The organism is Kribbella caucasensis (genome assembly GCF_004361855.1).
Classification (GTDB): Bacteria; Actinomycetota; Actinomycetes; order Propionibacteriales; family Kribbellaceae; genus Kribbella; species Kribbella caucasensis.
On the sequence record NZ_SNWQ01000028.1, the window covers coordinates 1 to 56,018 of the forward strand.

The 56,018-nt window shown below is 68.6% G+C and carries 56 protein-coding genes and 1 pseudogene (1 of these 57 running past the window's edge); 32 read left to right on the forward strand and 25 right to left on the reverse strand.

All coding sequences use genetic code 11. The features are described from left to right. The first annotated feature begins 351 nt into the window (after positions 1–351). Positions 352–2,745 carry an ATP-binding protein gene (locus tag EV643_RS37285; protein WP_166665724.1) on the forward strand — a complete coding sequence of 798 codons (2,394 nt, stop codon included), beginning with the start codon at positions 352–354 and terminating at the stop codon, positions 2,743–2,745. Between the two features lie 118 nt (positions 2,746–2,863). Here EV643_RS37285 and dprA read toward each other — a convergent pair whose 3' ends face one another. The 4 genes from dprA to EV643_RS37305 all read right to left on the reverse strand — a co-directional run bounded on the left by dprA (position 2,864) and on the right by EV643_RS37305 (position 7,693). Further along, on the reverse strand, positions 2,864–4,042 hold the full coding sequence (gene dprA / locus EV643_RS37290; protein ID WP_133804937.1) for a DNA-processing protein DprA: 1,179 nt from the start codon (positions 4,040–4,042) through the stop codon (positions 2,864–2,866). After that, on the reverse strand, positions 4,039–5,619 hold the full coding sequence (locus tag EV643_RS37295) for a YifB family Mg chelatase-like AAA ATPase (protein ID WP_133804938.1): 1,581 nt from the start codon (positions 5,617–5,619) through the stop codon (positions 4,039–4,041). Before EV643_RS37295 ends, dprA begins: the two co-directional genes overlap by 4 nt. Next, positions 5,619–5,975: a YraN family protein gene (locus tag EV643_RS37300; RefSeq protein ID WP_133804939.1), complete on the reverse strand. Its 357-nt coding sequence runs from the start codon at positions 5,973–5,975 to the stop codon at positions 5,619–5,621. Before EV643_RS37300 ends, EV643_RS37295 begins: the two co-directional genes overlap by 1 nt. A gap of 104 nt (positions 5,976–6,079) precedes the next feature. Then, positions 6,080–7,693 carry an APC family permease gene (locus EV643_RS37305; protein ID WP_133804940.1) on the reverse strand — a complete coding sequence of 538 codons (1,614 nt, stop codon included), beginning with the start codon at positions 7,691–7,693 and terminating at the stop codon, positions 6,080–6,082. Positions 7,694–7,829: 136 nt separating this feature from the next. Here EV643_RS37305 and EV643_RS37310 point away from each other — a divergent pair, with 136 nt between their 5' ends. Together EV643_RS37310 and EV643_RS37315 are read left to right on the forward strand one after the other, a co-directional pair. Further along, positions 7,830–8,768 (forward strand): tyrosine recombinase XerC, encoded by a 939-nt coding sequence (locus EV643_RS37310; protein WP_133804941.1) that lies wholly within the window; start codon positions 7,830–7,832, stop codon positions 8,766–8,768. A gap of 109 nt (positions 8,769–8,877) precedes the next feature. After that, the gene (locus tag EV643_RS37315) at positions 8,878–9,357 is read left to right on the forward strand and encodes an RrF2 family transcriptional regulator (RefSeq protein ID WP_133804942.1); all 480 of its coding nucleotides are present in this window, start codon (positions 8,878–8,880) and stop codon (positions 9,355–9,357) included. Positions 9,358–9,444: 87 nt separating this feature from the next. On the opposite strand, the gene EV643_RS37320 is transcribed toward EV643_RS37315, so the two are convergent. Further along, a complete protein-coding gene (locus EV643_RS37320) occupies positions 9,445–10,287 on the reverse strand; it encodes a murein hydrolase activator EnvC family protein (RefSeq protein WP_133804943.1) in 843 nt (280 codons plus the stop codon). A gap of 318 nt (positions 10,288–10,605) precedes the next feature. On the opposite strand from EV643_RS37320, the gene rpsB reads away from it, so the two are divergent. From rpsB to EV643_RS37350, 6 genes are all read left to right on the forward strand, one after another. Continuing rightward, the gene (rpsB, locus tag EV643_RS37325; RefSeq protein WP_133804944.1) at positions 10,606–11,577 is read left to right on the forward strand and encodes a 30S ribosomal protein S2; all 972 of its coding nucleotides are present in this window, start codon (positions 10,606–10,608) and stop codon (positions 11,575–11,577) included. A gap of 80 nt (positions 11,578–11,657) precedes the next feature. After that, the gene (gene tsf / locus EV643_RS37330; RefSeq protein WP_133804945.1) at positions 11,658–12,476 is read left to right on the forward strand and encodes a translation elongation factor Ts; all 819 of its coding nucleotides are present in this window, start codon (positions 11,658–11,660) and stop codon (positions 12,474–12,476) included. Positions 12,477–12,527: 51 nt separating this feature from the next. Beyond that, positions 12,528–13,289, forward strand: coding sequence for a UMP kinase (gene pyrH, locus EV643_RS37335; RefSeq protein ID WP_238166075.1), 762 nt, complete (start codon positions 12,528–12,530; stop codon positions 13,287–13,289). A 161-nt stretch (positions 13,290–13,450) separates the two neighbouring features. Continuing rightward, a complete protein-coding gene (gene frr / locus EV643_RS37340) occupies positions 13,451–14,005 on the forward strand; it encodes a ribosome recycling factor (protein ID WP_202869931.1) in 555 nt (184 codons plus the stop codon). Then, complete coding sequence (locus EV643_RS37345; protein WP_133804947.1) at positions 14,005–14,838, forward strand: phosphatidate cytidylyltransferase; 834 nt, start codon at positions 14,005–14,007, stop codon at positions 14,836–14,838. The genes frr and EV643_RS37345 overlap by 1 nt, the downstream gene beginning before the upstream one ends. Beyond that, positions 14,835–15,425, forward strand: coding sequence for a GNAT family N-acetyltransferase (locus EV643_RS37350; RefSeq protein WP_133804948.1), 591 nt, complete (start codon positions 14,835–14,837; stop codon positions 15,423–15,425). The genes EV643_RS37345 and EV643_RS37350 overlap by 4 nt, the downstream gene beginning before the upstream one ends. Here the strand turns inward: EV643_RS37350 and EV643_RS37355 are convergent. Both EV643_RS37355 and EV643_RS37360 read right to left on the reverse strand, forming a co-directional pair. Continuing rightward, complete coding sequence (locus EV643_RS37355) at positions 15,422–16,198, reverse strand: hypothetical protein (RefSeq protein ID WP_133804949.1); 777 nt, start codon at positions 16,196–16,198, stop codon at positions 15,422–15,424. The genes EV643_RS37350 and EV643_RS37355 overlap by 4 nt on opposite strands. Positions 16,199–16,376: 178 nt before the next feature. Continuing rightward, positions 16,377–16,913, reverse strand: coding sequence for a helix-turn-helix transcriptional regulator (locus EV643_RS37360; RefSeq protein ID WP_166665725.1), 537 nt, complete (start codon positions 16,911–16,913; stop codon positions 16,377–16,379). Positions 16,914–17,259: 346 nt separating this feature from the next. Between EV643_RS37360 and EV643_RS37365 the strand changes: the two genes are divergently transcribed. The 10 genes from EV643_RS37365 to EV643_RS37410 are packed head-to-tail and all read left to right on the forward strand — an operon-like array spanning position 17,260 to position 27,755. Continuing rightward, positions 17,260–18,114 (forward strand): glycosyltransferase family 2 protein, encoded by an 855-nt coding sequence (locus EV643_RS37365; RefSeq protein ID WP_133804951.1) that lies wholly within the window; start codon positions 17,260–17,262, stop codon positions 18,112–18,114. Continuing rightward, entirely contained in the window at positions 18,111–20,237 is a 2,127-nt protein-coding gene (locus EV643_RS37370) for a hypothetical protein (protein WP_133804952.1), read from the forward strand. The genes EV643_RS37365 and EV643_RS37370 overlap by 4 nt, the downstream gene beginning before the upstream one ends. Then, positions 20,234–21,220, forward strand: a complete 987-nt coding sequence (locus tag EV643_RS37375; protein ID WP_133804953.1) for a glycosyltransferase family 2 protein — start codon at positions 20,234–20,236, stop codon at positions 21,218–21,220. The genes EV643_RS37370 and EV643_RS37375 overlap by 4 nt, the downstream gene beginning before the upstream one ends. Next, the gene (locus EV643_RS37380) at positions 21,196–22,290 is read left to right on the forward strand and encodes a hypothetical protein (RefSeq protein ID WP_133804954.1); all 1,095 of its coding nucleotides are present in this window, start codon (positions 21,196–21,198) and stop codon (positions 22,288–22,290) included. The genes EV643_RS37375 and EV643_RS37380 overlap by 25 nt, the downstream gene beginning before the upstream one ends. Continuing rightward, positions 22,287–23,108, forward strand: a complete 822-nt coding sequence (locus EV643_RS37385; protein WP_133804955.1) for a glycosyltransferase — start codon at positions 22,287–22,289, stop codon at positions 23,106–23,108. The genes EV643_RS37380 and EV643_RS37385 overlap by 4 nt, the downstream gene beginning before the upstream one ends. Beyond that, complete coding sequence (locus EV643_RS37390; protein WP_202869924.1) at positions 23,105–24,373, forward strand: lipopolysaccharide biosynthesis protein; 1,269 nt, start codon at positions 23,105–23,107, stop codon at positions 24,371–24,373. The genes EV643_RS37385 and EV643_RS37390 overlap by 4 nt, the downstream gene beginning before the upstream one ends. Before the next feature lie 10 nt (positions 24,374–24,383). Then, complete coding sequence (locus EV643_RS37395; protein WP_202869925.1) at positions 24,384–26,150, forward strand: hypothetical protein; 1,767 nt, start codon at positions 24,384–24,386, stop codon at positions 26,148–26,150. Further along, a complete protein-coding gene (locus tag EV643_RS37400; protein ID WP_133804956.1) occupies positions 26,150–26,479 on the forward strand; it encodes a hypothetical protein in 330 nt (109 codons plus the stop codon). Before EV643_RS37395 ends, EV643_RS37400 begins: the two co-directional genes overlap by 1 nt. After that, entirely contained in the window at positions 26,476–26,661 is a 186-nt protein-coding gene (locus EV643_RS37405; RefSeq protein WP_133804957.1) for a hypothetical protein, read from the forward strand. The genes EV643_RS37400 and EV643_RS37405 overlap by 4 nt, the downstream gene beginning before the upstream one ends. After that, complete coding sequence (locus tag EV643_RS37410; RefSeq protein ID WP_133804958.1) at positions 26,658–27,755, forward strand: metallophosphoesterase family protein; 1,098 nt, start codon at positions 26,658–26,660, stop codon at positions 27,753–27,755. Before EV643_RS37405 ends, EV643_RS37410 begins: the two co-directional genes overlap by 4 nt. Here the strand turns inward: EV643_RS37410 and EV643_RS37415 are convergent. Further along, the gene (locus tag EV643_RS37415; protein WP_133804959.1) at positions 27,686–28,678 is read right to left on the reverse strand and encodes a metallophosphoesterase family protein; all 993 of its coding nucleotides are present in this window, start codon (positions 28,676–28,678) and stop codon (positions 27,686–27,688) included. The two genes, EV643_RS37410 and EV643_RS37415, sit on opposite strands and share 70 nt — an antisense overlap. A 69-nt stretch (positions 28,679–28,747) precedes the next feature. After that, positions 28,748–29,404, reverse strand: coding sequence for a response regulator transcription factor (locus tag EV643_RS37420; protein ID WP_166665726.1), 657 nt, complete (start codon positions 29,402–29,404; stop codon positions 28,748–28,750). A 220-nt stretch (positions 29,405–29,624) separates the two neighbouring features. Here EV643_RS37420 and EV643_RS37425 point away from each other — a divergent pair, with 220 nt between their 5' ends. After that, the gene (locus EV643_RS37425) at positions 29,625–30,311 is read left to right on the forward strand and encodes a sensor histidine kinase (RefSeq protein WP_133804961.1); all 687 of its coding nucleotides are present in this window, start codon (positions 29,625–29,627) and stop codon (positions 30,309–30,311) included. Here the strand turns inward: EV643_RS37425 and EV643_RS37430 are convergent. Beyond that, on the reverse strand, positions 30,294–31,367 hold the full coding sequence (locus tag EV643_RS37430) for an LLM class flavin-dependent oxidoreductase (protein WP_133804962.1): 1,074 nt from the start codon (positions 31,365–31,367) through the stop codon (positions 30,294–30,296). The genes EV643_RS37425 and EV643_RS37430 overlap by 18 nt on opposite strands. Positions 31,368–31,414: 47 nt before the next feature. On the opposite strand from EV643_RS37430, the gene EV643_RS37435 reads away from it, so the two are divergent. Continuing rightward, positions 31,415–32,356, forward strand: a complete 942-nt coding sequence (locus EV643_RS37435) for an LLM class flavin-dependent oxidoreductase (protein WP_238166076.1) — start codon at positions 31,415–31,417, stop codon at positions 32,354–32,356. Positions 32,357–32,708: 352 nt separating this feature from the next. Here EV643_RS37435 and EV643_RS46160 read toward each other — a convergent pair. Continuing rightward, positions 32,709–32,900: pseudogene (locus tag EV643_RS46160) on the reverse strand (zinc ribbon domain-containing protein); the annotation flags it as partial. Between the two features lie 95 nt (positions 32,901–32,995). On the opposite strand from EV643_RS46160, the gene rlmN reads away from it, so the two are divergent. Together rlmN and EV643_RS37450 are read left to right on the forward strand one after the other, a co-directional pair. Next, positions 32,996–34,117 (forward strand): dual-specificity RNA methyltransferase RlmN, encoded by a 1,122-nt coding sequence (gene rlmN, locus EV643_RS37445; protein ID WP_133804963.1) that lies wholly within the window; start codon positions 32,996–32,998, stop codon positions 34,115–34,117. A gap of 4 nt (positions 34,118–34,121) precedes the next feature. Further along, positions 34,122–34,394, forward strand: coding sequence for a DivIVA domain-containing protein (locus EV643_RS37450; protein WP_133804964.1), 273 nt, complete (start codon positions 34,122–34,124; stop codon positions 34,392–34,394). Here the strand turns inward: EV643_RS37450 and EV643_RS37455 are convergent. After that, the gene (locus tag EV643_RS37455; RefSeq protein ID WP_133804965.1) at positions 34,371–34,640 is read right to left on the reverse strand and encodes a helix-turn-helix domain-containing protein; all 270 of its coding nucleotides are present in this window, start codon (positions 34,638–34,640) and stop codon (positions 34,371–34,373) included. The genes EV643_RS37450 and EV643_RS37455 overlap by 24 nt on opposite strands. Before the next feature lie 88 nt (positions 34,641–34,728). Here EV643_RS37455 and map point away from each other — a divergent pair, with 88 nt between their 5' ends. Beyond that, complete coding sequence (map, locus tag EV643_RS37460) at positions 34,729–35,502, forward strand: type I methionyl aminopeptidase (RefSeq protein WP_133804966.1); 774 nt, start codon at positions 34,729–34,731, stop codon at positions 35,500–35,502. Here map and EV643_RS37465 read toward each other — a convergent pair. After that, positions 35,499–36,596 carry an LOG family protein gene (locus EV643_RS37465; protein ID WP_202869926.1) on the reverse strand — a complete coding sequence of 366 codons (1,098 nt, stop codon included), beginning with the start codon at positions 36,594–36,596 and terminating at the stop codon, positions 35,499–35,501. The two genes, map and EV643_RS37465, sit on opposite strands and share 4 nt — an antisense overlap. Before the next feature lie 61 nt (positions 36,597–36,657). On the opposite strand from EV643_RS37465, the gene EV643_RS37470 reads away from it, so the two are divergent. Next, complete coding sequence (locus tag EV643_RS37470) at positions 36,658–37,947, forward strand: aspartate aminotransferase family protein (RefSeq protein WP_133804967.1); 1,290 nt, start codon at positions 36,658–36,660, stop codon at positions 37,945–37,947. Between the two features lie 126 nt (positions 37,948–38,073). On the opposite strand, the gene EV643_RS37475 is transcribed toward EV643_RS37470, so the two are convergent. The 7 genes from EV643_RS37475 to EV643_RS37505 form a co-directional block, all read right to left on the reverse strand. Then, positions 38,074–38,484 (reverse strand): hypothetical protein, encoded by a 411-nt coding sequence (locus EV643_RS37475; protein WP_133804968.1) that lies wholly within the window; start codon positions 38,482–38,484, stop codon positions 38,074–38,076. A gap of 11 nt (positions 38,485–38,495) precedes the next feature. Continuing rightward, positions 38,496–38,921, reverse strand: coding sequence for a hypothetical protein (locus EV643_RS37480; RefSeq protein WP_133804969.1), 426 nt, complete (start codon positions 38,919–38,921; stop codon positions 38,496–38,498). Between the two features lie 124 nt (positions 38,922–39,045). Further along, positions 39,046–39,951, reverse strand: coding sequence for an amino acid ABC transporter permease (locus EV643_RS37485; protein WP_133804970.1), 906 nt, complete (start codon positions 39,949–39,951; stop codon positions 39,046–39,048). Continuing rightward, positions 39,948–40,637, reverse strand: coding sequence for an amino acid ABC transporter permease (locus EV643_RS37490; RefSeq protein WP_133804971.1), 690 nt, complete (start codon positions 40,635–40,637; stop codon positions 39,948–39,950). The genes EV643_RS37485 and EV643_RS37490 overlap by 4 nt, the downstream gene beginning before the upstream one ends. Positions 40,638–40,752: 115 nt before the next feature. Next, a complete protein-coding gene (locus EV643_RS37495; RefSeq protein ID WP_133804972.1) occupies positions 40,753–41,592 on the reverse strand; it encodes a glutamate ABC transporter substrate-binding protein in 840 nt (279 codons plus the stop codon). Positions 41,593–41,638: 46 nt separating this feature from the next. After that, positions 41,639–42,403: an amino acid ABC transporter ATP-binding protein gene (locus tag EV643_RS37500; protein WP_133804973.1), complete on the reverse strand. Its 765-nt coding sequence runs from the start codon at positions 42,401–42,403 to the stop codon at positions 41,639–41,641. Positions 42,404–42,525: 122 nt separating this feature from the next. Continuing rightward, a complete protein-coding gene (locus EV643_RS37505) occupies positions 42,526–44,067 on the reverse strand; it encodes an amidohydrolase family protein (protein WP_133804974.1) in 1,542 nt (513 codons plus the stop codon). A 101-nt stretch (positions 44,068–44,168) separates the two neighbouring features. Here EV643_RS37505 and miaB point away from each other — a divergent pair, with 101 nt between their 5' ends. Next, on the forward strand, positions 44,169–45,644 hold the full coding sequence (gene miaB, locus EV643_RS37510; protein WP_133804975.1) for a tRNA (N6-isopentenyl adenosine(37)-C2)-methylthiotransferase MiaB: 1,476 nt from the start codon (positions 44,169–44,171) through the stop codon (positions 45,642–45,644). Positions 45,645–45,647: 3 nt separating this feature from the next. Next, on the forward strand, positions 45,648–46,373 hold the full coding sequence (locus EV643_RS37515; RefSeq protein ID WP_238166077.1) for a phosphotransferase: 726 nt from the start codon (positions 45,648–45,650) through the stop codon (positions 46,371–46,373). Here the strand turns inward: EV643_RS37515 and EV643_RS37520 are convergent. The 4 genes from EV643_RS37520 to EV643_RS37535 all read right to left on the reverse strand — a co-directional run bounded on the left by EV643_RS37520 (position 46,363) and on the right by EV643_RS37535 (position 49,876). After that, complete coding sequence (locus tag EV643_RS37520; protein WP_133804976.1) at positions 46,363–48,201, reverse strand: LamG-like jellyroll fold domain-containing protein; 1,839 nt, start codon at positions 48,199–48,201, stop codon at positions 46,363–46,365. The two genes, EV643_RS37515 and EV643_RS37520, sit on opposite strands and share 11 nt — an antisense overlap. Before the next feature lie 286 nt (positions 48,202–48,487). Further along, positions 48,488–48,937 carry an NUDIX hydrolase gene (locus tag EV643_RS37525; protein ID WP_133804977.1) on the reverse strand — a complete coding sequence of 150 codons (450 nt, stop codon included), beginning with the start codon at positions 48,935–48,937 and terminating at the stop codon, positions 48,488–48,490. 326 nt (positions 48,938–49,263) lie between these two features. Further along, the gene (locus EV643_RS37530; RefSeq protein WP_133804978.1) at positions 49,264–49,506 is read right to left on the reverse strand and encodes an antitoxin; all 243 of its coding nucleotides are present in this window, start codon (positions 49,504–49,506) and stop codon (positions 49,264–49,266) included. A gap of 91 nt (positions 49,507–49,597) precedes the next feature. Then, positions 49,598–49,876, reverse strand: a complete 279-nt coding sequence (locus EV643_RS37535; RefSeq protein ID WP_133804979.1) for a hypothetical protein — start codon at positions 49,874–49,876, stop codon at positions 49,598–49,600. Positions 49,877–50,144: 268 nt separating this feature from the next. On the opposite strand from EV643_RS37535, the gene miaA reads away from it, so the two are divergent. The 4 genes from miaA to ggt all read left to right on the forward strand — a co-directional run bounded on the left by miaA (position 50,145) and on the right by ggt (position 54,275). Further along, entirely contained in the window at positions 50,145–51,119 is a 975-nt protein-coding gene (gene miaA / locus EV643_RS37540) for a tRNA (adenosine(37)-N6)-dimethylallyltransferase MiaA (protein ID WP_133804980.1), read from the forward strand. Continuing rightward, complete coding sequence (locus EV643_RS37545) at positions 51,106–51,651, forward strand: SigE family RNA polymerase sigma factor (protein ID WP_133804981.1); 546 nt, start codon at positions 51,106–51,108, stop codon at positions 51,649–51,651. The genes miaA and EV643_RS37545 overlap by 14 nt, the downstream gene beginning before the upstream one ends. Next, complete coding sequence (locus tag EV643_RS37550; protein WP_133804982.1) at positions 51,652–52,335, forward strand: hypothetical protein; 684 nt, start codon at positions 51,652–51,654, stop codon at positions 52,333–52,335. A gap of 80 nt (positions 52,336–52,415) precedes the next feature. Beyond that, positions 52,416–54,275, forward strand: coding sequence for a gamma-glutamyltransferase (gene ggt, locus EV643_RS37555; protein WP_133804983.1), 1,860 nt, complete (start codon positions 52,416–52,418; stop codon positions 54,273–54,275). Positions 54,276–54,438: 163 nt separating this feature from the next. Here ggt and EV643_RS37560 read toward each other — a convergent pair whose 3' ends face one another. Beyond that, positions 54,439–55,581, reverse strand: a complete 1,143-nt coding sequence (locus tag EV643_RS37560; protein WP_202869927.1) for a M20/M25/M40 family metallo-hydrolase — start codon at positions 55,579–55,581, stop codon at positions 54,439–54,441. Positions 55,582–55,725: 144 nt separating this feature from the next. Between EV643_RS37560 and EV643_RS37565 the strand changes: the two genes are divergently transcribed. Beyond that, positions 55,726–56,018 carry the 5' portion of a GNAT family N-acetyltransferase gene (locus EV643_RS37565; protein ID WP_133804984.1) on the forward strand. It continues 469 nt past the right edge of the window, so only the first 293 of its 762 coding nucleotides appear in the window; its start codon is at positions 55,726–55,728; its stop codon lies off the right edge, out of view.

A 56,018-nucleotide genomic window follows, 5' to 3' on the forward strand; every position in this document is an offset into this window, starting at 1 on the left:
GGACTGGACATGATGGATCGATTCCTGTTCTCGCCCTACGTCATCCGGCGGACTTGCTGTTAGCTGCTGGCCTCACCCAACCCTGACACGTAGGGGCCTGGGCCGCCACGTGACTTTCGAGCCGGACTCGAAACAGGTGAGGTCGTGTCGGGTCTCACGGGCTCCCGTGCGGCAAGCGGACCGGCGGTATCGGTGGCGGCTCGACTGCAACAGGGCGCACAGCCCGGTGAGGTGCTGATCGGACCGCAGGCCATGAAGGTTGTCCGAGGTGCCGCCGTCGTGGAGCGGGCCCGAGAACTCGCCAACACCACTGCTTGGCGTCTGGTTGACGTTGATCCCGAGGCAAAACTGATGTCTCGTGACTTGCACGCGCAAATGGTCGGCCGCGAGGCAGAACTCACCCGTCTGAGGACATCGTTCGGCCGGATGGTGCGGCGAGGAACGCCGTATCGGATGACGGTGCTCGGCGAGGCCGGCATCGGCAAGTCACGCCTCTCCGGAGCGTTCGCGGACTCCATTGCCGGAAGGGCTCGGACGATCACTGCGACCTGCGTTGACGCCGGTAGCGGCCGGACGTTTGGCCTGCTCCACGACCTGCTCATCCAGGCCGGCGGTGGGTCCGACTGGGAGTCGGTTGCCGACCTACTGGACAACAAAGAGCCCGGGCTGGGCGGCCGCCTGGCCGGTGTGCTCGGACCAGGCGACCTGAAGGGCCCGCCGCAGCAGTTCTTCGGCGACCTCCGCCGTGCCTTCGAGCTCCTCAGTGCTGTGCAACCGTTGGCCGTGATCGTGGACGACATCCACTGGGCGGAGTCGACCCTGCTTGACCTGTTCGAGTACGTCAGCGAATCGCTCACCGGGCCTGCGTTCTTCCTGTTCCTCGCGCGCCCAGAACTCGTCGAACTACGCGCCGAGTGGAGCGTGGGAGGCGAACGTACAGACGTGCTCTACCTCGACCCGCTGGGTGTCGACGCCATCGCGCAGGTGGTCAGGAACCGCGCCTCCGTCGACCTGCCCCCAGCGGACGAACAACGGATCATCGAGACGGCACAGGGCAATCCCCTGTTCGCTGAACAACTGCTGGCCGCGTTTGCGAACGCCGAGACGGACGCGATCCCTGCCTCGCTACGAGGGCTGCTTGCCACCCGGATCGATCGACTCGGGCCCGGTGAACGTGATCTGCTTCGGGCCGCGGCCGTGGCAGGTGACCATCTGAGTAGCGAGGCGCTCGAGATCCTGGCGCCCGACGAGGCACGTCCCTTCCTGGCGAGGAACTTGGAGTCGCTCGCTCGGAAGCGACTGCTTCGACACACCGAGCAGAAGGGCGTGGAGTTTCCGCACGGACTCATCCGTGAGGCCGCCTACCAAAGCCTCACGCGACGGGACCGGGCACGCCTCCATCTCGCCTTCGCAGAATGGCTCGAGCGCACCGGAGATGCTCCGAGGGACGAGCTGGACGCTGTCGTCGGCCACCACCTCGAACAGGCAGTGGTCAACCAGCGGCGCGTCGGCCTGGCAAGCGATGCCGCGCTCGAGGCGCGGGCGGGCACAAAACTGGCGTCCGCAGGGTCACGGGCGTACACGCGCATGGACATGTCGGCTGCGTCGAACCTGCTGGCGCGGGCCCTGGACCTGCTACCCGACGGGCACCCGCTGGTACCCACCGCCACCCAGAGTCTGGCCGAGGTCTCGCTGCCACTCGGCGACCACGCCCGGGCTCAGGAACTCCTGCTGGAACTGAGCAACATGCCGGGCGTGGACCCGGTCGACCGCTGGCTCGCCCGGCTCGAACACGCGCGCAGCATGTGCATCACCGGTCCTCATGGCATGACCGCAGACGACCTAGTCGCCATCGCATGGCAGGCAGCGGGCTTCTTCTCCGAGGCGGGCCACGACAACGGGCTGGCTCAAGCGATCTTCCTGCTCGGCTGGCTGGAGCAACGCGGCGGAAATCCCGTCGGTGCGGTGAACTCCGGTCGTCGCAGCCTCGAATGCGCGCAGCGTGGCGGCGCACTGCGAGAACAGTTCGCCGCGGCCTTCCAGATCTCGCGAAACCTCATCGGCGGGCCAACTCCGGTGCCGGAGTGCATCGAGGAGATCGAGTCACTCATGGGCGAGCGTGGCGAACCCAACCCCATCGTCATGGGAATTCTGGCTCGCGCCTACGCCATGACCGGCGAGTTCGACGAGGCAAGAAGACTCCTCGACCGCGCTCGCCCACTGCTCATGGAACGCATGCGCGTACGTCGGCTGCTGGCATTCATTGCCTGGGACAGCGCCGAAATCGAGACCCTTGCCGGCGACGCCGCCGCAGCCGTCAGCGCGTACCGAGTCGCGCTCACCCCCTTCCGCAACGGCAACGAGGCTGAGCATGTGGGAGAGACGTCTTCCCGTCTCGCCCTCCTGCTTGCGGCTGAGGGACATCTGGAGGAGGCGAGAGAACTCGCCAACGAGGCCCAGGCGGTGACACCAACTGACTGCGTGGTCGTCCGGGTCCTGGCGATGATGGCGGCAGCACGAAGCCTGCCCCCGGGCGAGATCGAGGCCTCCCTCGCCAAGGCAGCCGCAGCCATCAACCTGGTTCCCGAGCTGATGCCGAATCTGAAGGCAGACCTGCTCGTCGAACAGTCGCGGGTGCAGGCGGCCGCTGCGCTGGCCGAGGATGCTCGATCCTCGGTCGATACGGCGATCACCCTCTACGAGAGGAAAGGAAACGTCGCCGCCCTCAGACTCCTCAGAGCCTGAGCTCGGCGTCCTCGGTGCCGCCCTGACTCTCATCCGTCACTGGTTTGAGAGCCGCCGTCAAACCCGCGGCGATTCAAACAGTGAGCAGGACAGGCGATCAACACCCCACGATGGTGGGTTAGGCGGGGTGGCCCAGGGAGCGGCGGTGGGTGGGGGTGAGGCGCCAGCCGGATGAGTTGTATTCGATGAGGTTCAGGTCGGCGAGGGTTTCGAGGCATTCCTGGACGGTCTCTACGGACAGGCCGGCGGTGGCGGCGATTCGTGGGGCGTGGGCTGGGCGGAGGACTGGTACTGCGTCGAGGGTGCGCCGGACTTCGAGGTCCAGGGCGTCGAGGGGATCGGCGGGGGCGTGCGGGTAGGCGGTCAGGTGTTCGCCGATGGGGGAGATGGCTTCGAGGATGTCGGCGACGCTGGTCGTCAGGGTGGCGTTGCGCTCGCGGACCAGCAGGTGGGCGCCTTCCGACATACGGGAGGTGATCGGGCCTGGGACCGCAAGGACGGCGCGGCCGCATTGTTCGGCCCAGCCGGCGCTGTTCAGGGCGCCGCTGCGGATCGCGGCCTCGACGACGACAGTGCCGAGGGTGGTGGCCGCGATCAACCTGTTGCGGGCGAGGAAGCGGAGTTTGGTCGGCGAGCAGCCTGGTGGTAGCTCGCTCACCAGGAGGCCAGTTGCGGCGATGCGGTCGAAGAGGGCCGAGTTGCTCCGTGGGTAGCTGACGTTGGCTCCGCAGGCGAGGACCGCAACCGTGCTGCCTGAGACGCTCAAGGCGCCCCGGTGGGCCGCTGCGTCGATTCCGTACGCGCCCCCGGAGACGACAGTCACGCCGGTGTCCGCCAGCCCGCTGGCCAGGTCGGCGGCGGCGTGTTCGCCGTACTGGGAGCAGGCTCGGGCGCCGACGATGGCGACTGATCGTTCGAGAACCTGGCAGAGGTTGCCCTCGCCGCGGACCCAGAGCCCGTAGGGGACGCCGCCACGGCGGCTGAGTTGCCCAGCCTCGGCCAGTACTTCGATCTGCGCGGGCCACTCCGCGTCGCCTGGGATGACGAACCGGCATCCGGCTGCCGCCGCGCGTTCGAGGTCTCGCTCCGGAGCGGCCTCGTCCATCCGCGTGGACCAGCGATCCAGTCCGGGTGCTCCGCTGGAGAGGAGATCCCAGGTCTCCTGGGGAGAAAGTCCTGCGAAGGCAGTCAGGGCGGCCGGGTCGCCTGGCTCGATGACGCGGGACAGGGCTGCCCGGACGATGCGGTCGCGATCGTCGTCGTGGCCTGCGACCGGGGCGATTTCGGTGATGGTCATGCTGCTGAATCCCCCTTGATGGGTCGGACGTCGGAGAGCTCGGTCAGTAGGGCACCGCTGCGGAGCTGGAAGGCTTGATGGGTCAGATCGACGGTTGGGCGCTCGACGCCGGCCAGATCGGCCAAGGTCCAAGCCAGTCGCACCACTCGGTCGAATCCGCGGGCCGTCAGGCGGCCGCTGGAGTAGTGCTCCTCCAGCAGCCGTTGGCTGGCTTCGTCCAACGGGTAGTCGCGTCGCAGGATCGGACCAGGGACCTCGCTGTTGAGGCGCCACGGGGTCTCGCGGTAACGGAAGGACTGACGGTCCCGAGCCACTTGAACCCGGGCGGCCACCTCGGCCGTCGATTCCGGTCTCTCACCTGTGGTCGCACCCCGGGCGGTCGGCAGGATCTGGCGCTGGATGTCCATCCGGTCCTTGATCGGCCCGCTGATGCGCTGGCGGTAACGGTTCAGGACCTGCGGAGTGCAGGTGCAGACTCCGGTCGGTGTGCCGGACAGGCCGCATGGACAGGGATTCGCAGCCAACACGAGCAGGAATCTGGCGGGGAACTTGGCCACGGCCTGAGCGCGGTGCACCTCGATGTAGCCGGACTCGAGGGGCTGCCGCAGCGTGTCGAGCGTCAGCGGATGCATCTCCGGCGCTTCGTCGACGAAGAGGATGCCGCGGTGGGCGCAACTGATCGCGCCGGGCCGGGGCATGCCCGAACCGCCTCCGACCAGGCTGGCGAGCGAGGCGGTGTGGTGCGGCGCGATGAAGGGCGGCCGGACAACGAGCTCGGCGTCGCTGGTGAGCAGGCCGGCCAGCGAGTGGACTGCCGATACCTCCAGCGATTCCTCCGTGCTCAGGTCGGGCATGAGGCCCGACAGCCGCTCGGCGAGCATGGTCTTGCCGGAGCCGGGCGGGCCGTGGAGGTAGAGGTGGTGCCCGCCCGCGGCCGCCGCCTCGATCGCCCGGCGGCCTTCGCGCTGACCGAGAACCTCTTCGAGGTCGACCTCCGGGACTCGGGTGAGCGACTCGGACATCAGTTTCGGCTCCGCGCGTGGCGGTTCCTCGTCGGGGATCTCGGTGCCTCGGAGCAGAGCGAGCACCTGCCGCAGCGACCGCGCGCCGTACACCTGGATGCCGGGGACCAGGCGGGCTTCGCCGGCATTGAGCTCGGGGACGATGATCCGGGCGAAGCCGGAGCGGGCCGCGGCCAGGGTCATGGCAAGAGCGCCGCGCACCTCGTGGATGCGGCCGTCGAGGCCGAGCTCGCCGATCATCACGATCCGGCTCAGTTCGTGGAAGTCAAGCACACCGCTTGCCGCGAGCAACGAGCTGGCGATGGCGACGTCGTAGTGGGAGCCGGTCTTGGGGAGGGTCGCGGGGGACAGGCCGATGGTGACCTTCCGGTCGGGGAATCTCTCGCCGCTGTTGACGACCGCGGAGCGGACTCGATCGCGGGACTCGGACAGGGATGCGTCCGGAAGACCGATCAAGGTGGTCTTGGGCAGGCCTTGGGCGATGTCGGTCTCGACCTCGACGAGGTGCCCTTCGAGGCCGACGAGGGCAACCGACCAGGCGTGTGCGAGAGCCATCAGGCCACCCCCCGAACGTGCTCGACGGTGGGGGCGCCGGTGCGTGGGACGAGAACCGCGACGACGTCGATCCGCACCTCGGCGGGGCGGACGCTGTGTTGTTGCAGCCAGCGGCCTAACAGTTGACGCAGTTTGCTGAGCTTGCGATAGGTGATCGACTCGAGCGGGCTGCCGTAGCCGAGCCCGCGGCGGGTCTTCACCTCACAGACGACCAGCGCGTCGCCGTCGCGCGCGACGATGTCGATCTCGCCCAGCTCGCAGCGCCAGTTGCGCTCGAGGATGGTGAAACCGGCCTTCGCGAGATGTTCCGCGGCGAGCTGTTCGCCGTACTGCCCGACTGCATCCTTGGTCCGCATCGATGACCACCTCCGACAAAGAACATGCCGGGAAAGTGGTCGATTTCAGGATCGACTTCGCAGCCTGTGGAAAACCCCCCAGGTTGGGGGCCTGGGCGGGTGGGTCAGCTGCGCATGTGTTTGCCGCGGGTGGGCTTGGGTGGGGTGCGGACGGCTCGGAGTTCGGAGTCGGTGTCCTGGCGGACGGCTTGCAGGCCGCCGGTGCCCGGGTCGGTGTCGCCGACCTCGAAGTCCCAGCTCTCCTCGTTCGCCAACCGGCTGTGCCAACGTCCGTACAGGCCGTAGATCGCCAGTCCGAGCAGCATCCAGACGCCGAACTTCAGCCAGGTGCTCGTCTTCAGGTTGAGCATCAGCCAAAGGGTCGAGGCCAGCGAGAGAAGGGGGATCAGTGGGACCATGGGGACGCGGAAGCCGCGTTCGAGGTCTGGCTCCGAGCGGCGCAGGGTGAGCACGCCGACCGCGCAGAAGGCGAAGCAGAACAGGGCGCCGATGACGAGGAGTTCCTCGAGATCCAGGACGCCGGGGTACAGGGTGAGCGCGACCGCCGCGAGGCCGGCGGCCGTCGCAGCGCGGGCGGGGGACGAGTAGACCCGGCTGACCCGGCCGAGGCTCTTCGGCAGCAGGCCGTCGCGGCCCATGTTGAACAGGACGCGGCTCTGCGCGATGAGAACCACCATGATCACGGTCATCAGGGCTAGCAGCGCGCCGAGGTTGACCACGTCCGCGGCCCAGCCGACTCCGACCGCCTCCATCGCCTCCGAGACGGGTGCAGCACCGCCGAGCTGGGCGTACGGCCGCAGACCGACGAGGACCACCGCCATGGCGATGTACAGGATGGTGACGGCGCCGACGCCGAGCAGCATGCCTTGCGGGACGGTCTTGCGCGGGTTCCGGGCGTCCTCGGACGCGGTGGCGATCAGGTCGAAGCCGATGAAGGCGAAGACGATCGCGCTGGCTGCCGTGAAGATGCCCATCACGCCGAAGGTGCCGAACGACGAGTCCAGGATCCAGCCGAGCAAGGTCGGGCTGGCGGTGGCGGGCGCGGCTCGCGACATCGGGATGAAGGGGGTGTAGTTCTCCCTGTTGATGTGCGTGGCGCCGACGACCACGACCAGCAGGATCACGGCGACCTTCGCCAGGACGACGACGGTCAGCACCCGGGCCGACAGCTTCGTGCCGGTGACGATCATCGCGGTGAGGAGCAGCAGCAACAGCGGCGCGACCAGGTTCACGTTTGCGTCAGGGCCGAAGAACCGCGCGAGCCCTTCGGGGACGGACGCGCCGAATCCGCTCAGGGTGGCCAGGAAGTACGCCGACCAGACTCTGGCGACGATCGCGGCGGCGGTGACGAGCTCGAGGACGAGCGCCCAGCCGACCAGCCAGGCCCACATCTCGCCGAACGTGACATAGCTGAACGTGTACGCGCTGCCGGAGACCGGGATGGTCGAGGAGAGTTCCGCGTAGCAGGCCGCGGCCAGTACGCAGACCACGGCGGCGATCACGAAGGACAGGATCACGGCAGGGCCAGCCACGTTGGCGGCTTGCTTGCCGCTCAGGCTGAAGATGCCGGACCCGATCATCACGCCGAGGCCGAGCACGACAAGGTCGCGACGACCGAACAGGCGCGGCAGTCGGTGCCGCGCATCCTCGACTCGAGTGAACGCCGACTCGACCGGCAGGCGCCGGCCGACGGTCTGTCCGTTCGCTGAGGGGGCCATGGTCAGGGGTGCCTCCGTTGCTACTAGGGCAATCGGGCCGAACAGTAGTCGACCAGTGGGCTACGGACCAGACCTCCTCTCTCACGCCCCCGCGCGGTGGCTTGCGCCGCCAGGCCCACTCCCGCATGGTCAGGGCATGGCACCGGATGCTGTCAGCGGGAGACCCTCACTACCGGAGGGTTTCACTGCGTTACTTGCTGACTACGAACGGCACCTGACGGCGGAAAGAGACCTCAGCGAACACTCGGTGCGAGCGTACATCGGCGACGTCGCGGATTTACTCGAACATTTGAATCGGCTTGGTCACGATGATCTGAGCAGGCTCGATATCCGCGGGCTGCGGTCCTGGCTGGCCAAGCAGCAGAGCCTCGGCAAGGCCCGAAGCACGATGTCGCGGCGAGCGACCGCCGCCCGGGTGTTCACGGCGTGGGCGCAGCGGACCGGGCGCATCGAGACCGATCCAGGTGCGTTGCTGGCGAGTCCGAAGGCGCACAAGACCCTGCCTGGTGTGCTCGGGCAGGCCGACACGCGCGCGGTGCTCGACGCCGCCGCGATCGCCGCCGACGATGGCAGTCCGGTCGGACTCCGGGATCTCGCCATCATGGAAGTCCTGTACGCGACCGGCATCCGGGTCGGCGAACTCTGCGCGCTGGACATCGACGACCTCGACACGTCGCGCCGGGTGGTCCGCGTATTCGGCAAGGGACGGAAGGAACGGTCAGTCCCGTACGGCGTACCGGCAGGGGCGGCTGTGGATGGTTGGCTCGCGGTGCGGGCGACGTTGGTCCGGGGTGGGAGTGGGCCGGCGTTGTTCCTCGGTGCGCGGGGTGGACGAGTCGACCAGCGGACCGTACGGCGGGTCGTTCATGCGCGGATCGGTGCGGTCGACGCACCTGATCTGTCGCCGCACGGGTTGCGTCATACGGCTGCCACGCATCTGCTCGAGGGCGGGGCGGACCTGCGGAGCGTGCAGGAGTTGCTCGGGCATGCGTCGCTGGCGACGACGCAGATCTACACCCACGTGTCCGGCGAGCGGCTGCGGAGCGCATACGAACAGGCCCATCCACGCGCCTGACGGCCGCAGGCATGCCGCGAGGTGGTTGGCCGGTGAGGTGCGGGGTGGTTTGGGGTGTGGGCGGGGCGGATGCGGGTGGTTGGTGGGGGAATGCGGCAGACTTCGGGGCATGCGGGTTTCGGCGAAGTCTGACTATGCGTTGCGGGCGTTGATCGAGATCACCCAGCGCTGGGTGGCGAACGATCCGACGGTGGTTTCGGCCGAAGAGCTCAGTCGCGCGCAGGCGATTCCGCACGGGTTCCTGCAGGGGATCCTGGCCGATCTGCGGCGGGCCGGGATCCTGTCCAGCCAGCGTGGGCAGTCGGGTGGGTGGAAGCTCGCCGTCGACCCGAACGAGATCTCGGTCGCCGACGTGATGCGTGCGGTGGACGGTCCGATCGTGAGCATCTCGGGGGTGCGGCCGGAGAGCGTGGCGTACAACGACCGGGCCGTCGTGCTGCAGCGGGTGTGGATCGCGGCGCGGGCGAGCCTGCGGGATGTGCTCGAACACACGATGCTGACGGATCTGGCCAAGGGGAAGCTGCCGAGCGGGGTCGAGAAGCGGTCCCGGGACGAGGACGCCTGGCAGGCCCGGGTTCCCGGGAGCTGACCGGGCGGCATTCGCGGGCCGAAGTCGACCGGGCTTGAAGTTGGCGGGGTCCGAGCCGGCAGGGCAGGTGAGGGCTGGGAGTGGGCATCAGTGTCGCTCCGTGAGCCAGCGGCCGCCGAAGACGAAGATGGCGGCGATGCCGACCATGGTGGCTGCGAGAAGGCTGCCTGGGACGGATTCTGGGCTCGCTTGTGGTGGACGCGGGCGGTCAGCTTCGGGTGACGTGCTAGGAGAGCCAGGGCTGGTCGCTGCGGGCGGCTGCTGGCCGAAGAGCATGTTCGAAGTTGGCTGTGCCGCCGCGCCGGGGAGTGGGCTTGGCGTCGGCTGTGCGGTGGGGCCGGCGAGCGGGCTTGAGGTGGACGGCGCGGGGTTGGTGGGGGATGTCGGGGGTGGGGCTAGGGGGAGTAGGCGGACTGCTTTGTGGGGGAGTAGGGATAAGGGATCCACGTAGGTGTCGGCTTGGCGGAGGCCCCAGTGCAGGCAGGTGGCGGGTGGGCAGTGGGAGCCGGCGGCTGAGAGGTGGCCGATGGGTTGACCGGGGGTCACCGGGGTGCCTACTGGGAGTGTGGCGATCACGGGCTCGTAGGTCGTGCGGAAATGGCCGGTGGTGACGACGATGACGCCGCGGCCGGCCAGCGGAGCGGCGTACGTGATGGTGCCGGCGGTGGCGGCGCGGACTGGTTGGCCGGGGGTGCCGGAGAGATCGATACCGCGGTGGCCGGGGAGCCAAGGCTTGGCTGGTTGGTCGAAGGCGCGGATCACCTGAGGGCGGGGATCGAGTGGCCAGACCGCGGGGTGGCCGGGCGCGGCGGATGCGGTTGGGCTGAGTTGGGCGAAGGACAGGCAGAGCACGAGGAAGAGCAGGCGGAGGAGACGTCGGTACGGCGGTCGTCGGAGGCGGGGGTGGGGGTCGGTGGTTGAGGGGTTCATATAGGGAATTTGCAGTCACGGGGAATGGGTGGCGGGGGTGAGTTTGGGGGTTGTGGATGACCGGGGGGCGGGATGGGGGTTGACAGGGGCGGCCGGTTCGACCAGGGGTGGGGGTCTCGCGTAGACTTCTGGCGGCATCTCACGTGAGTGGGATGACTACGCACGCCCGCACTTACTCGAATCCCATCGGTCCCGGTTCGCCGGGGAGGGGTTCGCGCGGGTGTCAGGCGCGGTGGGCCGACCGGTCCAGCGCGGGACAACCGAGACAGCGCCGTACCGGAGGACTGAGCCGGACGGGCGCGACAGGAGGAACACCTCATGGCCGTCGTGACCATGAAGCAGCTGCTCGAGAGCGGCGTCCACTTCGGGCACCAGACCCGCCGGTGGAACCCGAAGATGAAGCGATTCATCTTCACCGAGCGCAACGGCATCTACATCATCGACCTGCAGCAGTCGCTGTCGTACATCGACCGCGCCTACGAGTTCGTCCGCAGCACCGTCGCCTCCGGTGGCGCGATCCTGTTCGTCGGCACGAAGAAGCAGGCCCAGGAGGCCATCGCCGAGCAGGCCACCCGGGTCGGCATGCCGTACGTGAACCAGCGCTGGCTGGGCGGCATGCTCACCAACTTCCAGACGGTGAACAAGCGGCTGCAGCGGCTCAAGGAGCTCGAGCTCATCGACTTCGACGACGTGGCCGGCTCCGGTGTCACCAAGAAGGAGCTGCTGCAGAAGCGGCGCGAGCACGACAAGCTGCTGAAGACCCTCGGCGGTATCCGCGACATGGCCCGGGTTCCGTCGGCCGTGTGGATCGTCGACACCAAGAAGGAGCACCTCGCCGTCGACGAGGCGCGCAAGCTGAAGCTGCCGATCATCGGCATCCTGGACACCAACTGCGACCCGGACGAGGTCGACTTCCCGATCCCGGGCAACGACGACGCGATCCGCTCGGTCGGCCTGCTGACCCGCGTGGTCGCCGACGCCGTCGCCGACGGTCTGATGTCGCGTGGCGGCCAGGGTGCTGCCGCCGCCGGTGAGGAGCTGGGCGCCGAGGAGCCGATGGCCGCCTGGGAGCGCGAGCTGCTGGAGAGCCAGACCACCGCCCCGGCCGCCGACGCTGCCCCGGCCGCGGAGGCCACCCCGGTTGCGGACGCTGCCCCGGCCGCCGAGACCGCCCCGGTCGCGGAGGCCACCCCGGCCGCCGAGGCTGCGGAGACCGCCGAGCCGGCGGCCAAGGCTGACGAGGCCGAGGCCACCGCCGAGAGCACCGAGGCGCCGAAGACCGAGGCCTGACCGGCCCACGGCCGCCCGGCACCGTGCTGGGCGGCCGTTCCAACCCCAGCTGACGCACCGAGTAGACGAGAGAACGAGGAATGGCGAACTACACCGCCGCTGACGTTAAGAGGCTCCGCGACGCCACCGGCGCGGGCATGATGGACGCCAAGAAGGCGCTCGAGACCACCGACGGCGACTTCGAGAAGGCGATCGAGGAGCTGCGCATCCACGGCGCGGCCAAGGCCGCCAAGCGGGGCGCCGAGCGCTCCGCCACCAACGGCCTGGTGGCCGCGGCCGAGAACGCGCTGGTCCAGCTGAACTGCGAGACCGACTTCGTCGCCAAGAACGAGCAGTTCCAGCAGCTCGCGGCCGACATCGTCGCGCACGCCGGGGCGAGCAAGGTGGGCGACGTCGAGGGCCTGCTGCAGGAGAAGCTGGCCGACGGCAAGACCGTCGCCGAGAACATCGAGGCGCTCGCCTCCGTGATCGGCGAGAAGCTCGAGCTGGGCAAGGTCGCCGTGTTCGACGGCAAGGTCACGGCGTACATGCACAAGCGTGCCGCGGACCTGCCGGCCCAGGTCGGCGTACTGGTCGAGTTCGAGGGCGACAACATCGACGCCGCCCGCGGTGCCGCGATGCAGGCCGCCGCGATGCGCCCGCTCTACACCACCCGCGACGAGGTCCCGGCCGAGACGGTCGAGAACGAGCAGCGGATCGCCGAGGCGACCGCCCGCGAGGAGGGCAAGCCGGAGCAGGCCCTGCCGAAGATCGTCGAAGGCCGGGTGAACGGCTTCTTCAAGGAGGTCGTGCTGCTCGAGCAGTCGTCGGTCCAGGAGAGCAAGAAGACCGTCAAGGCCGTGCTCGACGAGGCCGGCGTGACCGTGAAGCGGTTCGCCCGCTTCGAGGTCGGTGCCTGAGGCTCATCGCCGAAGGACAAACAGAACATCATCGACGAGGAGGCCGGAGTCGTGACGGAAACCCTGGGTACCGAGACGAAACCGGCCTCTTCGCCGTTTCCGGCCGCCTACCATCGGGTGCTGCTGAAGCTGTCGGGTGAGGTGTTCGGCGGCGGCAAGCTCGGCGTCGACCCCGACGTGGTGAACTCGATCGCCAAGCAGATCGCCGAGGTGGCCCGGGCCGGTGTCCAGGTCGCCGTGGTGGTCGGCGGCGGCAACTTCTTCCGCGGCGCCGAACTGCAGCAGCGCGGGATGGAGCGCAACCGGGCCGACTACATGGGCATGCTCGGCACCGTGATGAACTGCCTGGCGCTGCAGGACTTCCTGGAGAAGCTCGGCATCGAGACGCGGGTGCAGACCGCGATCACGATGGGCCAGGTCGCCGAGCCGTACATCCCGCGCAAGGCCGAGCGGCACCTGGAGAAGGGCCGCGTGGTGATCTTCGGGGCCGGCTCCGGGATGCCGTACTTCTCCACCGACACCGTCGCCGCGCAGCGCGCCCTGGAGATCGGCGCCGAGGCGCTGCTGATGGGCAAGCAGGGCGTGGACGGGGTATACGACTCCGACCCGAAGAAGAACCCGGACGCGGTCAAGTTCGACCAGCTCTCGTACGACGACTTCCTGGCCCGCGGTCTCCGGGTCGCCGACGCCACCGCGATCAGCCTGGCCCGGGACAACGCGCTGCCGATCGTGATCTTCGGACTGGAAGAGGGCAACATCGCCCGCGTCGTCCGGGGTGAGAAGATCGGGACGGTCGTTTCACCCGGTCAGTGATCTGACCCCGTCGGCTGGGCGGGAAGGGCCGCGGGGTGGGGCGGCCAGGCACTAGGATCGTCCGACACACGGGTTTTGACGTCCGTTATCTGGTAAACCAGCGTTCGTAGGGTTGGCAGTGGCCGCATCGACGCGGCCCCGAGGAAGCGAGGAATGTCGTGATCGACGAAGCACTCCGCGAAGCCGAGCAGAAGATGGCGAAGGCCGTGGAGGTCGCCAAGGACGACTTCGCGGCGATCCGCACCGGCCGGGCGCACCCGCAGATGTTCGCGGGCATCCTGGCCGACTACTACGGCACCCCGACGCCGCTGCAGCAGCTGGCCGGCTTCCAGGTGCCCGAGCCGCGTACCGTGCTCATCTCGCCGTACGACAAGGGCGCGATGGTCGCGATCGAGAAGGCGATCCGCGACTCCGACCTGGGCGTCAACCCGGGCAACGACGGTTCGGTGATCCGGGTCATCATGCCGCAGCTGACCGAGGAGCGGCGCAAGGAGTACATCAAGGTCGCCAAGACCAAGGCCGAGGAGGCCAAGGTCTCGGTGCGCAACATCCGCCGGCACGCGATGGACCAGGTGCACAAGACCGTCAAGGACGGCGAGGCGGGCGAGGACGAGGGCAAGAGTGCTGAGAAGCGGCTCGACGGGTTGACGAAGAGGTTCGTCGACTCCATCGACGAACTGCTCAAGCACAAGGAAGCCGAACTGCTCGAGGTGTGATGGGCGTCGACCAAGACACGCCCGCACCCAGCCGCGCCGGGCGTAACCTGCCCGCGGCGATCGCGGTCGGCGTCAGCCTCGGCGTGATCATCGTCGGATCACTGTTCTGGCAGAAGGTGCTGTTCGTCTTCGTGGTGCTGGCCACCGTGCTGGTGGCCGTCGAGGAGATGATCCGCGCGCTGCGGGCCGGTGGCGCATCCATCCCGCGGATCCCGCTGCTCGCCGGTACGACGGCGATGCTGATGGCCGCGTACTTCGGTGGCCCGATGGCGCTCCTGGTCGCGTTGGCGCTGACCGTGCTGGCCACCCTCGTCTGGCGGATGCCGGCCGGTTCGATCGGATTCGTCCGGGACGTGTCCGCCGGGGTGTTCCTGATCGGGTACGTGCCGATGCTGGCCGGGTTCGCGATCCTGCTGGTGCAGCCGGATGCGGACGGACCGCAGCGGGTGGTGACGTTCTTCCTGGTCGTGGTGGCCAGCGACGTCGGCGGGTACGCGGTCGGCACGCTGTTCGGCAAGCACCCGATGGCGCCGACGATCAGCCCGAAGAAGTCCTGGGAGGGCTTCACCGGTTCGACGCTGGCCTGTATCGGCGCGGGTATCGGTTCGGTGGTGTGGCTGCTCGACGGCAACTGGTGGGTGGGCGCGATCGTCGGCGCGGTGGCGGTGCTGACGGCGACGGCCGGCGATCTCGGCGAGTCGATGATCAAGCGCGACCTCGGGATCAAGGACATGTCCAACCTGCTGCCGGGTCACGGTGGTGTGATGGACCGGCTGGATTCCTTGCTGGCAACGGCTCCGGCCGTCTGGCTACTGCTGCATCTCCTGACATGACGACAGCTCCCGACGGACGCCCGTTGATCGGCGAGGTGGTTCGCCTCGACCGGCTCGTTGCCGCTGACATCGATCAGTTGTACGCCGCCATCGGCAACGAGCAGGTGTATGCGAGCGGGTTCGGCGGCGGACCGGCCGGCCTGCCTCGCGATGCCGATGAGATGCGCGAGCAGTGGGTGGAATCGTCGGCCAAGCGGGTCGCCTACGTGGTCCGGCTGGTCGCCGACGGCAAGGTCGTCGGTACGACGAGTCTCGGCGACGTCGATCTCCCCAACGAGTCCGTGCACCTTGGCTGGACTGGTTACGCCCCGGCGGTCTGGGGGACGGTGGTCAACCCGGAGTGCAAGTTCCTGCTGCTGGAGCACGCGTTCGAGACCTGCGGGTTCGGTCGGGTCAAGATCCAGACCGGCCTGGAGAACACCCGCTCGCAGGCGGCGATCGCCAAGCTCGGCGCGACCCGCGAAGGGGTGCTCCGCCGGCACAAGAAGCTTGCAGGAGGCACCTTCCGCGACACGGTGGTGTTCTCGATCCTGGCCGACGAGTGGCCGGCCGTCCGCAAGGGCCTGCTGGCCCGGATCAGCGGCTAGGCTCGTCTCGGGGGTAGCGGAAGGTCGAGCTGCAGCAGGACAGTGGCGTCGGCGGCGGTCAGGCCTGGCTGCGAGGTCAGACCTTCCCGGTACTCGCCTGCGCAGCGCTGCAGGGCCGGGTCGAGCAACGGGCAGAAGAAATTGCGTGCCCTGCCGACGGTCAGCAGGGTCGGAAGCGAGCCGTCGACTTCCGCCGTAAGGGGGGCGATCAGACCGAGTGCACGGCCAGGCTTCGACGGCGAGTTCCGGATGACCGAGCCGGTCAGCCGGTAGCGCAGCTCGATCCGGTTGGCGGGGGAAGCGAGCAGGAGCACACGCCTTGTCCCGACCACCGGGGGGCGCAACGGCACGGGGCGGCCACCTGCTCGCACCACGACGGAATCCGCGCGCGGCCGTGAGGCTCTGAGGGCCGTGAAGGCCGCTTCGGTTCGCGCGGCGACCGGGGGCGAGAGGACGAGCCGATCGGTGGGAGTCCGGACCGTGATCGTCTCGACGACATCGAGAGCTCCGTCGCTCCGAGGGTTTGCGACCAACTGGATGCCCGGCGTGGGGGACAGACCGCTCGGTGTGGGCGACACGGTCGTTGGGAGCGGCGGCGCGGTCGTGGGGAGGGGCACAGTCGTGGCGGGTGGCGTGGTTCTGGAGTGCGGCGCGACGGCGGCGCCGGGCGGCGACGAATCAGATCCTGGGCGAACCGGGTCGGTGGCCTGGAACGCGATGGCCAGCACGCCGAGGCCGATGACGAGCGCGACACCCAAGAGCACGCGACCCATTACGGCTCGATCTGGTTTCGGCGTCGTCACGCTTCACCCTTCCCACCGGCGTTCCGCCGGCACTCGCCCTCCTCGAAATCATTGCGCGAATGTTTCGCAAGCACCAGAGAAATGGGGATGGATTGGCCGGCGCCGGCGGCCGTCGAATCGTCTCCGGGAAAACGGCCACAAACCTCCGCTAACTGTGGCGAATGAGGGTGACTGCTTCCGCCGCGCTGTGCACACCCAGCCGGTGACAGAGATTCTTGACATGCGTCCGGGCCGTGCTCGTGGTGATCGACAGCCGCCGGGCGATGGCGGCCGGGTCGCATCCCTCGGCGAGGCATTCGAGGACCTGGCGTTCCCGGGCGGTCAGCCGGGAGGCGACGCCGCCGTCGAGCTGATCGAAGACACCGGACGCTTGCCGTCCGCCGGTGTGGCCCGCCGTCACGGCTGCCCGCACAGCGGCGATCAGACCGTCCATCGTGTAGTCGTCACTCACCAGCCGGATCATGCGGTCGAGTCTCGCGGGTAGCGTGTTTGTGTCCGCCGTAATAACCACCAACCCGGAGCGGCTCGAGGCGTTCACGAAGGCGGCGACCACCGTGCCGAGTGGCCGCCCGAGCAGATCCGGTTCGACGACGATGGCGTCGGGTTGCCTGGTCGCGACGGTGTGTAGGGCTTCGACGAAGTGTGTCTCGACCGTGAGGACGCTTGCTCCAGCGAGGCGCGCCAAGCCGACCGCCACCGCCTCGCCAACGGTTCGGTGCGGATCGCACACTACAATGGAGGGTCCCGTCACTGAATGCATTCTTGCCGTTTGCGTGGCATTCTTGGGACCTTCGAATGGTGGAATACAGCTCCTCCAGATTGTGGATATCCGCGGGCCCCCACCGGCGTACCCAGAATTGATGAGACGCGTCAGCACAAATGGTTGAGGCCAGTCAGTCGGCGGTGCGGTAACAACGGTGGGTAACGCCGGAGACATTCGGCGGTGCGTAGCCTGCTCACCGACCTGCCTGTGCGCCCGACAGGGGGAGATGCGCCCACCACAACTCACGCCGGGGGCGTTGGGGGGAAAGATGACGCTCACAGTCAAGGCCGCCGCGCCGCTGGCGCCGGTGAACGGATCGAACGGGAACGGCCCGGATAGCGTCAGCCAGCTTCCGGAGCTGTACCAGTCGGTGGTGTTCGCTCCCGCGGTCGCACCGTCGGTCTCCGTCGTGGTCCCCGCCATGAACGAGGAAGACAACATCGGCTGGGTTCTGGCGCGCATTCCGTCGTGCGCGAGCGAGGTCATCGTGGTCGACGGCTACTCCACCGACCGGACCGTCGAGGTGGCCCGCGCCACCCTGCCCGACGTCGTCGTCGTTCCACAGCGAGGCCGGGGCAAGGGGGCCGCGCTGCGCACTGGGTTCGAACGGGCGACCGGCGACTACATCGTCGCGCTCGACGCGGACGGGAGCATGGAGCCCGCCGAGATCGAGTACTACGTCGCCGCGCTCCAGCAGGGGTACGACCTGGTCAAGGGCTCCCGGCAGTTGCGGTCCGGCGGATCACTCGATCTCACGCTGGTACGGCGATTCGGCAACAGCGCCCTCGTCGGCACCGTGAACCTGATGTGGGGCAGCGCGTTCAGCGATCTGTGCTACGGATACTTCGGCCTCCGCCGCGACAAGCTCGGGGTGCTCGGACTGACGTCCGGTGGCTTCGAGATCGAGACCGAGATCGCTGTTCGCGCCGTCGAGGCGGGTCTGCGGATCGCCGAGGTACCGAGCGTCGAACTGCTCCGGCAGCACGGCATGTCCCACCTGAACGCCTGGTCGGACGGCTGGAAGATCTTCCGGCTGCTTGCCCGGGAACGGCTGCCGCTGCCACGCCGGCCACTCGTCGACGCGCTCGACCGGCGCGGGCTCCACCTGGTGGCTTGGCCATGACTCGTCGACCGCTTCGCGCCGCCGGCCTGGCCGGGTTGACACTCTGCCTGCTGCAGCTGTTCCTGCCCGGCCAGGCCTTGGTCAATGCGGCAACGGATAACGTCTCCAGCCCCACCGCGACGGTGGCCGACGCGGGTTTCGTCGGACCGGCGTATACCGGGACGACCGCACCGACCGGCCAGAAGCCGCAGAGCAAGCTCTGGGTCGCCGATGGGATCTGGTGGGGAAGCCTGTGGGACACCTCGACCCGTAAGTTCACTATCTTCCGGTACGACTGGGCCGCCAACAGCTGGACGAACACCGGCGTCCTGATCGAGGACCGCGCCGGCAGCTACATGGACACGCTCTGGGACGGGTCTCACCTCTATGTCGCCAGTGCCGGCCAGACAGCGTCCAACTCCGCCCAGAGCCCTCGCCTGACGCGATTCAGCTACGACCCGGCAACCGACCAGTGGTCGCGGGACGCCGGGTATCCGGTCACGATCGGCAACGGAGGCGTCGAGGCCGTGGTCCTGGCCAAGGACAGCGACGGTCTGCTCTGGATCACCTACACGCAGGGCGCGAAGGTGTGGCTAACCCACTCGGTCGCGGGGCTCGACGACGTGTGGGCGCCGAGGTTCCAGCTGCCGACCCCCGGGAACGAGTCGAACGTCGACCCCGACGACCTCAGCGCGATCATCGCGTACGACGGCGACAAGATCGGCGTGCTGTGGAGCAACCAGCGCAGCCACATCATGTACTGGGCGTCGCACACCGACGGGACCCCCGACCAGTCCTGGACGCTGCAGGTCGCCTACCAGCAACCCGAAGGCGCCGACGACCACATCAACCTGAAGGCCCTGGTGGGCGACTCGGCCGGCCGGGTTTTCGCGGTGGCCAAGACGTCCATGGACGCGGCGGCCGAGCCGTTGTTCAACCTGCTCGTGCTCACGTCGAGCGGGCAGTGGACCAGCACGCTGATCTCGACCCAGGTCGACGACCACACCCGCGCCATCCTCCAGATCGACACCCAGGCGCGCGAGCTGTACTTCTTCGCCGCGGCACCGTGCTGTGCCGGCGGCACGATCTACTACAAGAAGGCAAGCCTGGACAATCCGGTCTTCCAGCCGGGCCTCGGTACCGCCTTCATCCACAGCGCCGCGCATCCGGAGGCCAACAACCCGACCTCGACGAAGCAGAACCTCACCGGCGCAACGGGGCTGCTGGTGCTCGCGGGTGACGACGAGACGCGCCGGTACCTGTACAACCGGCTGTCCCTCGGCGGTACCCCGCCGCCCGACACCGAGCCACCCGAGACCACGATCACTTCGGCGCCGCCGGCAACGACCTCGTCCAGCGACGCGTCGTTCGCGTTCTCGTCGAGCGAGTCCGGCTCCACCTTCGCCTGCGGCCTTGACGGGCAACCCGCGGAGTCCTGCACCTCGCCGAAGGACTACACAGGTCTGGCCCTCGGCAGTCACACCTTCTCGGTCGCCGCCACCGATGCGGTGGGCAACACCGATCAGAGCCCGGCTACGCACACGTGGTCGATTCAGCAGAGCAACCCGGCGATCTTCGCGGACGATTTCAGCTCCGGTGGATTCACCGCGGGCGGCTGGACCGTCCACACCGGTGGCGGCGGAACAGCCACCGTCATCTCCGGTGCCGTGAACGCCGGAGACCTCGGCGCCCGCCTGACGTCCACCACGGCGACCGGAGCGACCGCCTCGATCAGGAAGGCCCTCGGTACGTCGTACGCCGACCTCACGCTCGCGTTCGACGCGAAGGTCGCCGCCGGCGGTAGTACCGACACCTACTTCGCCCTGGCCAAGGTCTACAACGGTTCCGGCACCCGGCAGTTGAGCCTCCTCCGCGTGGCGGGCGGCGAGTTGCGAGTGCAGTTCAGCGCTTCGACCGTGACGACGGGCGGGACTCTCGGGGATGGCCAGATCGCGCGAATCTCCATCCGGATGGCGCTGGGTGGCACCGCCGATACAGTCGTGATCACCGTTGACGGCGTGTTGATCTACAGCTCGTCGTCGGCCGATCTCGGCTCGGTGGGCTTCGCGACCTTGCGCATGGGGGACGACAGCCTGCGACGGAACCTGGACTACCGGTTCGACCAGGTCGAGGTGACCGAATGAGCGCGGTGTCGGTCAGCGTCGTCATCTGCGCGTACACCATGACCAGATGGGCGCAGCTGGTTGATGCTGTCGGCTCGGTGCGGCAGCAGACCCGCCCGGCGGACGAGATCGTCGTCGTGATCGACCACTGCGACGACTTGCTCGACCGTGCGAAGAACGAGCTGGGAGCGGACGTGCGCGTGCTCGCGAACGACGCGGCCAAAGGGCTCTCCGGTGCCCGGAACACCGGCGTCGAGGCGGCGTCGGGTGACGTTGTCGCGTTCCTCGACGACGACGCGGCCGCCGAGCCGGCCTGGCTCGAGCGACTCACCGCGCACTACGCCGATCGCGACGTCATCGGCGTCGGCGGGCTGGTGGTTCCGGCGTGGGCGACCGGGCAGCCGTGGTGGTTTCCGGCGGAGTTCGGCTGGGTCGTCGGCTGCTCGTACACCGGGCTGCCGGTGACCACAGCGCCGGTACGGAATCCGATCGGCGCGAACATGTCCTTCCGGCGGGAGCCGGTCCGCACGGTCGGCGGGTTCTCGACGTCGGTCGGGCGGGTGGGCGCCGATGCGCTCGGGTGTGAGGAGACCGAGCTGTCGATCCGCCTTGCCCGCCGCTTCCCCACGACGCGGATCCTGCACGAGCCCACGGCGGTCGCCCGTCACCACGTTCCGGCCGAGCGCGCCAGCTGGCGGTACTTCGTGCGCCGCTGCTGGGCGGAGGGGATCAGCAAGGCCGAGGTGAGCAGGCTTGCCGATGCGCACCAGGCGCTCGCCAGTGAACGCACCTACGCCCTGCACACCATCCCGGCAGGTGTCGCGAGAGACCTGGCCGCCGCGCTGCGCGACCTTTCCCCCCGGTGGTTGGCGCGCGCGGCGGTCAGCCTGGTGGGTCTTCTGGTGACCGCGACCGGATACCTGAGCCGGCGGGTTCGCATCCGCACCGTGCCCTCGATCACTTCCAAGGGGAGGTCGTCATGGCCGAAGCACAGGACTGGCTGAACTTCCACGTTCACGGCCGGATAGGCATCCGGGTAGCGGCCGCTGCGCCGGCCGCCGCGCAGCTCCGGGCGATGCTCGCGTGCTTCGCCACCGACTATGAGGTTCCCGCCGACCTCGTGGTCACCGCGCCACTCGAGCCGATGCCGGAAGCGGCGGTGCTCGAGGACGAGCTCGCCTACACCAGGGACACCGTTCGCTTCGTCCGGGAGCGCGTGCAGATCGTGTGCGCTCCGGACCAGTACCGGATCCACGGCCCGGGCGAGTTGCTGACCGCGCTGGTACCGATCCTGGACCATGCGATGGTCACTCGAGGCGCCGCGATGATCCACGCGGCGACGGTCGCCTACCAGGGCCGGGCGATCGCGCTACCGGCCGCGGGCGGTACCGGAAAGACGAGTACCGTCGCGAAGCTCCTGCGCCGCGACGGCTTCTCGTTCATGGGCGACGACTGGGCTTTCCTCACCGACGACTCGATGCTGCTCGGGTACGACAAGCCGATGTTCATCAAGCCCCACCACAAGTCGATCTACCCGCACCTGTTCGAGGGAGCCCGCAAGCCGCTCGTCCCGGTGGCGATGTCCCGTGTGGTCGGCCGGTTCACCACCGCTGTCCACCCGGTCGTCATCCGGTACCCCAGGCTGGCCGACTTCTCCCGCCGTTGGTCGCCGGAGCACCGGATGGTTCCGGCGACGCGGGCCTTCCCCGGCCGCCAGGTGACGGCCGCCGCGCCGCTGGCGCAGGTCGTCTACCTCGAACGCTACGAAGGCGCGCGGACCAGGCTGCGGGAGTGCGACGAGGGCTGGATGGTCGACCGGATGATGGGGAACTTCCAGATCGAGCTGGCCGGTTTCTCGCAGCGCGTGGTGACCGGCCTGGCGGCCGCATCGGTGCTGCCCTGGAGACAGTTCGTCGAGGAGAAGGCCAACGTGCTCCAGAAGGCCGTCGACGGACGCCCGTGCCATCTCCTGCAGGTGCCCAGCGTCTACTCGCCCGACGACGCCTCGGACGACATCGTGACCTTCCTCGAGGAACTGCTGCTGGCAGACGGCGAACGGCCGGCCGAACCGTGACGCACCCGGCCCCGACCGTCCGCGACGTCACGGCCGTGGTCCCGGTCCGCGACGGCGAACAGTTGCTGCCGGGATGCCTGACGGCGCTGCGGCAGGCCGGCGTCGGCGGGATCGTCGTGGTCGACGGCCTGTCGCGAGATCGCTCCCGGGAGATCGCGGCGGAATACGGAGCCGTGGTGATCAGCGACGAGGGTAAGGGGCTGCCGCACGCCAGGACAGTCGGTGCTGCCGCGGCGACCACCCGATGGGTACTCCTGGTGGATTGCGACGTGGTCTTCCCGCCGGGCGCGTTGGCCGGCCTGCTCGAAGAGTTCGCCGGCCAGGACTACACGGCTCTGCAGGCCGGCCTGAAAAGCGTCGGCGGGCCGGGCTACTGGGGTCGCGCGTTGGCCCAGCACCACCGGACGGGTCGGAGCCGGCAGTGGTTCGGACTCGTCGCCACCGTGTTCGAGCGTGACGACCTGGCGAGGATCGGATTCGACGACAGCTTCGTTTCCGGAGAAGACATCGAGCTGCGCTGGCGCCTTCGAGCCGCTGGGCTGCGCACCGGGGTCTCCCAGCGGGTGCTGGTCGAGCATCGGTTCGCCGGCGACGACTTCGCCTTCGCGCTGGACCAGTTCCTGATGGACGGCAGTGGCCTGGGACGGATGGTCCGCAAGCACGGCCGGCGGGGGCTTCGGCTGCTCGTGCTGCCGCTGGCAGCCGCCGTTCGGGGAGTCGCGATCAGCCTGCTGACCGGGCAACCCCAGTGGATTCCGTACTACGCGGCGTTCGGCTGGTTCAACTACGTCGGCCTGGTGCGAGGGCTGGTGCGGTGACACTCGGCACGATCCGATGGCATGCCGCACCAGGGTCGCGGTCGCTGGCCGGCGGCTCACTCGGGCTGCTCATCGGCAAGATCCTGCAGATGGGATGCGGGTTCTTCTTCTGGGTGATCGCCGCGCGCGTGGTCACTGTCACGGAGCTCGGCATCGCTGCGGCGACACTGTCCGCGGTGATGCTCTGTACCCAGCTCGGTCAGCTCGGCAGCGGGTCGGCTGCCATCGTCGCGATCGGCCGGGACGAGGAACCGGCGCCGGTACTCGACACCGCGCTCACACTGCTCGCCGCTGCCAGTCTGCTCATCGGGTCCGGTTATCTGGTGATCGCCGCCGTCGCGACGGATTCGCCCACCACGCTCGTGTTCGTTGCCGCTTTCCTGGCGGCAACGTTGTTCGGTACGGCCGTGATCTGCCTGGACCAGGTCGGCGTCGCGTTCGGCCGCGGTGGCAGTGCTCCGGTCCGGTACGGCGCTGGAGGTCTGGCCGCGCTCCTCGCGATCGCCGGCGTCTGGTGGTTGCGGGAGGCCGCGAGTGTGGTGACGGTCGTGGCGTGCTGGTCGTTGGGAGGCGCGGTCGCGGTTCTCGTCGGCGCCGGACAGCTACGCCGGATCGCGGGCTACCGGTACCGGCCCGCGATGCACCTCGCCCGGTGCCGCGGTGTGCTCGGGATCGGGCTACCGAACCAGCTGCTCACCCTGACCGAGCGGGCGCCGGCGCTCCTGGTCCCGGTTCTGGTCGCACACACCGTGTCGCCGGAGGCCACCGCCTACTGGTATCCCGCCTGGATGATGGCCTGGATCGTGTACACCGCGCCGGTTCAGGTGGGGCTCGTCCAGTTCGCGGCCGGTGTGCGCCACCCCGACCGGCTGGCGCAGTTGACGCGGGTCGCTGTCGGCTGGTCGCTGGCGCTCGGCGGTGTGATGGCCGCCGGCCTGCTGGTGCTGGCGGATCCGCTGCTGCGGCTGATGGGCCCGTCGTACGCCGAGACGTCGGTCACCGCCCTGCGGCTTCTCACCATTGGTCTCGTGCCCTACGCGGTTCTCCAGGCCTACAACGCCGTCTGCCGGGCGCGCGGGATGCTTGCCGAGGGCATCGGAGTTGGACTGGTGCTCGGGACGTTGCTCTGCACCGCCACGGTGGCCGTCGCGCCCCGCGGTGCGACCAGCATGGCGGTCACCTGGGTCGTCGGTCTCACGGTTGGTGCCGGTTGGGCGATCCTCCGGCTCGTCCGTGTTCTCCGGAGCGGAGCGACCGATGGTTAGCGTCGAACGAGTGGCGCAGCCGAGATTCACGTGGACCGTACCTGAGGGCATCCTGCCGGCGGTGATCGCCGTGTCGGCGACCGTCGTCGCGGGCTACACCGCGAGCACCCTGGAGACGCCGATCACCAGTGAGGTAGGCCTGGTCGCAGTGCTACCCCCGGCGTACTGGATCGGGATCGTCACCCTCAACGTGATCTTCGCGGTGTCCCTGGGCCGGGGCCGGCCGAATCCGTGGTTGCCTGCGGTGCTGCTCGGCTGCCTCGTCGTCGCCCTGTACGGCGCCGCGTCGCTGGCGACGCCAGTACCGCGCGCCGAGGTGGCGTGGCGGCACATCGGCATTGCCGACACCTTGCTACGCAACGGGCAGCTCGACCCGGGTCTCGACGCCTACTTCAACTGGCCCGGCTTCTTCGCCCTGCTTGCGGTGCTGTCGAGTGCGACCGGCCTACCGCCCATGCAGCTCGCACTCTGGGCGCCGGTGGTGAATGCATTGCTTTGGCTCGCGGCTCTGGGGCTCGTGGTGCGCACGCTGACCACGGATCGGCGCCTCGTGTGGCTGACGTTGTGGCTGTTCTGCCTGGCGAACTGGATCGACCAGGACTACCTTGCGCCGCAGGCCTTCGGTTTCTTCTTGTATCTTGTCGTTCTCGCTCTGCTGCTGAACTTCCTCGGCGCCAGGACGTCGCCCGGGTGGTCCTGGTCACCGGCCGGACGATTGGGATGGTGGCGCGAACGGCTGCCGACGGACCCATTGGCCGCGCGGCGGGTAGCGGCGTTGCTGGTCGTCACCGTGCTGGCCGTCGTGATCGTGGTCAGTCACCAGCTCACGCCTTTCATGCTGCTGGCCTCGGTGACGGCGCTGGTTGCCACTGGACGCGTCTGGGCGTCTGCCCTGCCACTCGTGATCGCGGTCATGGTGATCGCTTGGCTGGTTTACCCGGCCAGCACCTATCTGGCCGGCCACCCTCCACTGTTTGTCAACGGGGTGGAGGCCGCCGCGGCGGCCAACGTGAGTGAGCGGCTCGCCGGCACTGCCGGGCATCTACTCGTCGTCCGGATCCGGATCCTGCTGACCGGCACGATCTGGATCCTCGCGGCCGCGGGTGTCCTGATCGCGCGACGGCGTGGCCCGCACGATGCCCGGCCGGTGGTGCTGGTCCTGGCCGCGGCCCCCTTCGCACTGCTGCCGGCGCAGTCGTACGGCGGCGAGATGCTGATGCGGGTGAATCTCTTCTCCTTGCCGTTCACGGCATTCCTGGCCGCGAGCGCACTGCTGGCCATGCAACCCGTGCTGAACCACATCCGGGTCGTCGCGCTCGCCGTGCTGTGCTCGGTCCTCGCCGTCGCGTCGGTCTCGTCGAGATACGGAAACGCCCAGTTCGACATGTTCACCGCGGCCGAGATCGACGCCGCGAAGCGCCTGTACGAACTCGGCCCGGCCGACGCGATGTTGATCGCCGGCGGACATCCGACCCCGTGGCGTTACCGGGAGTACGAGCAGCACCGCTACCGCACCGTCCAGGACATCTGCGAGTCGGCGCCGGATGCGGCCATTTGTGCGCAGCTCGTCCATGCGTCGGCCCGACGCGAGCAGAGTGGGGCGATGGTGCTGCTCAATCGCGCTGTCAAGTCGTCGCTGGTCATGCAGGGTGCAATGAGCGACATCGAGATCGACGGGATGGAGAAGACACTGGCGCGCCTGCCGGGCGTCTCCAAGGCGTTCGAGAACGAGGACGCCCGGATCTATCGGATCGAACCGTACCGGCAGGTGGGCTGATGAAGCGGGTGGAGTGGATCGCCGCGGCCACCGGGATCTCGGGGCTCGGGCTCCCGCTGCTGCTCGCGGCCGGGCTGCCGCAGCCCTTGCGGGCGGTCGTGGCCTTCGCGCTGATCGGGTTCGTGCCCGGGTTCGCGGTGACGCGCCTGCTGGGTTTCGGTGACAACGTCATGCTGGTCGTCGTGTCCATCGCCTTGAGCCTCTCGCTGACGGCGGCTGTGTCCACCCTGCTGCTCTCCCTGACCGCGTGGTCCTGGCTCCGATGCGTTTACGTGCTGGGTGCGATCACCTTGGTGGCATCGGCCGTCCGACTGGGGAGGCCCGCATGACCTACATTGGCCTTGCAGCTCTGCTGACACTGCTCTGCCTTTTGATCGTGCGGGAGATCCGGCAGGTGTACGCCCCAACTGCCGAGCGCCGCCGCCAACCGCTCATGACGTACGCCGAGCTGGTGATGTGGGGTGCCTGTGCGGTGCTCGTCCTGCCACGCCTCGTGGAGTTGCTGACATGAAGACCGACACCCGATGGTGGTTCGTCAGCGACCTGCATCTCGGCCCGGACGAGCCGTCGCCGCGACGTACCGGGGAAGCGTTCACCGACTTCCTGGGCGCCGTGGTGCTGCCCGACGACTCGCCGTCGCGTCATCTGGTGCTGCTCGGCGACACCTTCGACCTGCGGGAGCCGGAGGCTGCCGGCGCGGCCGGGATCGAGGCGATCGGCGTGCGATACCAGGACCTCTTCGCCGCACTCCGGACCTGTGTCGTCGAGGGAGTGACGCTGGACTTCGTTTGCGGCAATCACGACTCGGTTCTGGCGCGGGCGCCGGTCCGCTCGGCGCTGAGGCGTCTGGCCGGCCGGGGAACGGGCGATGACCTTCTCCGTGTGCACCCATGGATCCTGTACGAGCCGGGTGTCTTCTATGCCGAGCATGGCCACCAGCACCACGCCGTACATCGGCAGCCGGCCATTCTGCTGCCTGATCCGGTTCGCACGCCGCTGGCGGCCTGGGCGGGGAAGGGGCAGCATCCGCCGGCCCGCGCACGGGCGCTTCTCCGGGCGGTCGGCGCGGTACGCCGGGCTGAGCGGGTCGTGCCGACAGCGCGCTACGCAAACCTGCTCGACGAAGAGGCGTTGAGTATCGGCTTGTCCGCCGATGCTCTGCGAGCCCTTGCCCGGATCTCGCGGTTCAGGCCAGTACCAGCGGCGGCGGCCGTCCTGGGAAGGGTGCTGGCTCGCTCGGTGGGGCGCGATCGGGGTGGGGCTTACCTCGAGTCCGCCGCCGCAGAGGTGCACCGCACGTTGACCGAGCACGGATGTGCCGTGCCGTGGTACTTGTTCGGTCATACACACCGTGCCCAGTGGGCGTTCGTCGAAGGCGGGGACAGTCGCTACCTCAACTCCGGCACGTGGTCGGCCGATGTCCGCGGCAGCGGGCCGGACAGTGCGGACACCACGCTCTTTCCCGTGGCGACAATCGGGATCTCGGGGTCGCGGGTGCGCGGCTGGCTGCGGTACTGGCGCTGGTCACCACACCATCAGTGGCAGCTTCGTTCGCCCTGGTCGGAGAACTCCTTGCCATCGCTGACGACGAAGCGCCAGCGGTAGGACGTCCGCCACAGATCGAGGCGGAGCACGCCGAAGCTCTCATCCTGCCGTGCCTCGCTGTTCGCCGCCTTTCCCGTGAACTCGTACAGTCCGATGCCGCCGGTGCCGACGACGAACGCCTGGATCCCCGCGTCGTCGCGCTCGTCTGTGGGTGTCTGCGGGGCGAACCGCTCGTAGTTGTGATTGCTCGCCTGCAGCAGTATGTCGACGCCGTACTCGTGCATGATCTCGATCCAGGGCCGAGAGGACTCGTCTCGATCGTGGATGTCGGTCGGTGACGTCCAGTACGGCTCATGCATGTAGGCGAGCGTGCACCGGGCCCGACTCCGGGACAGGTCGTCGCGGAGCCAGTCGGTCCACCGGCCGGGGTCGCAGTCGTCGCGCTGCCAGCACGACGTGTTGAGCGCGACGAAGTGCCAGCCACGGCGGTCGTACGAGTACGACCACTGGGCCTTCTGCCGGATCGGGGTGCGGCCGTGCCCACCGGCGCTACCGCCGTTCCAGTAGTCGACGTAGTCCCCGGTGCCGAACAGGTCGTGGGTTCCCCCGTTGATCGGGTAGGTGCGGGAGATGAAGCGGCCCCACGAACGGTCATAGGAGGTGTTGAAGGCTCGCAGATTCCCCTTCTGGTACTGGAAGTCGCCGAGACCGAGGACGAGCTCGGGGTCGAGGTCGGCGACGACGCGAGCGGTCCCCACCTGCCGGCCCTTCGCCGACGGTGACGCGATGTCGCCAACGGCGGCGACCACGAGCACGTTGCCGCGTGGTGTGCGCGAACTGGTCGTCGGCCGGCTGCTGGTTCGGTCGCTTCCATTCGCCGGCTCGTCCACCGAGCATGACGAGATCAGCTGAGGACCGACCGCGAACAAGATCGCGGCGACCGCGAGACCGACCCTCGAAGCGCGTGCCGACCGATCCTCCATAAGCGTATGGTCAGCGTTCGCCGCGCCCGCCGCCTCATCCATTTTGAGGTCTTCCGGGCGTCCCCGCAGTTACGGCCTGTCGTCCGCTGAGGGCGGGTCGACGATCCCGTGCGAGAGCGCCCAGGCCGCCGCCTCCAGCCGTGAGTGGACGTTGAGTTTCGACAGGACGCCGTGGATGTGTGACCGCAGCGTGGTCACCGAGATGCCCATCTCGGCGGACATCCGGCTCGTACTCTCGCCGCGCACGATGCGCTCGAGCACCTCGCGCTCGCGGCTGGTGAGGTACTTCGCGATGCGACGGGCTTCAGTGATCTGATGTGGTTCCGGCGTCAGCGCGCGGCGCAGCAGTTGCGCATCGACGTAGGTCTCGCCGGCCGCGACCCGTTCGAGCGCGGCGATGACCTGGCTCAGTTCCGACTGCTTGGTGAGGACGCCGGCCGCGCCGGCCCGGATCGCGGCTGACACGACTTCCGGATCTGTGCGCGCCGTCAGGACGAACACTGGCGGATGGGACGGCATCCGGTTCAGTTCCGCCGTGCCATCGAGTCCGTCGCCGTTGGGGAAGCCGAGGTCCATCACGATGAGATCGACGGGCTCCCGGAGTGCCGCGGCGACAGCCGCGTCCGGCCGGGTGGCGATGAGGACGATCTCGTGACCCAGGCTCTCCAGAACCCCCGCCAGCGCGTGCCCGAACACCTTGTGGTCGTCACAGATGATGACGCGCACCAGTAACTCACCGCCCCCCACGAGCCCCCGCGATCGGAGGGCTCGAAACCTGACAGATCAGGAACCCTCGTGCCAGTAGGTTACGGTACGCGATCGGTAGTGGCGAGGTTGACGCAGAGTCAATGTTCGGCACGGCTATGGACAGATACTTGTCCTGTTGTTCTCCTGATATTCATCAGGTGGCCAGTCTGAGATCAGGCGCGGCCGAGGGTGGGGGAACATGAGCGTCGCGGACACACATCGTGATCGGGAAGACGACCCTCGGGCAGCCGAGTCGTGGGATGGGCTCCGGCTGCTTCGCGGAATCTGTCATGACGTGGGCCAGGAGCTGGCGGTGGTGCAGGCCCTCGCCCGCCTCGCTGCGCTCGAGGTCGGCTCTCCCGAGCGGGTTCGCCAGCGACTGGAAACGATCGGCGAGCACGCGGCGTACGTCGCCAGGATGATGAGTGACTCAGTCGAGGGCTTCGCGGACATTGCCGAGTTCGATCTGGCCGAGCTGGTCACCCGGATGGTGGCCGACACCCGCCTCCGGACCCAGACCAGGTGCGAGGTGGTGGCCGGCCCGCTGCGGGTGGTGGCCGATCCCATCCTGCTCCGCCGAGCGGTCGTCAATCTGCTCGACAATGCCGTCCGCGCCGCCGGTCCGGACGGCACGGTCCGGGCTCGCGTGCTGCGCGACGGCGGGCTGGCCGTCGTCGAGATCGAGGATGACGGTCCCGGCTGGGGGCACGTCCGCCCCGGTGTGGCGTCCCTCGGGCTCGGCGTCGCGCACAGCTGTGTGGCGGCACACGGAGGCGATCTCGAGCTCGGGGCAGGTCGCCTGGGTGGCGCCCTTGTTCGGCTGCGGCTCGCCGTCTGTGCTGGACCGGCGCCGGTATTCTCCCAAGGATCAGTGGCCGGCGAGTGACAGCAGCCCGGCCACCTCGGCGAGCAACTGGAAGGACTCCAGCAGTTCGGCGCGGTCGTACATGTTGGTTGTGAGTAGTACTTCGTCCGCCGCCACCCGCTGTACCAGCCCGCCGAGCGCGGCCTCTACCTCGGCCGGGGTCCCGTAGATCTGCCCCCGCAGTGACTGCTCGAAGAACCCGCGTTCCTTCTCGGACATGTCAAGTCGCAGTACCTCCTCGACCGGCTGCAGCGGAGTGAACACCCCACGGGTCCTCGAGTAGGCGCTGGACCATGCCTCTGGCAACAACAGTCGTCGTGCTTGCTCAGTAGTGGCAGCTACGGCCGCTGTCACAGCCAGTACGACGTACGGGCGTTCGGCCCAGGCAGACGGGCGGAAGGTGCTGCGGTAGCGGTCGAGCAGGCTAATGAGCTCCTGCTCGCCCCTGACGCCGGCGATCACCAGTGGGAGCCCGAGTGAGGCGGCGAGGAGTGCGCCTTCGCCGACGGCCAGGATGTACGGCGGGACGCGCAGGCCCTCACCGGGTCGGGCGTGCACCTGTGGATGGTTTCGCTGCGTGCCGGTGAAGTAGCCGAGTAACTCGTCGACCTGTGCGGCGAAGTCTTCGGCCGCGTCCTTCTCCACGTCCAGGGCGCGGCGGATCCCGTTCGTGAAGCCGACCGAGCGGCCCAGGCCCATGTCGATCCGGCCGGGGAAGAGGGACTCCAGTACGCCGAACTGCTCGGCGACCACGAGTGGGCGGTGATTCGGCAGCATCACGCCTCCGGTGCCGACCCGGATCCGCGAGGTCGCGGCGGCGATGGCGGCTGCGAGCACGGTCGGCGCAGAGCCGACGACACCGGGGACGCTGTGGTGCTCCGACACCCAGAACCGGTGATAACCGAGTCCTTCCGCCTGCTGTGCGAGCCGGACGGTCTCCCGCAATGCCTGCGCCTCCGTCTCGCCCGTTCGGGTCCGCGACCTGTCCAGGATCGACAACGGCACGCCGAGCCCCGGCGTACGGGCTGGTTGGTCGGACGTCACATCTAGTGGCAACTGCCGCGCCGGCGACGGCATTCCGCCGGGGCTACTAGTGGGCTGGAGTCGCGGCAAGCTTGTCAGTCTTGCCGAGAGTCTTCCAGGAGGGTCTGCAAGAACTCACCTTCGGTCTGAAGACCACGCCGATGAATGTCCCGTACGCCGCGATCCTGCGGGTGTGGCGAGAGGCGGACGAGGTTCCGCAGTTCCGCGACGCCTGGTTGTGGGATCACTTCCTGCCGATCGTCGGGCCGAAGGACGGCGAGGTGCTCGAGGGCTGGACCCTGCTGACGGCCCTCGCGGCCCAGACGACCCGGTTGCGCCTCGGACTGCTGGTCACGAGCAACCGCGTCCGCCCGCCCGCGGTACTGGGCAAGATCGCGAGCACGCTCGACGTGATCTCAGACGGGCGACTGGTGATGGGTCTGGGCGCCGGTGGCACTCATCAACCGCCGGATTCGGGTGGCATCGCGGGGGAGAACCCGGCCGCCGCCGAGTACGCGGCGTACGGGCTGACGCTGGTGCCGCCGGCGGAGGGGCTGGCGAGGCTGCGCGAGACCGTCGCGATCCTGCGCGGGATGTGGGCGGAGGACGTGTTCGACTTCGACGGGCGGTACTACCAGTTGCGGCAGAACCGGAACGAGCCGAAGCCGATCCAGCGACCGGGACCGCCGTTGCTGATCGGTGGTTGGGGCGACCGGATGCTGCGGCTGGTCGCGGAGCACGCCGACATCTGGAACATCCCGGGGCTGCCGCACAACGACTTCGTCCTCCTCGCCGACCGGCTCGCCGTACTGGACCAGGCCTGCGCGGCGATCGGCCGAGATCCGTCGGAGCTCAGCCGCTCGGTGCAGGTGACCGTGTCGTACGACGACCTCGGCGGCACGCGGTCCGTCGTACGGCGCCTGGTGGAGCTCGGCTTCGACCACATCGTGCTGAGCCTGCCGCGTCCGTATCCCATACGAGCGGCACAGCTCCTCGCCGACGAGGTGATCGCGCCCGTGGTCGATGCGCTCCCAGCCGCCTAGCCCAGGCCCATCGCCGCAACCGGGGGTATACCAAGTTGTCGCGGGTCACACCCGGGTGGACCAGGGGGAAACCCGCCCGAGCTGGGGCTACCCGGTTCGGGGGAGGTGCGGGTCGTGCGGGGTGCGGGTGGTGCGGGGTGCGGAGGGATGTGGTGGGGTGCACAGGATGTGAATTTGTGAAGGGGGTGGGCGGCAAGGGACAATCGAGGACGCTTTGACGTCCTCCCCGTCCTGAAGGGCGGGGATTCCAGCCACTACGCGGAGGTAGCAGTTGAGGTTCACGCTTCGGCGAGACCCGTACGGGCGTCTCTCGGCGTGCGCTGACGGCCCGTCCGGCCGCGATGTTGACTGCCGCGTTCACGTAATATCCGCAGGCTGCGCACCGGAACACCGCTTGGCTCTCACGGTTCTCCGGTGCGCAGTGCCCACAGACGCCACAGGTCTGCGACGTGTACGCAGGATTCACTCTCTGCCCGCAGTGCTCCAGCAACGCGGCTTGCTGCGCGGAAGTTGGGTACATCCGGAACCGGGACATGGAAGCCATCCAATCAGCCAGGACCGACAGTCCCCAGCTTCCGAAGGGAGGCAGTCGCGGTTCCTCCCCGCCCTGAAGGACGGGGTTTTCCCGCGACCAATCCGATGAGTACTTCCCTGCCGCTTGTCTTCGACGAACCGCGCCGTGCCAAGAAGCCGCCGCGGCACCTGGCCGACCTCAGTGGTGAGGAGCGGCGGGCGGCGGTGACGGCACTGGGCGAACCGGCGTTCCGGGCCAAGCAGCTGTCGAATCACTACTTCTCCCGCCTGGTCGCCGACCCCGCGGAGATGACGGACCTGCCCGCCGCGACCCGGGACAAGCTGGTCGCCGAGCTGATGCCGCCGCTGCTGAACCGGGTTCGCGATCTGGAGTGCGACAACGGCCAGACCCGCAAGACGCTGTGGAAGCTGCAGGACGGATCGCTGGTCGAGTCGGTGCTGATGCGGTATCCGGATCGCGTCACCATGTGCGTCTCGTCGCAGGCCGGCTGTGGGATGGCGTGCCCGTTCTGCGCGACCGGCCAGGCCGGGCTGACGCGCAACATGACGACGGCGGAGATCGTCGAGCAGGTCGTCGACGGAGCGCGGGCGCTGGCGCGGAACGAGATCGCCGGTGGGCCCGGCCGGGTCAGCAACATCGTCTTCATGGGGATGGGCGAGCCGATGGCGAACTACAAGGCCGTCATCGGCGCGGTTCGCCGGTTCACCGACCCGTCGCCGGAGGGGCTGGGGATCTCGGCCCGCGGCGTGACCGTGTCGACCGTCGGCCTGGTGCCGCGGATCAACCAGCTCGCCGATGAGGGGATCCCGGTCACGCTGGCGCTCTCGCTGCACGCGCCGGACGACGAGCTCCGCGACGAACTCGTGCCGATCAACAACCGCTGGAAGGTCGACGAGGTCCTCGACGCCGCCTGGGCGTACGCCGAGAAGACCAAGCGCCGGGTCTCGATCGAGTACGCGATGATCCGCGACATCAACGACCACGCCTGGCGCGCCGATCTGCTCGCGGAGAAGCTGGCGGCTCGCGGCGACTGGGGCTGGGTGCACGTCAACCTGATCCCGCTGAACCCGACCCCCGGCTCCAAGTGGACCGCCTCCGACCCGGCCGACGAACGCGAATTCGTCCGCCGTCTCCAGGCCGGCGGCATCCCCACCACCGTCCGCGACACCCGCGGCCAGGAGATCGACGGCGCCTGCGGTCAACTGGCCGCCGCCAACCGCGACTGACTCGGTGCTCCGGCCGGAGGGGCTGCGGCAGCCGCCCAGGTTCAGCACGGTTCGGCTGCGCCAGGGGTACGACATCGAGCAGGTCGACGAGTTCGTCGGTCGGGTGATGGCGACTGTGAACGGCCAGCCGGTGCAGCGGCCGGTCACAGCGGACGAGATCCGCACCGTCGCGTTCGGCTCAGTGTGGATGCGGCTGGGCTACGACGTCGCCCAGGTCGACATGTTCCTGGACCAGGCCGAGGCCTGGCTGCGGCTACGAGACGGCTTCCAGCGGTAGGTCGTTGCCGCGCCAGGTGGCTGCCAACTCCTGAACCGGCATGTTGAGCGCCTCGCCGAGGCAGACGATCGTGCCGAATCCGGGGGAGGGCAGTCGTCCGGTCTCGATCTTGCGCAGGGTCTCTGGCGAGATACCGGCCGCGTGCGCGACTTCCGCGAGCTCGCGACCCGCCCGCGCGCGGCGCAGCAGGGCGCCGAGACGCCGGCCGGCTTCGACCTGCTCGGGCGTGAGCGGTTGACGGACCATGGGCTCAGGATACGGCTGGTATTTCTATACCGGCAAGCGCTAGGGTGTCGGTATAGAAATACCGACAGCCTAGCTACGTGAGGTACTCGTGATCGAACTCAAGACGCCTACGGAGATCCAGCGCATGCTCGTGGCCGGGCGTTTCGTCGCCGAGGTGCTCTCCGAGGTCGGCCAACTCGCCGACGTGGGCGTCAACCTCCTGGACCTGGAGCACCACGTGCGCGGCATGGTCAAACGGCGCGGGGCGGAGTCGTGCTACTGGGACTACGCGCCGTCCTTCGGCAGGGGCCCGTTCCGCAACGTCATCTGCCTCTCGGTCAACGACGCCGTCCTGCACGGATTGCCCCACGACTACACGCTGCGCGACGGGGATGTGCTCAGCGCGGACCTCGCGGTCAGCATCGACGGCTGGGTGGCCGACTCGGCGCGCACGGTCGTCGTCGGGACCGCTGCCGAGGAGGACCTGCGGATCATCCGCGCCACCGAGGAAGCGCTGGAGGCGGCGATCGAGGTGGCGCGTCCAGGCAACCGCCTGGGTGACATCTCCGCGGCGATCTGGGCGGTGGCCCGCGACTACGGCTATCCGGTCAACAACGAATTCGGTGGCCACGGCATCGGCCGCACCATGCACGAGGGGCCCCACGTTTCGAACACAGGCCGGGCAGGACGCGGCCCTACGCTCCGGCCAGGCCTGACCCTCGCGCTCGAACCTTGGTTCGCCCGTACGACCGACCGGATCGTCTACGACGCCGACGGCTGGACCATCCGGTCCGCGGACGGCTCGCGCACGGCCCACTCCGAGCACACGGTGGCCATCACCGAGGACGCCCCCATGGTCCTCACCCGGCGCGAACCGGACTAGTGGCCGACCAGTTTGGCGGCTTCGGTGATGGTGTTGACCAGGTGGATGGAGGTGTCCATCGGGCGGTCGGTGGCTAGGTTCTGGAGGAGGGGCCAGACGGGGAGTTGGCGGGTCCAGTGGTCGATGCCGACCAGGATCATGGGGATCTGGGTGGCCCGGTCGCCGTAGTAGTTCGGTGTGACCGCCTCGAAGATCTCCTGGACGGTGCCGGCCGCGCCAGGTAGGTAGATGATGCCGCCGCGCGCCCGCCGGAGCAGGACCTCTTCGCGCTGCGCGTTGGAGAAGTACTTCGCGATCGCCCCGGCGAACACGTTCGGCGGCTCGTGACCGTAGAACCAGGTCGGGATCGACACGCCACCGTCGCCCGGGAAGTCCCGGCGTACCCGCATCCCCGCCGCGGCCCAGTCGGCGATCGACGGGCGGAACGAGGGTACGGCCGCCAGGATGTTCAGCGCCGCGCCGACCGCGGATTCGTCGTACGACGCGAGCGCGGAACCGAGGTTGGCCGCCTCCATCGCGCCAGGCCCGCCACCGGTCACCACGGTCAGGCCGGCCCCGGCCAGCGTCCGTCCGAGCTCGACCGCCGCACGGTACGCCGCGTCGCCGCGCTTGATGCCGTGACCGCCCATCACGCCGATCCAGGGCCGCCCGTCGGGGAGTTCGGTGAGGGCGTCCGCGATCGCGTGGTCGTGCAGTGCGGCCGCGAGGGTCCGACCGGTATCGCCCTTCTCGTCGTGCTGCCGGGACCACGCGTAGATCCGCGCGTCCGGGGTCGCGTCGTACCCGGACTCGAGCCCGGCGTACAGCTCGTCAGCGTCGTACAAAACACCGCGGTACGGGTCGAAAGGCAGCTCGGGGATCGCGGGGAAAACCAGCCCGCCGCCGTCCCGGATCCAGTCCTCGGCCCCGTGTTCCAGCACGCAGCCCAGGAACACGGACCCGTTCGGCGCCAGCTCCAGCAGCGCGGCGGTCCGACCGGTCAGGTCGACCGACTGGACCCGCCAGCCGGTCATCGAGGTCGCTCCGGCCGCCACGATCTGGTCGAAGTGCGCGAGGGACTCGATGTCCACATGCGGGATGCTCGGCAACGTCACGGGAGCACACTAATAGGGCCGCACTATCAACTGCCCGGCCGGATGAGGTAATGCTTAGGACATGACACATGCGGAGCTCTGGGAGCGTCACAAGGCCGTCCTGCCGGCGTGGTTGAGCCTGTACTACGAGGAGCCGATCGAGATCGTCAGCGGATCCGGCCGCCGGGTCACCGATGGCGAGGGCAACGAGTACCTGGACTTCTTCGCCGGCATCCTGACCAACGCGATCGGGTACGACATCGCCGAGATCTCCGACGCGGTCCGCGAACAACTGGCCAGCGGTGTCGCGCACACCTCGACGGTGTACCTGATCCGCAAGCAGATCGAGCTGGCCGAGAAGATCGCGGAGCTGTCCGGCATCCCGGACGCCAAGGTGTTCTTTGCCAACTCCGGCACCGAGGCGAACGAGACGGCCCTGCTGCTCGCCACCCAGAACCGCCGCTCCAACCAGGTGCTGGCGATGCGCAACTCCTACCACGGCCGCGCGTTCGGCACCGTGGCGATCACCGGCAACCGCGGCTGGTCCGCGAGCAGCCTCTCGCCGGTCAACGTGCAGTACGTGCAGGGCGCGTACCGCTACCGGAGTCCGTTCAAGGATCTGCCCGACGCGGAGTACATCAAGGTCTGCACCGACGACCTGCGCAACGTCATCGAGACCACCACGGCCGGCGATGTCGCCTGCCTGATCCTGGAGCCGATCCAGGGCGTCGGTGGGTTCTCCTCACCGCCCGACGGCCTGTACGCCGCCTTCAAGGACGTGCTGGACGAGTTCGGGATCCTGCTCATCTCCGACGAGGTGCAGACCGGTTGGGGCCGGACCGGTGAACACTTCTGGGGGATCCAGGCGCACGGCATCATCCCGGACGCGATGACGTTCGCCAAGGGACTCGGCAACGGGTTCGCGATCGGCGGCGTGGTCGCGAAGGCGGGCCTGATGGACAGCCTGAGCGCCAACTCGCTGTCCACCTTCGGCGGCAACCCGATCTCCACCAGCGCGGCGAAGGCGACCATCGACTACCTGCTCGACCACGACCTGCAGGCGAACGCGGCCAAGCGCGGCGCCCAGCTGGCCGACGGGTTGCGCGGGATCTCCGAGGAGTTCCCCGAGCTCGGCGACGTCCGCGGCAAGGGCCTGATGCTGGCCGCCGAGATCGTCCAGCCGGACGACAACGGCCCCGACCCGAAGACCACCGCCAAACTCCAGCAGGAGACCAAGAACCGCGGCCTCCTGCTCGGCAAGGGCGGCCTCTACGGCAACGTCCTCCGGATGGCCCCACCGATGACCCTGACCGAGGACGAGACCGCCGAGGCCCTGGAGATCATCCGAGACTCCTTCAACACGCTCCGCTAGACGCCGGTACGCCGGTACGCCGGGTAGGCCGGGTACGCCGGTACGCCGGTACGCCGGGTAGGCCGGTACGCCGGGTAGGCCGGTACGCCGGTACGCCGGGGCCGCGGCGTACCGGCGTACCGGAGGTCAGGTGCAGGTTTTACACGGGAACCAGCCGAGTTCTTCGCGGAACTCGTTCTCCCAGAGGTCGCCGGCCTTGTAGGTGACCTTGGCCCAGACGTAGTTGCCGCGGCGGTCGTTCGGTTTCGGCATCCGGGGGACGTCGACGGTGATCCAGCGCTCGCCGACGCCGGGGATCCGGCCGCCGGTGCCGTACGCCCACCACTCGCCGTTGACGTAGACGTCGATCCGCCAGGAGTCGGCCTGGGCTTCGCAGTGGGCGAGGATGCTGACCTTGCCGCTGCGGTTGCCCGTGCTGGAGCTCCAGCTCGCGTCGGCGTCCCAGCAGAAATCCTGGGCCGGCCGGGCCTGGGCCGCTGTGGTGCCGGTGGTGAGCAGGAGCACGGAGGCAGTCAGGGTACAGAGGATGCGTTTCATCGCCGTCCTCCTCAGGCCGGAGAGCTGAGCGGGAAGCAGTCGCGCAGCCGCTGGGAGTCGAGGGGATCCGTGTCCGGCCCGTAGATCGTGGCCGAGGCGTCGACGCAGGCGGACTCCCGCGCGCTCGGCGGGGTCGACGGGATCGTGATCACGCGGTGGTAGGAGGAATCGGTCGTGGGGTCGGCGTCGAAGTAGTAGCTCTTGTGGGTCCTCCGGTTGTACACGGAGAGGATGTACTCCTTGGTGTACTTCCAGTTGCAGGTCATGTCGACGGTGACGGCCCACCAGCCGCCGGTCTGGTCGTGATCGAACTTCCAGGTGGCCACAGGTACCGCGCATTTCTTCGGCGGCACGGCAGTGGCCGTCATCGGCGCGGTGGTTGCCGTCAGCACCAGTCCGCCGGCCAACAGGGCCGCGGCGATCCGGGACGATCTCATGGATGCACCTCTCACTCGACAGATCACGGAGCGCAAGCGTACAGACACAGATCGTAGTCATTGCCGAGGGCAAACGAAAGGGCCCCGAGCAAGATGCTCGGGGCCACTTCCGGTGTCCGGTGGGTCAGGCGGTTCCGCCGCTGCGCGGGTCCGCGGCGGCTGCGGCGATGGCGACGGCGGCCTGGTCGATCTGGTCCGGGGGCAGCGGAGGAGCGGCCGTGTGGCCCCGGCGGCGGGTCCGGGCTTCGACTCTCTGCGCGATCACACCGACGAAGTAGTTGACGATGACGAAGATCGCGCCGACGACGATCAGGGCCGGCAGCAGGTTCACCTTGAAGTTGCCGATCTGCTCCGCCTTCCGGAGCAGTTCCTCGTAGGTGATGATGTAGCCGAGCGCGGTGTCCTTCAGGACGACGACCAACTGGCCGACGATCGCGGGCAGCATCGCGGTGATGGCCTGCGGCAACAACACCAGCCGCATCGTCTTGCCGGTGGTGAGACCGATCGCCATCGCCGCCTCGCTCTGCCCCTTCGGCAGCGAGTGCACACCCGAGCGCACCAGTTCGGCCACGACCGAGCCGTTGTACAGGGTCAGGCCGGTGACGACGGCGGCCAGGGCCAGCCGGTCCGGCGGGAACAGGTCGTAGTTGGCGTACAGCGCGTAGGTGAACAGCATCATCAGCAGCACCGGTACGGAGCGGAAGAACTCCACGACCACACCGCAGGGCAGCCGGATCCAGGGCTGCGCGGAGAGCCGGCCGACGCCGAGCAGGGTCCCGATGGTGAGCGCCAGCACCATCGCGATCGCGGCCGCGGTCAGGGTGCCGATCAGGCCGGGGATCAGGTACTCGGTCCAGATCTCGCCGGTCAGGAACGGCTTCCACTTGGCCGCCGTCAGCTGGCCCTTCTCGTCCAGCTTGCCGATCACGAACCACAGGGCCAGCGCCACCGCGACGATACTGGCCACGCCGACCAGTCGGTACGTCCGCTTGGCCCGCGGGCCGGGGGCGTCGAACAGAACGCTGCTCATCGCTTCACCGCCAGGCGCTTGGACATCGAGGTGAACAGGATGCCGACCGGCAGGGTGAGGATGACGAAGCCGATGGCGAAGATGCCGAACACCACGAAGATCACGTCCGGCCGGTTCTCCATCATCACCTTCATCACCGCCGACGCCTCGGTCACACCGATGACGGAGGCAACGGTCGAGTTCTTGGTCAGCGCGATCAGCACGTTGCCGAGCGGCGCGATGGCGCCCCGGAACGCCTGCGGCAGCACGACGTACCGCAGTGTCTTCAGGAACGGCAGGCCGATCGCGCGGGCGGCTTCGGCCTGGCCGAGCGGCACGGTGTTCACGCCGCTGCGGATCGCCTCGGCGACGAACGCCGCGTGGTACACCGACAGGCCGAGCACGGCCAGCCGGAAGTTGTTGTCAGTGATGAAGGTGTTGGAGTCCTTGTTCGCCAGGGAGACACCGAGCTGCAGGAACAGGCCGAGGTTGCAGAACACGATCACCAGCGTGAGCGGGGTGTTCCGGACGATGTTCACGTACAGGGTGCCGATCACCTGCAGCACCCGGATCGGTGACACCCGCATCACCGCGACGACGGTGCCGATCAGCAGCGCGAACAGCGCCGAGACGACGGTCAGGTAGATCGTCGTCTTGAAGGCTCCGAGACCGTCGTACTCGGAGAAGAACTCGGAGATCACGTCCATGTTTCTCCTGCAGGGGAACGACCGGGGTGGTGGGGCGGGGAAGGTATCGAGGAGGTGGAGACCCAAGCGCGTGGGGAGGGACCGGCCCCGGTCCCTCCCCACGGAGGCTGTCAGGTCAGGCGCACGCGTCGAACGACTTCGGCGGGTTGGTCGCAGCGTCGAGCTTCAGGCCGGACGGGCCGACGTTCTTGTCGACCGCCTTCTGCCACTCGCCGGAGTCGACCATCTTCTTCAGCGCGTCGTTGACCTTCGTGCAGGTCTCGGTGTCGCCCTTCTTCAGGCCGACGCCGTAGCGCTCCTCGGAGAAGGTCTCGCCGACCACCTTGAACTTGCCCTGGTTGGCCGCCTGGGAGGCGAAACCGGCCAGGATCGTGTTGTCCGTGGTGACCGCGTCGATCGCGCCGGCGCCGAGCGCCTCGACGCACTTGGAGTAGGTGTCGTACTCCTGCAGCTGCACGGTCTTGGCGAACTTGTCCTTGACCTTCTGGGCCGACGTCGAGCCGGTCACCGAGCACAGCTTCTTGCCGTTCAGGGCGTCCGGGCCGGTGATGTCGGTGTTGTCGGCGCGGACCAGCAGGTCCTGGCCGGCCACCAGGTACGGACCGGCGAAGGAGACCTTCTCCTTGCGGGCGTCGGTGATCGAGTAGGTCGCGAAGATCATCTTGACCTGGTCGTTGCCGAGCAGCGTCTCGCGCTGGGCCGACGGCGACTCCTTGAACTCGATGTTGCCCTCTTCGTAGCCCATCTCCTTGGCGACGTACTTCGCGACGTCGACGTCCAGGCCGGTGTAGTTCGAGCCTTCCTTCAGGCCGAGGCCGGGCTGGTCGTACTTGATCCCGATGGTGATCTTGTCGCCACTGCCGCCGGAACCGCCGGCGCCGTCGTCGCCACAGGCGGTCAGGCCGGTCGCGGCCAGGACCGTGATGCCGAGGGCAGCGATGATTCGCTGTCGCATTTTCTTTCCTCCAGATTCGGTACTGCGCTGGGAACCGCGGGGGCGGTCAGTGGGTGAGGATCTTCGAGAGGAAGTCTTGAGCCCGCTTGGTCTGCGGATCGGTGAAGAACTTCTGCGGCTCGGCCTCTTCGACGATCTGGCCGTCGGCCATGAAAACGACCCGGTTGGCCGCCCGGCGGGCGAAGCCCATCTCGTGCGTGACCACGACCATCGTCATGCTCTGGCTTGCGAGGTCGACCATGACGTCGAGGACCTCCTTGATCATCTCCGGGTCCAGCGCCGAGGTGGGCTCGTCGAACAGCATCACCTTCGGGTCCATCGCCAGCGCGCGGGCGATCGCCACCCGCTGCTGCTGGCCACCGGACAGCTGGGCCGGGTACTTCTCGGCCTGTGCGGTGACCCCGACCCGCTCGAGCAGGGCCCGGGCCTTCTTCTCCGCCTCGGCCTTCGACAGACCACGCACCTTCATCGGACCGAGGGTGACGTTCTGCAGGATGGTCTTGTGGGCGAAGAGGTTGAAGGACTGGAACACCATGCCGACGTCGGCGCGAAGGTTCGCCAGCCGCTTGCCCTCGCTGGGCAGCGGCTGACCGTCCAGGGTGATGGATCCCGAGTCGATCGGTTCCAGCCGGTTGATCGCCCGGCAAAGCGTCGACTTGCCGGACCCGGACGGGCCGATCACCACGACGACCTCACCGCGGCCGATGGACAGGTTGATGTCCTTCAGAACGTGCAGGTCGCCAAAGTGCTTCTGGACGTCCTGCAGGGCGACAAGACCGGTTGTCGTCACGGTGTCGACGGAATCGCTCATGGCGTGAACCTAGCGGAGGGTGGGGTTGGGCCGCACGGAATCCGTGGTTCCACGGTGGTAACAATCTGCAATACAACGAGCAGGCTGTGACCGCATCGTCACAGCCTGCGCGCTACTGGTTGTTACTGTCCGGGAGGACGTGTTCCGCAGCAGCCACCCGCAGGAATTGCGGCCGTGCCCGGGGGGTCCTTGACGGCCGCCTCAACGTCCGCGAGCATGCGCGATCGCGCCTGCGGGGAGATCACCCGGCCGCGCGTGACGACCGAATGGATCCGCCGGGTGTTGCGGATGTCGGTCAGCGGGTCCGCGTCGAGGACCACCAGGTCGGCGATCGTCCGGGGCGTCACCGAGCCCAGGTCGTCGCCGAGACCGAGGAACCTGGCCGGCTCCACCGTAGCGGCGTACAGGGCCTGTCTCGGGGTGGCACCGGCGCCGACGAGCAGTTCGAGTTCCTGGTGCAGGGAGAAGCCGGGCACCGAGTACGGCGTACCGGTGTCAGTGCCGGCGAGAACGGGGACGCCGTGCGCGAACAGTTCGCCGACGAACCGCTGCCGGTAGGCCCACATGTCGCGCTGGCGGGCGATCTCCTCGGCGGTCCGGTTCGGCTTGTAGAGCTGTTCCACCGCGTAGTCGAAGCCCCAGAGTGCGTCGGCACTGAGGTATTTCTTCAGCGCCGGGTCGAGAGCGGCGTAGTCCGGCATGTCGAGCACGCTGTGCATCGTCAAGGTCGGGGTGACCCGGGTCCGGTTGCGCCGCAGCGTGCCGAAGACCTCCGCCGCGCGGGACTGGCTGAAGCTGTTCGCCGCGATCCACTCGATCGGGTGCAGCTGGCGGAACCAGGAGTTGTAGCCGCCCGGCTGCACCGAGATCGCCTGCAGCATTCGCCGTACCTCGTGCTCGCGGCTCGACACGGACAGGGCAACCGCGTGGATGTGCTCGATGCTGCGCTGTCCGGCGGCGCTCGCTTGCTCGATGGTGACCTGGTCCGGCCCGTGTCCGTGCACGGTCAGCCCCTGCCGCCGCGCCTCGTCCAGGATCGCCCGGTACGCCGTGGGATTGAGGCGCGAGTACACCTTGATGAAGTCGGCGCCATAGCCCTTGGCTTCCCGTACGGCGGATCGGGCGGCGGCCTCGTCCTTCACGACGTGTACGTCGATCACACTCGTGTCCCACAGGGTCGGGTCGCCGTCGATGATCTTGGAGCCGACGATCATCCGCGGTCCGAGCAGAGTGCCCGCGTCGATCCGGTCGCGCCAGCCGTAGACGGTGTCGTTGCCGGACATCTCGCGCACGGTGGTGAGGCCGTTGGCCAGGTAGAGCGGAGGCGATATCCGGTCGTCGCCGACGCTGTGGACGTGCATGTCGGCGAGACCGGGGATGACGTATTTACCGGTCAGGTCGATCGCGGTGGCGTCATGGGGGACGGGCAGGTTGCGGCCGACGGCGATGATGCGGTCGCCGCTGATCAGTACGGTCTGGTGGCGGGCGCGGTGACCGGTGGCGACGTCGATCACGGTGACGTCGGTGAGCGCGATCCGGGTGGTCCCGACGGCCGCGAGCGGCCGGACCAGGGCGGATGCCGAGGACGTGAGGGAGCCACCGGCAACGACTGCTGCGCCGGCGACCGTGGTACGGGCCAGGAACTGACGGCGAGAACTGTTCATGCCCTCCACTATTCTGCTCTCGAGCCGCTGGGTCAGGGGTAGCACCTGCCCTATCCCAGGTAGGGAAAAGTCCACCACGAGACGTACTCTTGGTGGCTGTCATGCGTACTTATGAGGTCCGCACCTACGGGTGCCAGATGAACGTCCACGACTCCGAGCGCCTGCGCGGGCTGCTGGAGGACGCTGGCTATGTCCGCGCGCCCGAGGGAGACCAGGCCGACGTGGTCGTCTTCAACACCTGCGCGGTTCGCGAGAACGCCGACAACAAGCTGTACGGCAACCTCGGTCACCTGGCCCCGGTGAAGGCGAAGCGGCCGGGGATGCAGATCGCCGTCGGCGGCTGCCTGGCGCAGAAGGACAAGGCGACCATCACCAAGAAGGCGCCCTGGGTGGACGTCGTCTTCGGCACCCACAACATCGGCTCGCTGCCGGTGCTGCTGGAGCGCGCCCGGGTGCGGGAGGAGTCGCAGGTCGAGATCCTGGAGTCGCTCCAGGTCTTCCCGTCCACGTTGCCGACCCGCCGCGAGTCGCCGTACTCCGCCTGGGTGTCGGTCAGCGTCGGCTGCAACAACACCTGCACGTTCTGCATCGTCCCGGCGCTGCGCGGGCAGGAGAAGGACCGCCGTCCCGGTGACGTCCTCGCCGAAGTGGAGGCGCTGGTCGCCGAGGGTGTCCTCGAGGTGACCCTGCTCGGCCAGAACGTGAACTCGTACGGCGTGGAGTTCGGCGACCGGTACGCCTTCGGCAAGTTGCTCCGCGCCTGCGGGGGGATCGACGGGCTCGAGCGGGTCCGGTTCACCTCCCCACATCCGCGCGACTTCACCGCGGACGTGATCGAGGCGATGGCCGAGACGCCGAACGTGATGCCGTCGCTGCACATGCCGCTGCAGTCAGGTTCGGACCAGGTGCTGAAGGCGATGCGCCGGTCGTACCGCCGGGATCGGTACCTTCGCATCATCTCCGACGTTCGCGCGGCGATGCCGGATGCGGCGATCACGACCGACATCATCGTCGGCTTCCCGGGTGAGACCGAGGAGGACTTCCAGGGCACGCTCGACGTGGTCCGGCAGGCGCGGTTCGCCGGGGCGTTCACCTTTCAGTACTCGAAGCGGCCGGGGACGCCGGCTGAGTCGATGGAGGACCAGGTCCCGCGAGACGTCGTCCAGGATCGGTACGAGCGGTTGGTCGCGCTGCAGGACGACATGGCCTGGGCGGAGAACAAGCTGGTCGTCGGGCGGTCGGTCGAGGTGCTCGTGGCCGAGGGGGAGGGGCGCAAGGACGCCGCGACTCATCGGCTTTCGGGGCGTGCTCGGGACAACCGGCTCGTGCATTTCGCTCTGCCGGAAGGCGTGGAGGCGCCGCGGCCGGGCGATCTGGCGACGGTTGAGGTCACGTACGCGGCGCCGCACCACCTGGTTGCGGATGTGTTCGGGTCTGTACGGCGTACTCGGGCCGGCGACGCTTGGGAGGCGGCGCAGGGCGCACCGTCATCGGCCGCGCCCGGCGTGATGCTGGGGATGCCGACCATCGGCGCGAAGCCCGTGGAACCTGCCGTCGGCGGCTGCCAGATCGGCTGATTCTTGCTGCCGCCCGAGCCGATTGGGTCCGAGCCGTTCGCTTCGGAGCTGTTCGCGTCCGGGGCGATTGCGTCGGAGCCGTTCGCGTTCGGGCGGGATGCGGATGTGTATGCCCTCGGCGAGGATCGGGTGCTGCGGCGGTACCGGAACGGTCATCCGGTGCGCGACGAAGCGCAGTACATGCGGCACGTCGCGCAGCATGGGTACCCGGTGCCGGCGGTCTATCAGGTCGACGGGCCGGACATGATCCTCGAACGGCTCAATGGACCGACGCTGGCGGATGCCGCCCGGGCTGGTGACGTCGGCCCCGTCGAGGTCGGCGAACTGCACGCGGACTTGCACCGGCGGCTGCACGCCATCCCGGCGCCCAGCGGTACGGACGGTTCGGTCGTCGTGCACGGCGACCTCCACCCGGAGAACGTGATCCTGACCGCCGACGGCCCCCGGGTGATCGACTGGTGCAACGCGGAGGAGGGGCCGCCCGAGTTCGACGTCGCGATGACCGCGATCATCTTCGCCCAGGTAGCCCTCGATCCCGCCTTCGCAGCCCTCTCCGGCCTGCTGCGCAAGGCACTTTCGACCTACCTGGCCAACTCCATCGACCCATCGCCGGGTTTGTCCGCGGCACTCGCGGTCCGCGGCCGCAATACAACCCTGACTGCGGAGGAGCTCGCCCTGTTACCCGCCCAGGAAGAGCTCATCCGCACCCACCTGCCGTTTACGCGTTGAGGAATTGGTTTGTGGACAAGGGCCGGTCGACGATTCGGAGTTCGCCGATGTGGCCGGCGAAGGCTTGTTCGATCACGTTGTCGTAGTGGTTGGCGCCCAGCAGCCAGGGGTGGTTGGCGGTGGCAAGGCCGTTGGAGCGGGTGCTGGGGTTGCGAAGGAGCGGGGACGAGTCGACGTACAGGGTGCTGTGGCGGCCGTCGTTGACCACTGCCAGGTGGAACCACCGTCCGGCGACCTGTTCGTGGCCCCAGTTGGTGAAGGTGTCGTTCTGGTCGAGCGGGTAGACGGCCCACTGGACCTGGCGACCGCCGGAGTAGCCGAGGTTGACGACCGGCTCGGCGGGGTCGCTGCCGGTCTTGCCCGCGTCGGCGCCGGTACCCATTCGGCTGAGCAGGCCCATCCAGGCGTGATCCGCGCCGTCGTCGGCGAGCTTGACGAAGGCCTCGATGGTGTAGCCGTTGGTGAACGTCATCCGGTTGAGGGGCGCGGAGTCCGCCGTACGGAGGTAGCCGCCGCGGGCCGGATTCTTGCCGCCGGCAAAGAACCAGCTGGCGTGGCCGGGCTGGTCCGGGTGGAACTCGGCAGCGGTGCGCAGGCTGGCGGCGGGGCTGCCCGGAAGCAAGGCGGTGGTCAGGTGGTTGCCGCGGCCGGAGTGGTCGGTGAGCTGCTGCGAGACCGGTCCGTCGAAACGCCAGTACGCCACGGTTCCCGGGATCACCAGCTGCGAAGCCGGTCGGGCCGGGCGGACGGGTACCGGGTCGAAGGCAGCGAAGCGCTCGGCGAAATCGATCGGGACGCTGAAGCGGTTGGCGTCGCCGGTGAGTTCGAGTTCGACCTCGGCCAACTCGGTCCGGCGGGACGCCTTCTGGCTGAGGATCCAGGGGGAGATGGTCTCGACGTCGATCACGTTGCGGGCCAGGTCGAAGTGGTACAGCCGGATCATCCCGCTGCCGCCGTAGTACCGGTCCTGGTAGTTGGTGAGGTGCAGGTGTACGTCGCGGCCGGCCGCGTTCTTGCGGGTCACCCGGCCGGGCGGCCAGAAGTGGCCGTTCAGGGTGAGGAAGATCTGGTCGCTGCCGTTGACCAGTTGCTCCCAGACCCGGGTCCCGTGGCCGCTGAAGTGTGCAGCCGGGGCGCCGGGGTTGTAGTCCACCAGGTCGTGGATGGTCAGGATGACCGGCAGCTTCGGGTGCTCGGCGATCACCTTGCGGGCCCAGGCGAATCCGGCGTCCGACGGGCGCCAGTCCATCGCCAGCAGCAACCACTGCCGCCCGGCCGCGCGGAACACGTGGTACGAGTTGTACCCGTCCGGCGTCGACCCGCCGTACGTGCTCATCCGGCGGAACCGGTCCGGGCCGAAGGTGCGCAGGTACGCCGAGTCGCCGCGCTGGTCGTCCTTCGAGCCGTCGATGTCGTGGTTGCCGGCCAGCACGCTGTACGGCATCCGGGCCTGGTCTAGAAGCTGGAAGACCGGATCGGCCTGGGCGAACTCGGACGCCTGCGCGTTCTCCACGACATCGCCGAGGTGCGCGGTGAAGACGATGTTCTCCGCGGCGCGCTGGTCGATCAGGTACTTGAAGCTCGCGGTCAGCGGCGCGGCGTCACCACGATCCAGGTCGAACAGGTACTGCGTGTCCGGGACGACGGCAAGCGTGAACCGCGGGCTCTCCGGGTCGGGCTTCGCGTTGCTGGATTCGGTGGCGCCGGGGACCGTCGTACCTTCCGTGGCACTGGCTGCGGCCGTGCCCGGGATCAGGGCGGCGCCGGCGCCGAGGGCTCCCGCCTGCAGGATCCGCCGCCGGCTGGTCCCGTCGTACTGCTGCTCCATCGAAGGCCTCCACGAGTTCCCATGCGTTCACTGACAACGCAGGCACTGTAGAGCCGGCCAAACCGCCCGAGCATGAACAGCACAAAAACGCCCCAAAAACCATGCCCCATCAGCCAGCGCCACCAGCCCCCAGAACCGCGTGGCGATCAGTGGAGCCCGCCCCGCCGTCCAGAACCGGGCGGCGATCAGTGGTATTGGCGCAACCGTCTAGAAGCAGCGTGGCGATCGTGCGGAGGTGGTGCAGCCGTCCGGCCCCGCGCGGCGATCGGCGGAGGTGGGCAGCCGGCTAGAAGCCCTGCGCGATCACCGCGGGAATGCTGCCGTCGCGGACGCCGGCCAGGACGCGGGCCTCGTGCGGTACGACGGGATCGGGCAGCTTGTCGAGCGAGAACCAGTCGAGCCCGGCCGCCTTGGTGGGCTCCAGCAAGGTGGGTTCGCCGGTCCAGCGGGAAGCGGTGAAGAAGAAGTCGACACGTTCGTCGATGGGGTCGCCGTTGCCGCCGGTGCGGTGCATCGCCGTGAGCGGGACCAGGTCCGCCGGATCGATCTCAACGCCGACCTCCTCGCGCGTCTCCCGAAGCGCCGCCTCGAGCACCGACTCGCCCTGCTCGACATGACCGGCCGGCACCGCCCAGTACCCGTCCATGTAGCCGGTGTTGGCCCGAAGCAACAACAACACCTCGTCCCCACGCCGAAGCACCACATACGCCGCAGGCACCACCCGAAACCGATCCATGCCGACACCTTAGAACCCACCCCCGACAACACCCCGCCCGTCCCGCCGCCCGTGCCGTCGCCGCCCCACGATCGTCTCGTCCCCGCCCACGTTGTCCCGGCGACGACCCCCGGCCCGGCGCCGCGCGGCTCGCATTCAGAGGCTGACCTTTGAGCTGCATGGTTGCCCCACCAGATTCTGACCGGAACCATGCACCCGAGAGGTTGACCTCTCAAATGCGAGCCAGTGGCGGGGGATGCGGGTCGGCTGGGGTGGGGGGCGGGTCGACGGGGCGGGCAGACAGAAGGGCCGCAGGTGGTTTCCCTGCGGCCCTTCGTGGGATCGAGTCAGACGGCCTTGGGGCCGTTGTCGATGTCGTCGTCCTGGCCGTCGAGGCCGTCGAGCCGGTCCTTGGCGACGTCGACGCCCTGGTCGATCTTGTCGCCGTACTTGCCGCCGGTCTTCTCGTCAACGACGTCGCCGGCCTTGTCGAGTCCGTCGCCGACCTTGTCGCCGTGCGAGTCGACGACCTCGGTCGCCTTGTCCTTGAGGTCCTCGGCCTTGCCCTTGAACTTGTCGAAGATGCCCATCTCGGGGCTCCCATTCCTAGCGTAGTGAACTACTGACAGACAGTCAGCGGTGATCCTTCCACCAACCGGGGCCCAGGTGTGGGAGATTCTCTCAGTTTCCCCCGGTCGGTTCGGACTCGATGTCCCCGCCGGACTCGATGTCGCCACCGCTCTCGATGTCCCCGCCGGACTCGATATCGCCACCGCTCTCGATATCGCCACCGGACTCGATGTCGCCGCCGCTGTCGTCACCGTCGCCGCTGGACTCGATGTCCCCGCCGCTCGCCTTCAGTTCTGTGTCCCCGCCGCTGCGCTTGGCCGCGTCGAATCCGTCTTCCAGGTCCAGTGCTTCCTTGGCGGCGTCGGACTCTTCCTCGAACTGATTCGTCACTGCGGTTCCCTCCGAGTCGGTGCTGGCGATGTGTTGCGGCCCCCCGGATTCGCACCAGATCTTTGCGGTCCGGACCGTAACTTGGTTGCCAGTCGTTCCTATCCGACATCGGGGGTCACCACAAGGCCGGATCAGCCCTCTTGGCCCAGAGTTCACGCCCGTACGCCGCTCGCCGGCGTCCCTCAGTCCACGCCCGTACGCCGCCCGCGGGCGTCCCGGAGTCCGCGCCGGTACGCCGGCCACGGCCCGTCACTGTCACACTGGTCGGATGGCCGCACCACTCGTCGTCGCCGTCGTCGGACCGACCGCCGCCGGCAAGTCCGACCTGTCCGTTGCCATCTGCAAGCACCTCCACGGCGAGGTGGTGAACGCCGACGCGATGCAGGTCTACCGCGGCATGGACATCGGCACCGCGAAGATCACCCCGGCCGAGCAACTCGGAGTCCGGCACCACCTGCTCGACATCCTCGACGTGAGCCAGACCGCCACGGTCGCGGAGTTCCAGCAGCTGGCCCGGCAGGCGATCGACGACTGCCTGAACCGTCACGTGCTGCCCGTCCTCGCGGGTGGTTCGGCGCTCTACGTCCGAGCGATCCTCGACGATTTCTCCTTCCCCGGCACGGATCCTGCAGTACGAGAGCGGTTAGAGGCCGAGCTCGAGTCCGAAGGATCGGGCGCGTTGCATCGCCGCCTTGCCGACGTGGATCCGGCGGCCGCCGCGCAGATCCTGCCTAGCAACGGTCGCCGGATCGTCCGCGCGCTGGAGGTCATCGAGATCACCGGCAACCAGTACGTCGCGACTCTGCCCGAGCACCGGTACGTCTACGAGGGCGCCGTACAACTCGGACTCGACGTACCGCGGCCCGAGTTGGACGAACGGATCGGCCGCCGGGTGGACCGGATGTTCGAGCACGGCTTCGTCGACGAGGTCCGCGGCCTGCTCGACCAGGGCCTGTTGGAAGGCCGTACTGCGAACCGCGCGCTCGGGTACTCCCAGGTGATCGCGTTGTTGCGCGGGGAGATCTCGGAGCAGGAGGCACGCGAGCGGACCGCCCAGGCGACGCGACGGTTCGCCCGGAGGCAGGACTCCTGGTTCCGCAAGGACCCCCGGATCACCTGGTTGCGCTATGACGACCCCGACCTGCTGGCGAAGGCCGTGACCGTGGTCGAAGGCAACCGATCCGCGGCGCGCGACGTAGTCGGAGTGGAAGAAGGCCTGGGGGCTGTCGATGCGAGGGGGTGACCGTGAGGCCGAGTTCCGCGAGTACGTGCTCGCGGATCGCAGCAGACTGATGAGAACGGCGATGTTGCTCACCGCGGGGGATGTGCACACCGCCGAGGATCTGGTCCAGACCGCCTGCACACGGGTGTACGTGCACTGGCACCGGATCCGGCATGAAGGCGCCGGCCCGTATGCGCACCGCATCCTGGTCAACGCCTTCCTGGACGAGCGTCGCCGGGCCGGCCGCCACCCCGAGGTGGTGACCGCGGAGACGTTCGAGCCGCGGCTGTCCGACGAGGCGGATCCGGCGGACCTGCTGACGGTCCGGCGGGCGCTGCTCGACCTGGCGCCGCGGCAGCGCGCAGTACTCGTGCTGCGCTACTTCCAGGATCTCGACGTGGCCACCTGCGCGCGGATCCTGGACTGCACCGAAGGCACCGTGAAGAGCCAGACCGCGAAAGCGCTGAGACGACTGAAGGATCTGATGGGCGACGACACCGCCGGTGACAGAGCCCGGGACACAGCAACGGATCCGGCGACCGGGAGTAGTTGAGTGGACGAGGTGAAGAAGCTGCTGGAGCAGTTCGCCGACCATACGGTCGACGGCCTGCCGCCGGCGGACGTCGACGCGGACGTGGTCCGCGGGCGCCGCGCGTTGCGACGGATCAGGGCGCGCCGTGGGGTGGCTGGCGTGCTGTGCGCGGCCGCGGTGACCACGGCGGTGCTGATCGTGGGGAACCAGGCGGACTGGTGGGTCGGCGGCGAAGCGGAGGTCGCCACCGAGTCAGCCACGCCTAGCGTCCCCGGCGTACGTCCGAGTCCGACGGCCGCGGCGACACCTGCGCAGTCCGGCGAGACGATGTCGATGTACGACGCCGCGGTGGTCCAGCTGGTCACGAACAAGGAGACGTGGAATCCGATCTCCTGCACCCTCGTACCGCAGGGCTGGACCGCGACGCCCGGCGGCGAGCGCGTAGTACTGACTCCGCCGAGTGTGCGGACGTCGGATACCGCGGCCGGGCTGGAGTTGTTCGGAGCGGCCGAGGCGCAGCGGCTCACCGGGATCCGGGCGACAGAGGCCGACGGGAAGGTGTTCCATCTCGGCAGCCTGGACGGGCGCGCGGTCGGCCAGGTGAAGCTCGGCGATCGCTGGCTGGTGGTCCGGTTGCCGGTCGAGCACCAGGACTGGACCGACGAGCTGGTCCAGCGCTTCCTGAATTCCTGCACGCTCTCCTGACGCGCCAGAACTGGCGTTCACCTCGCTGACGGGGTAGGCAAGGGGCTGTCCCCTGTACGCCGACTCCGCGGAGGTCCCCGGTGAAACCGAAGAAGCTGGCCGCATCCCTGACCGCGGGCGCGCTCGTCCTGACCGCCCTCACCGCCGGCGGCGCGCAGGCCCAATCACAGACCCAGGTTCAGTCCCAGGTTGCCGACTCGCCGCAGCCCCCGCCGAAGGTCCCGACGGCCATTGGTTTCGGCGGCGCCGTGTCCTCGGTCGACCCCGACGCGACCAAGATCGGCCTGTCCGTACTGCGGCGCGGCGGCAACGCGGTCGACGCGGCCGTGGCGACCGCCGCAGCGCTCGGCGTGACCGAGCCGTACTCCGCGGGCATCGGCGGCGGTGGCTACTTCGTCTTCTACAACGCCAAGACCCGCAAGGTGCACACCCTCGACGGCCGCGAGACGGCCCCCGCCGACATGCCGACGGACGCGTTCATCGACCCGGCGACGGGCGCGCCGTACCGGTTCTTCCCCGAACTGGTCACCTCGGGTGTCTCGGTCGGTGTCCCGGGCACCCCGGCTACCTGGGACGAGGCGCTCGACCGTTGGGGCACGTTTTCGCTGGGGAAGGCGATCGCGCCTGCGGCGAAGCTGGCCGACCAGGGGTTCGTGGTCGACCAGACGTTCCGCACCCAGACCCTCGACAACAAGGACCGCTTCGCCGCGCTTGTGCCAACGGCCAAGCTGTTCCTGCCCAATGGCGACGCCCCGCTGGTCGGCACGGTATTCCGCAACCCGGAGTTGGCGAAGACCTACGACCTGCTCGGCAAGAAGGGTGTCGACGCGTTTTACGGCGGCCCGCTGGCAGCGGAGATGGCCGCGACGGTCCAGAACCCGCCGAAGACTCCGGGAACCACCTTGCCGGTGATGCCGGGCCACCTCACCACGGCCGACCTCGCGGCGTACGACGTGGTGGATCGGATGCCGACCAAGGTGACTTACCGCGGGCTGGACGTGTACGGGATGGCGCCGTCGTCGTCGGGCGGCACGACCGTGGGTGAGGCGCTGAACATCCTCGGCACCACTGACCTGGCGGCGAAGTCACCCGCCCAGGCGCTGCACTACTACTTCGAGTCGTCTGCACTGTCATTCGCCGACCGCGGCCGCTTCGTCGGTGATCCAGCATTCACCCCCGTGCCGACGAATGAGCTGCTTTCCAAGGGATTCGCGGCCGAGCGGGCCTGCAACATCGACCCGGCCGCCGCTCTGACCAAACCGGTTGCACCTGGTGTTCCGGATGGGGACTACAGCCCCTGCGCGGCCGGCGTGGCCGTCGGTGAGCGGCCCGATACCGAGGGGCTGTCCACGACCCACCTGACCACGGCCGACCGGTGGGGCAATGTGGTCGCATACACGCTGACGATCGAGCAGACCGGCGGCAGCGGCATCACCGTGCCTGGTCGTGGTTTCATCCTGAACAACGAGCTGACCGACTTCACCACGGTGTTCAACGCGACCGACCCGAACCGGATCGAGCCGGGCAAGCGGCCGCGGTCCTCGATGTCGCCGACGATCGTGCTGCGCAACGGCAAGCCGTTCGTCGCACTCGGCTCGCCCGGTGGCTCGACCATCATCACCACAGTTCTGCAGACCCTGACGAACCGCGTGGACCGGGGGATGACGCTGCCCGAGGCCGTCGCCGCACCGCGAGCCTCGCAACGCAACACGGTGAGCGTGACTGCCGAACCGGGCTTCCTTTCGACGGCAGTGGTGCCTGAACTGCAGGCACTCGGACACACCTTCGTGCAGTCGGGTGCCCCGGGCACCTCAGCCGCCGACATCGGCGCCGTCGCCGCCCTGGAGTTCCTCCCCGGCGGAGCCGTCCTAGCCGCCGCCGAACCCACCCGCCGAGGCGGCGGCTCCGCCGGCACAGTCTTCCAACTCTGGCCCCGCTGACCCCCCACCCGCCGCGCCCCAACCCGGGGCGCGGCGGCGTCGCCCGCCAACCGCCCGCTGCTGCGGCCCGCCTCCGCATGTCCCAACCTCGCGCCCCGTGCCCGGTGGGGGTATGCCGCTGCCCGCGCCGCCGCAGCGCCGCCAACCGCCGCGTGGACGGGTGTTAGAGGGTGGTGATGATGGCGGCCGTGAGAGCTGCGCGATGGGGGAGGCTGGCGGCTACTACTTGTTCGTGGCGGGCGTGGGCGCCTTTGCCGAGTGGGCCGAGGCCATCGAGGGTGGGGACGCCGAGCCAGCCGGTCAGGTTGGTGTCGGCGGCTCCGGCCGCGACCGCCCCGCCGATCTCCTGACCCAATGACCGACTGGCTGCCGCGACCGCCGCGAGTAGCTCGGCGCCCGCCGCGGACGGCTGCCAGGCCGGGCGGTTCGACAGTACGGAAATCTGCAACTTCGCCTTGGCTCGCAGAGGCTGCAGCTGGGTGACGGCGTCGAGGACGGCGCGCTCGGTGTCCGGATCGACGAAACGGAAACCGAGTTCGGCCGCCGCGAACCCTGGTACGACGTTCGTCCGCCCGCCGCCGGTGATCGTCCCCACATTGCACAACACGTCGTCGTACTGCGTGACCAGGGAGCGAACTGCGATCAGCTGGTCGACCAGCTCATCGATCGCGGAGGCACCGCTGCCGGGGTCGAGGGCAGCGTGCGCCTCCCGCCCGGTGGCCTCGATCCGCACTCGGCTGCTACCCCGGCGGGCGGTCTTCAGGTCGCCGTTCGGGTGCGGCGACTCGAAGCCGAGGGCTGCGACCACGCCGGCCGATTCTGCGCTGACGAGATCGCGCGCGGACGGAGAACCGACCTCCTCGTCTGCCGTGACGACGACCCGCACCGGCCGATGATCGAGGCTCAGCTCACCGACCAGTGCGAGCGCGGTCTCCAGGACGACCAGCCCGCCCTTCATGTCGAAGACGCCGGGCCCGCGGAGTACACCGTCCTGCTCGCGCCAGGGCATCGGGCCGTCGAGCTGCCCGATCGGCCAGACGGTGTCGTGATGGCCGAGGAACAGCACCGGTGGTTCATCAGCACGCGGTCCCCGGCCCGGGAAGTTCGCGACCACGTGATCACCTGTTGCCGCCGGCTCCCGTCGTGCGGTTCCGCCGAGCTCGGCGTACCGGGTCAGGAGGCGATCGGCGAACCCATTCAGCGCCTCGGCGTCACCCGTCGGCGTCTCGTGCTCGACATACTCGCGCAGCTGGGCGACCATCCACCCCGCCCGCCGAGCGGCTGCCTCCTGCAATCCGGCCCTCATGGATAGAAAACGTATCATCAATCGCCGCCGACCGGTAATGCGCTCGGTATCGCTTGCTGAACAGAGTTTGACCCCGCGCCGGCCGACGATGTTTACTCAGATCGCGAGCAAGATCCGTTACGTATCTTTGAAGCGGAGGTTCGGATGGCCGAGAGCGAGTTCCGCACCGTCACGCTGACGACTCCGGCGCAGTTCGCGGAGGCCGCGCAGCTCTACCGCGCTGTGTTCGGCTATCAGCATCCCGACTACGGCCTGAATCCGAGGCTGCTCGGCGCACTGGCGGCCAACGGCGGCTCGGTGGTGGGCGTGCTGGACGATGCGGACCGGATCGTCGCGTTCGCCTACGGGTTCTGCGGCACGGACGGCCAGGCGTTGTACCACTACTCGCAGTCCGCCGTGGTTGCTGCGGACCAGCAGGGCCGAGGTCTCGGGCGGCG

Coding starts and splice junctions, on each gene's coding strand:
- EV643_RS37400 (WP_133804956.1), top strand. CDS start 26,150: ATGAAGCGGGTGGAGTGGATCGCCGCGGCCACCGGGATCTCGGGGCTC.
- EV643_RS37375 (WP_133804953.1), top strand. CDS start 20,234: ATGAGCGCGGTGTCGGTCAGCGTCGTCATCTGCGCGTACACCATGACC.
- EV643_RS37545 (WP_133804981.1), top strand. CDS start 51,106: ATGCGAGGGGGTGACCGTGAGGCCGAGTTCCGCGAGTACGTGCTCGCG.
- EV643_RS37525 (WP_133804977.1), bottom strand. CDS start 48,937: ATGGATCGGTTTCGGGTGGTGCCTGCGGCGTATGTGGTGCTTCGGCGT.
- EV643_RS37505 (WP_133804974.1), bottom strand. CDS start 44,067: ATGAACAGTTCTCGCCGTCAGTTCCTGGCCCGTACCACGGTCGCCGGC.
- EV643_RS37430 (WP_133804962.1), bottom strand. CDS start 31,367: ATGCCGTCGCCGGCGCGGCAGTTGCCACTAGATGTGACGTCCGACCAA.
- EV643_RS37300 (WP_133804939.1), bottom strand. CDS start 5,975: ATGCGGACCAAGGATGCAGTCGGGCAGTACGGCGAACAGCTCGCCGCG.
- miaB (WP_133804975.1), top strand. CDS start 44,169: ATGCGTACTTATGAGGTCCGCACCTACGGGTGCCAGATGAACGTCCAC.
- EV643_RS37485 (WP_133804970.1), bottom strand. CDS start 39,951: ATGAGCAGCGTTCTGTTCGACGCCCCCGGCCCGCGGGCCAAGCGGACG.
- EV643_RS37345 (WP_133804947.1), top strand. CDS start 14,005: ATGGGCGTCGACCAAGACACGCCCGCACCCAGCCGCGCCGGGCGTAAC.
- EV643_RS37295 (WP_133804938.1), bottom strand. CDS start 5,619: ATGGCTCTCGCACACGCCTGGTCGGTTGCCCTCGTCGGCCTCGAAGGG.
- EV643_RS37425 (WP_133804961.1), top strand. CDS start 29,625: ATGAGCGTCGCGGACACACATCGTGATCGGGAAGACGACCCTCGGGCA.
- EV643_RS37310 (WP_133804941.1), top strand. CDS start 7,830: ATGGCACCGGATGCTGTCAGCGGGAGACCCTCACTACCGGAGGGTTTC.
- EV643_RS37320 (WP_133804943.1), bottom strand. CDS start 10,287: ATGAACCCCTCAACCACCGACCCCCACCCCCGCCTCCGACGACCGCCG.
- tsf (WP_133804945.1), top strand. CDS start 11,658: ATGGCGAACTACACCGCCGCTGACGTTAAGAGGCTCCGCGACGCCACC.
- EV643_RS37305 (WP_133804940.1), bottom strand. CDS start 7,693: ATGGCCCCCTCAGCGAACGGACAGACCGTCGGCCGGCGCCTGCCGGTC.
- EV643_RS37355 (WP_133804949.1), bottom strand. CDS start 16,198: ATGGGTCGCGTGCTCTTGGGTGTCGCGCTCGTCATCGGCCTCGGCGTG.
- EV643_RS37520 (WP_133804976.1), bottom strand. CDS start 48,201: ATGGAGCAGCAGTACGACGGGACCAGCCGGCGGCGGATCCTGCAGGCG.
- EV643_RS37455 (WP_133804965.1), bottom strand. CDS start 34,640: ATGGTCCGTCAACCGCTCACGCCCGAGCAGGTCGAAGCCGGCCGGCGT.
- EV643_RS37370 (WP_133804952.1), top strand. CDS start 18,111: ATGACTCGTCGACCGCTTCGCGCCGCCGGCCTGGCCGGGTTGACACTC.
- EV643_RS37285 (WP_166665724.1), top strand. CDS start 352: ATGTCTCGTGACTTGCACGCGCAAATGGTCGGCCGCGAGGCAGAACTC.
- EV643_RS37490 (WP_133804971.1), bottom strand. CDS start 40,637: ATGGACGTGATCTCCGAGTTCTTCTCCGAGTACGACGGTCTCGGAGCC.
- EV643_RS37365 (WP_133804951.1), top strand. CDS start 17,260: ATGACGCTCACAGTCAAGGCCGCCGCGCCGCTGGCGCCGGTGAACGGA.
- EV643_RS37480 (WP_133804969.1), bottom strand. CDS start 38,921: ATGAGATCGTCCCGGATCGCCGCGGCCCTGTTGGCCGGCGGACTGGTG.
- EV643_RS37475 (WP_133804968.1), bottom strand. CDS start 38,484: ATGAAACGCATCCTCTGTACCCTGACTGCCTCCGTGCTCCTGCTCACC.
- EV643_RS37415 (WP_133804959.1), bottom strand. CDS start 28,678: ATGGAGGATCGGTCGGCACGCGCTTCGAGGGTCGGTCTCGCGGTCGCC.
- EV643_RS37560 (WP_202869927.1), bottom strand. CDS start 55,581: ATGAGGGCCGGATTGCAGGAGGCAGCCGCTCGGCGGGCGGGGTGGATG.
- EV643_RS37410 (WP_133804958.1), top strand. CDS start 26,658: ATGAAGACCGACACCCGATGGTGGTTCGTCAGCGACCTGCATCTCGGC.
- EV643_RS37315 (WP_133804942.1), top strand. CDS start 8,878: ATGCGGGTTTCGGCGAAGTCTGACTATGCGTTGCGGGCGTTGATCGAG.
- EV643_RS37405 (WP_133804957.1), top strand. CDS start 26,476: ATGACCTACATTGGCCTTGCAGCTCTGCTGACACTGCTCTGCCTTTTG.
- EV643_RS37495 (WP_133804972.1), bottom strand. CDS start 41,592: ATGCGACAGCGAATCATCGCTGCCCTCGGCATCACGGTCCTGGCCGCG.
- rlmN (WP_133804963.1), top strand. CDS start 32,996: ATGAGTACTTCCCTGCCGCTTGTCTTCGACGAACCGCGCCGTGCCAAG.
- dprA (WP_133804937.1), bottom strand. CDS start 4,042: ATGACCATCACCGAAATCGCCCCGGTCGCAGGCCACGACGACGATCGC.
- EV643_RS37470 (WP_133804967.1), top strand. CDS start 36,658: ATGACACATGCGGAGCTCTGGGAGCGTCACAAGGCCGTCCTGCCGGCG.
- EV643_RS37530 (WP_133804978.1), bottom strand. CDS start 49,506: ATGGGCATCTTCGACAAGTTCAAGGGCAAGGCCGAGGACCTCAAGGAC.
- EV643_RS37350 (WP_133804948.1), top strand. CDS start 14,835: ATGACGACAGCTCCCGACGGACGCCCGTTGATCGGCGAGGTGGTTCGC.
- EV643_RS37500 (WP_133804973.1), bottom strand. CDS start 42,403: ATGAGCGATTCCGTCGACACCGTGACGACAACCGGTCTTGTCGCCCTG.
- miaA (WP_133804980.1), top strand. CDS start 50,145: ATGGCCGCACCACTCGTCGTCGCCGTCGTCGGACCGACCGCCGCCGGC.
- rpsB (WP_133804944.1), top strand. CDS start 10,606: ATGGCCGTCGTGACCATGAAGCAGCTGCTCGAGAGCGGCGTCCACTTC.
- EV643_RS37380 (WP_133804954.1), top strand. CDS start 21,196: ATGGCCGAAGCACAGGACTGGCTGAACTTCCACGTTCACGGCCGGATA.